The sequence below is a fragment of the Streptomyces sp. SolWspMP-5a-2 genome (assembly GCF_900091845.1).
In the GTDB taxonomy this organism is placed as follows: domain Bacteria; phylum Actinomycetota; class Actinomycetes; order Streptomycetales; family Streptomycetaceae; genus Streptomyces; species Streptomyces doudnae.
On record NZ_FMCI01000355.1, the window covers coordinates 1 to 44,977 of the forward strand.

The window sequence follows — 44,977 nt, forward strand, 5'->3', positions numbered from 1 at the left end:
TGGAGCGCTGGCGGCAGGAGCGTCCCGGTGCCGCGCGGTGGCTGCGGTGGACGGTCACGGCGCTCGCCGCCGCCCTCGTCCTGACGGCGCTGCTGCTGCCGGACCGGGCGGGCGCGATCCGGCCCGACCGGTTCACCCGGCTGCCGATGGAGGCGATCCTCGGGGCCGCGCTGGTGATGGTGCTGCCGCGGCGCCCGCGCCAGGTGGTGGCGGCGGTGGCCGGGGCGGCGCTGGGCGCGATGACGGCCCTGAACCTGCTGGACATGGGGTTCGGGGAGTACCTCGGCCGGCCGTTCAACCTGGTGCTCGACTGGGGTCTGCTGCCGGACGCGCAGGCGTACGTGCGGGACGCGATGGGGCGGGCGGCGGCGGTCGGCGCGACGGTCGGCGTGGTGGTGCTGATCCTGCTGCTGCTGACGGTGACGGCGCTGGCGACGGTCCGGCTGGCGCACCTGCTCGCCCGGCACCGGCGCCCGGCGACCCGGGGCACGCTGATCGCCGCCGTCGCCTGGCTGCTCTGCTCGGCGCTGGGCCTGCAGGTCTCCGGGGTGCCGATCGCCGCCGACCGGACGGCGTCGGCGCTGGCGATCCAGGCCCGCCGGGTGCAGGACACGCTGCGCGACGAGGCGGACTTCCGCAAGGTCGCCCGGGTCGACGCGTTCGGGGACACCCCGGGCAGCCAGCTGGTGCCTGACCTGCGCGGCAAGGACATGATCTTCACCTTCATCGAGAGCTACGGGCGCAGCGCGATCGAGGACCCGGTCATGGCGCCGGGCGTGGACCGCACGCTGGCCGCCCGCACCGAGGCGCTGGCGAAGTCCGGCTTCCACGCGAAGAGCGGCTGGCTGACGTCGGCGACGTACGGCGGCAGCAGCTGGCTGGGGCACTCGACGACCCTGTCGGGGCTGTGGATCGACAACCAGCAGCGGTACCGCACGGTGATGGCGAGCGACCGGATGAGCCTGACGGAGGCGTTCCGCAGGACCGGCGACTGGGACACCGTCGGTGTGATGCCCGGGGTGCAGAAGGCGTGGCCCGAGCAGAAGTTCTACGGTCTGGACACGGTCCGCAACGCCTTCCAACTGGGGTACAAGGGGCCGAAGTTCAGCTGGTCGACGATGCCGGACCAGTACGCCCTCGAAGCCTTCCAGCGGCTGGAGCACGGCAGGAAGCGGGACCGGCCGCTGATGTCGGAGGTGATCCTGACCTCCAGTCACCAGCCGTGGGCGCCGATCCCGAAGATGGTCGACTGGGACGAGATCGGCGACGGCTCGGTCTTCGAGGGGATCGAGAAGGCCGGGAACCGGGCCTCGGACATCATCACCAGCGAGCCCAGGTCCCGTGCGGAGTACGGCAGGTCGATCCAGTACTCGGTGACCGCGCTGACGCAGTGGCTCCAGCGGTACGGGACCGACGACACCGTCCTCGTCTTCCTCGGCGACCATCAGCCGATCGCCCGGGTGAGCGGGGAGAACGCCAGCCGGGACGTCCCGGTGTCGATCGTCGCCAAGGACCCCAAGGTCCTTCAGAAGGTGGCCGGTTGGGGGTGGAGCGACGGTCTGCGTCCGGCGCACGACGCCCCGGTGTGGAAGATGAGCGCGTTCCGCGACCGCTTCCTGACGGCGTACGGGTCCACCCCGCACCCCAGGAAGGGCTGAGCCCGGGACGGACCTCCCCCGGGCGACACGCGTCCCGGGGCGGCCGGGTCAGCGTCCCGGGGCGGCCGGGTCAGCCGCCGGAGGTGTCCAGCTCCGCTTCCTCGGTGACGCCCGCGCAGTCGTAGGGGTCCTTCAGCCAGCCGTCGGGCAGCACCACCCGGTTGTTGCCCGAGGTGCGTCCGCGGGGGCCGTCGGCGCCGCTGGGCCAGGGCTGGTCGAGTTCGAGTTCGTCGAGCCCGGCGCGGAGTTCGGCGAGGGACGAGGTGATCGCGAGGCGGCCGCGCATCTGGGAGCCGACCGCGAAGCCCTTGAGGTACCAGGCGACGTGCTTGCGGAAGTCGATGACGCCCCGGGACTCGTCGCCGATCCACTCGCCGAGCAGGGCGGCGTGCCGGACCATGACGTCGGCGACCTGGCGCAGCGTGGGCCTGGCGAGGGCGCCCGGTGCGGCGGCGCGGCCCTCGAAGGCGGCGACGAGGTCGGCGAAGAGCCACGGCCGCCCGAGGCAGCCGCGGCCGACGACGACGCCGTCGCAGCCGGTCTCGCGGACCATCCGCAGCGCGTCCTCGGCGGACCAGATGTCGCCGTTGCCGAGGACCGGGATCTCCGGCACGTGCTCCTTGAGGCGGGCGATGGCGTCCCAGTCGGCGGTGCCGCCGTAGTGCTGGGCGGCGGTGCGGCCGTGCAGGGCGATCGCGGTCACGCCCTCCTCGACGGCGATCCGGCCGGCGTCGAGGTAGGTGGTGTGGTCGTCGTCGATGCCCTTGCGCATCTTCATGGTGACCGGCAGGTCGCCCGCCCCGGCGACGGCCTCGCGCAGGATGGCGCGGAGCAGGGGGCGCTTGTAGGGCAGGGCGGAGCCGCCGCCCTTGCGGGTGACCTTGGGGACCGGGCAGCCGAAGTTGAGGTCGATGTGGTCGGCGAGGCCCTCGTCGGCGATCATGCGGACGGCCTTGCCGACGACGGCCGGGTCGACGCCGTAGAGCTGGATCGAGCGGGGCTTCTCGGTCGCGTCGAAGTGGATCAGCTGCATCGTCTTGTCGTTGCGCTCGACCAGCGCCCTCGTCGTGATCATCTCGCTCACGAAGAGGCCCTTGCCGCCGCTGAACTCCCGGCACAGCGTCCGGAACGGCGCGTTGGTGATCCCGGCCATCGGGGCCAGGACGACGGGCGGCCACACGGTGTGCGGGCCGATCTGCAAGGGGGACACGGGCTCGGGCATGGCCCCATTGTGACGCACCGGCCAGGACCATGTATCAGTCATTAGTTAGACGCACTATCGACATGGGCGTACGATGGCCCATATGCCCGAGCTCACCGCGCGCCGCCGCATGCTGGTTCTCGCCATCTGCTGCATGAGCCTGCTGATCGTCAGCCTCGACGTCACCGTCCTGAACGTCGCCCTCCCCGCGATGCAGAAGGAACTGCACGCCAGCACGTCGGGGCTGCAGTGGACGATCGACGCGTACACCCTGGTCCTGGCCTCGCTGCTGATGCTCGCGGGCTCCACCGCCGACCGGATCGGCCGCAGGCGGGTCTTCATGGCGGGCCTGGTCGTCTTCGGCGTCGGCTCGCTGCTGTGCTCGCTCGCCCCGAACCTGGACGCGCTGATCGCCTTCCGGATGATCCAGGCGGTCGGCGGCTCGATGCTCAACCCGGTCGCCATGTCGATCATCACCAACACCTTCACCGACCCGCGCGAGCGGGCCAGGGCGATCGGTGTCTGGGGCGCGGTGGTCGGCATATCCATGGCGGCGGGCCCGCTGGTCGGCGGGGTGCTGGTCGACTCCGTCGGCTGGCGCTCGATCTTCTGGATCAACCTGCCGGTCGCCCTCGTCGCCCTGCTGCTGACCCTGCGCTTCGTCCCCGAGTCCCGCGCCCCCAGGGCCCGGCGCCCCGACCCGGTCGGCCAGGTGCTGGTGATCGCACTGTTCGGATCGCTCACCTACGCGATCATCGAGGCCCCGACCCGCGGCCTGCCGACGGTCCTGCCGTTCGCGATCGTCGCCGCGGCGGCCCTGGCCGCTCTCCTCCGGTACGAGCCCCGGCGCGACGAGCCCCTCATCGACCTGCGCTTCTTCCACTCGGTCCCGTTCAGCGGCGCCACCGTGATAGCCGTCAGCGCCTTCGCCGCGCTCGGCGGCTTCCTCTTCCTTTCCACGCTGTACCTCCAGAACGTCCGGGGCCTCGACGCCCTGCACGCCGGTCTGTGGATGATCCCGCTGGCGCTGCCGACGTTCCTGTTCGCGCCGGTCTCCGGGCGGCTGATCGGCAGCCGCGGCCCGCGCCCCTCGCTGCTGATCGCGGGCACCGCGATGACGGCGAGCGCGCTGCTGTTCGCCGCGTTCGACGCGGAGACCCACGACACGCTGCTGGTCGTCGGGTACGTGCTGTTCGGCGTCGGGTTCGGGTTCGTGAACGCGCCGATCACCAACACGGCGGTCTCCGGGATGCCGAGGGCCCAGGCGGGCGTCGCGGCGGCGGTCGCCTCCACCAGCCGCCAGCTCGGGCAGACGCTCGGCGTCGCGGTGATCGGCGCGGTGCTGGCGTCGGGCGTCGGCACGTCCTCGTTCAAGGACACCTTCGTGACGGCGGCGGCCCCCGGCTGGTGGATCCTCGTCGGCTGCGGGGCGGCGGTCCTGGTGCTCGGCGCGCTGAGCAGCGGACGCTGGGCCCGGGGCACCGCCGAGCGGACGGCGGCGCGGCTGGAGTCGGCGGAGGTCGGCGAGGCGGCGGGCGTCAAGGTCTGAGCCGGGCGGGAGCCCCCTGGCGGCCCTTCACCCCTTGATAGGCAAGTCGCCGCTTGCCTATGCTGGGGGCGTGGCCGAAGACCTCTTCAAGGCGCTGGCCGACCCCACGCGCCGCGCCATCCTCGACGAACTCGCGGCCCGCTCCGGGCAGACCCTGTTCGAGATCTGCTCGCGGCTGGCCATGGGGCACCGGCTCTCCCTCTCCCGTCAGGGGGTCTCCCAGCACCTCGCCGTGCTGGAGGCGGCGGGGCTGGTCGACACGCGGCGGGAGGGGCGCTACAAGTTCCACACCCTGAACACGGCACCGCTGCGGCAGATCACCGAACGGTGGCCGCCGCCGCCCGCACCGTCCCGACCGGAGAGCACCCCATGAAGATCCAGCTGACCAACGTCTTCGTCGACGACCAGACCGAGGCCCTGCGCTTCTACACCGAGATCCTCGGCTTCACCAAGAAGCACGACGTGCCGGTGGGCGGGCAGGACCGGTGGCTCACCGTCGTCTCGCCCGAGGAGCCCGACGGCACCGAACTCCTCCTGGAGCCCCTGGGCCACCCGGCCGCCAGGACCTACCGCGACGCGCTCGTCGCCGACGGCGTCCCGCTCGCCCAGTTCACCGTCGACGACGTGCCGGCGGAGTACGAGCGCCTGCGCGCCCTCGGCGTCCGCTTCACCCAGGAGCCGCTGGAGATGGGCCCGGTCACCACCGCCGTCCTAGACGACACCTGCGGCAACCTGATCCAGCTCGCCTCCCGGCCGCGCTGACCCCCGGCGCGGCGGGCCCTCAGCGCCCGCGTCCGGCGTGCTCGCGCTCCACCGCGATGGCGTGCAGCCTCTCCAGGCGCTCGCGGGACTCCTCGTCCGCCGGGGTGTAGGTGATCATGCGGGGGCCCTGCTCGGGGCCGAGGAAGAAGTCCGAGTGGTCCACCGTCACCCGGCCCACCAGGCGGTTGCGGAACTCCTTGCGCTTGCCGCGGGTCGCGACCACCTCGTGCCGGTCCCAGGCCGCCCGGAACTCCGCGGACTCCGCCGTCAGCCGCTTCAGGAGCGCCTTCCAGGCCGGGTCGGCGAGATGACCGGCCATCGTGGCGCGCAGCCGGGCGGCCATCAGCCGCTGCGTCTCCTCCAGGTGCACGATCGAGGAGCGCCACTCCGAGTCGGTGTAGGACAGGATCATGCAGTTGCGGTCCTCGGGCGGCACCGCGTCCAGGTCGCCGAGGAGCAGCCCGTAGGTGCGGTTGTGGGCCAGGATGTCGTAGCGGCTGTTCTGCACACAGGCCGGATTCGGTTCGAGACCCGCCAGCACGGCCCGCAGCGCCGGGGTGATCGACGGGCAGGCGGTGGCCGGTGTCGGATCGGTCGCGTCGGCCAGGCGGAAGAGGTGGGCCCGCTCGCCGGGGTCCAGGAGCAGGGTGCGGGCCAGGGCGTCGAGGACCTGTCCCGAGACCTGGATGTCCCGCGCCTGCTCCAACCACGTGTACCAGGTGACGCCGACCGCCGAGAGCTGGGCGACCTCCTCGCGGCGCAGACCGGGCGTCCGGCGGCGCGGGCCGCGGACCAGGCCTACCCGCTCGGGGCTGATGTGCTCGCGGCGGTGGCGCAGGAAGGCGGCCAGCTCGTGCCGCCGCACGGGTCCCTCGGCGTCCCTCGCGGGCGCGCGGACCGGGGTGGGGGCCGTCGTCGTCATGACTCCAGGGTGCCGCACCCCGCAGCCTGTTTCCAGGTAGTGCCGCTACCAGGATGAAGAGACTCTGGTACCCGTCTCGGACCGGTCGCAGGCTCGGTGGTGTGACCGAAACACTCACCTCGCACCCCGTCCGCTCCCCGTCGGCGCCGCCCGCGCTCGGCGGGCTCGGACTGTTCACCGTGCTGCTGGCCGCGGCACTGCCCCTCGTGGACTTCTTCATCGTCAACGTCGCCCTGCCCACCATGGCCCGCGACCTGCACGCGGGCGACGCCGTCCTGGAACTGGTCGTCGCCGGGTACGGGCTCGCGTACGCGGTGCTGCTGGTGCCCGGCGGCCGCCTCGGCGACCTGTTCGGACGGCGGCGGCTCTTCCTCGGCGGCATGGCCGCCTTCGGCGTGACCTCGCTGGCCTGCGGACTCGCGCCGAGCGCCGGGACGCTGGTGGCCGCCCGGGTCGCGCAGGGCGCCGCCGCCGCGCTGATGGTGCCGCAGGTCCTCGCCACCATCCAGTCGGCGACCGCCGGGCCGCGCCGGGCGCGCGCGATGGGCCTGTACGGGGCCACCGCGGGCCTGTCCATGGTCGCCGGGCAGATCCTCGGCGGGGTCCTGGTCGCCGCGGACATCGCGGGCTCCGGCTGGCGCGCGGTCTTCCTGGTGAACGTGCCGGTCGTCGTCGCCGGGCTGTTCCTGGCGCCGCGCACCGTCCCCGAGACCCGCTCCGCGCACCCGGAGCCGGTCGACGGACCCGGCACCGCGCTGCTCGCGGTGTCGCTGCTGACGCTGCTCGCCCCGCTCACCGAGGGCCGGGCCGCGGGCTGGCCGCTGTGGACGTGGCTGTCGCTGGCCGCGTTCCCGTTCGCCGCCTGGGCCTTCCTCGCCGTGGAGCGGCGGGCCGACCGGCTGGGGCGCACCCCGCTGGTGCCGCCCGGCCTGTTCGCGCTGACCTCGCTGCGGCGCGGCCTGGTGATGATCGTGCCGTTCTCGATCGGGTTCAGCGGGTTCATGTTCGTGATCGCGGTGGCGCTCCAGCAGGGCGCGGGCCTCGGCCCCGTCCCCGCCGGGCTCGCGCTCGTCCCGATGGCGGCCGCCTTCTTCGCGATGTCGCTGGCCGGGCCGCGCCTGGTCGCCCGGTACGGCACCCGGGTGGTGGTCGTGGGCGCGGTGACGCAGGGCCTCGGGGTGGCCGTGCTGGCGCTGACCGCGTGGCGGGTCTGGCCGGACCTCGGCCCGGTCGCGCTGCTGCCGGGCGCGGCGATCGCCGGTGCGGGGCAGGCGCTGCAACTGCCGGTCCTGATGCGGGTGGTGCTGTCCGAGGTGCCGTCGGCGCGGGCCGGGGTCGGCGGCGGGGTGCTGGTGACGACCCAGCAGTCGGCGCTGGCCCTCGGGGTGGCCACGCTCGGCACCCTCTTCCTCTCCCTGACCGCGCACTGGGGCATGCGGGACGCCCTGGTGGCCACGCTGCTCGTGCAGTTGGCGGGGGTGGTGCTGACGGGTCTGCTCGGCCTGCGGCTGCCCCGCAGAACCGTGTGAGCACCGGCGAGGGGGGGCGGCGGGGCCGAACTCCGGCCGGTAGCCGCGGACTTCGCCTCCCCCGCCGGGCGGCGACACAGCGCGACCGGTGGCGACGCAGCGCGACGGTCGCTAACGGATTGCCCAACTCGGCGTGAAGGATTCCCCGTTGGCCCCGGTCATGCTGCACACTCCTGGCCGGAGGCGATTCATCATGTCGGAGATCAACACGAGCAAGGTGAGCCGCTGGGACCGGCACGGACGCGAACACGTCGTCCAGGTGCGGAGCAAGGGCGCGCAGCGCACGATCCGCTGCGACACCTGCGGCTGGCAGCAGAAGGCGCAGTTCCTGCCCTGGCTGAAGGCCCAGGAGCACCTCGCCGAGGAGCACCGGGCGACGGTGGACCCGGCGGCACAGGAGTGACAGGGCGCTCGCGGGCGCGATGACTTCCACGGGCGCGGGGAGTCGTATCCCGTACGACGAACCCGACCCCGGAAGGTCCCGCCATGAGCACTCTGCACGACACCCTGCGCCGGTACGTCGACGACGGCACGGTGCCGGGCGCCGTCGGCCTGGTCGCGCACGGCACGGACGTCGAGGCGGTGGCCGTGGGCAGCGCCGACACCGGCGGCGGCGCCCCGATGGCCCGCGACTCGATCTTCCGGATCGCCTCGGTGACCAAGCCGGTCACGGCGGCGGCGGTGCTGGCCCTGGTGGAGGACGGCGTCCTCGCCCTGGACGCCCCGGTCGCCGAGTGGCTGCCCGAACTGGGCGGGCCGGTCGTGGTGCGCACCCCGCACAGCCCGCTGGACGACATCGTCCCGGCGGCGCGCCCGGTCACCGTCGAGGACCTGCTGACGTTCCGGGCGGGCTGGGGGTTCCCGGCGGACTTCTCGCTGCCCGCCGCGCGGCCGCTGCTCGACCTGCACCGCGACGGGCTCGCCCCGTACCTCCTGCCGGACCCGGAGGTGTGGCTGACCCGGCTGGCCCGCATCCCGATGCTGAGCCAGCCGGGCGACGCCTGGCTGTACAACACCGGCTCCGACCTCCAGGGCATCCTGGTGGCCCGCGCCTCGGGCCGGACGTTCCCCGGCTTCCTCGCCGAGCGGGTCCTGGGGCCGCTGGGCATGGGGGACACCGCGTTCGAGGTGCCGGAGGCGAAGCGCGGGCGGTTCACCACCTCGTACACCCCGGAGGGGCCGGGCGTGCTGCGGCAGGCGGACACCCCGGACGGCGGCTTCAGCCGTCCCCCGGCCTTCGCGTCCGGGGCGGGCGGCCTCGTCTCGACGGCGGACGACCTGCTGGCGTTCGGCCGGATGCTGCTGGCCGACGGGGCCGCGCCGGACGGCGGCCGGGTGCTGTCGCCCGCGTCGGTGCGCCGGATGACCACCGACCACCTCACGGCCGCCCAGCGCGACGCCTCCACCCTCTTCCTGGAGGGCCAGGGCTGGGGCTACGGCGGCCAGGTGGACGTCGCGGCCGTCGACCCGTGGAACGTCCCCGGCCGGTACGGCTGGGTCGGCGGCTCGGGGACGGCGGCCCATGTCGTCCCGTCGACCGCCACCGTCACGGTGCTGCTCACCCAGGTCGCGATGACCGGGCCGACGCCGCCGCCGCTGATGCGGGCCTTCTGGTCGGCGACCCTCGGCGAGCGCCGGGGCTGACCGGGGAGTCCCTCACACCCGCAGGCCGCGCACCAGCAGGTCGACCAGCGCGTCGAAGTCGCCCTGGGCGCCCGGCTTCTCCCACTCCGCCGCGTACTCGGGGTCGTGGAAGCGGCCGGTCGCCTGGAAGAGGGCGGTCGCGGTGACGGCCGGGTCCGCCGACGCGAAGGCCCCGCGCGCGACGCCCTCGCGGACGATCTCGGTGAGCTGGTCGGTGAGTTCGACGAGGTGGGCGTCGACCACGTCCCCGCTGAGCGTGACCAGTTCCCGGTAGGTGGCGAAGAGTTCCGGGTCGGCGCCCGCCTTGCGGCGCTTGGCCGTGAAGAGGGTGGCCAGCCAGTCGCGCAGCCGGGTCGCCGGGTCCGCCCCGGCCGCGGTGATCACGGCCAGCTCGTCCGTGGTGCGGTCGAGCCACCGCTTGGTCACGGCCTCCCGCAGCGCCGTCTTGGTCCCGAAGTGCCGGTAGACGCTGCCGTGGCTGACGCCGAGCGCGCGCGCCACGTCGACCACGGTGGCCTTGGCGGGTCCGTGGCGGCGCAGCACCTCCTCGGTCGCTTCGAGGATGCGCTCGGCGGTCAGGGGCGGAGAACTCGGGGTCATGACGGAGACGGTACCGGGCGCACGTCAGCGCTCGACGTGGGCCATCTGGGGCGCCGGGTAGCGCTCGCCCGCCGCCGCGCCGGCCGGTACGGCCTCCTCGATCGCCGCGAGGTCGGCCGCGTCCAGGGTGACGTCCAGGGCGCCGAGGGACTCGGTCAGCCGCTCCCGGGTGCGGGCGCCGACCAGCGGCACGATGTCGGTGCCGCGGGAGAGGACCCAGGCGGTGGCGATCTGGGCGACGGTGACGCCCTTGTCGTCGGCGATCTTGCGCAGGGCCTCCACCAGGCCGAGGTTGTGGTGGAGGTTGTCGCCCTGGAAGCGCGGCGAGTGGGACCGGAAGTCGCTCTGCGCGAGCTGCCGGTCGGCGGTGTAGTGGCCGGAGATCAGACCCCGGCTCAGGACGCCGTACGCGGTGACGGCGATGCCCAGTTCGCGGGCGGTGGGCAGGATCTCGGCCTCGATGCTCCGGGAGAGCAGCGAGTACTCGAACTGGAGGTCGGTGATCGGCGCGGTGGCGGCGGCCCGGCGGAGCGTGTCGGCGCCCACCTCGCTGAGGCCGACGTGCCGGACGTAGCCCTGCTCGATCAGTTCGGCGATGGCGCCGACGGTCTCCTCGATCGGGACGTCCGGGTCGAGGCGGGCGATGCGGTAGACGTCGATGTGGTCGACGCCGAGGCGCTGGAGGGAGTAGGCGGCGAAGTTCTTCACGGCGGCGGGACGGCCGTCCTGGCCGGCCCAGGAGCCGTCGGGGGCGCGCAGGGCGCCGAACTTCACGCTGACCAGGGCCTGTTCGCGGCGGGCCGCGGGCGCGGTGCGCAGCGCCTCGCCGACCAGCAGCTCGTTGTGGCCCATGGCGTAGAAGTCGCCGGTGTCGAGCAGGGTGACGCCCGCCTCCAGCGCCGCGTGGACGGTGGCGATCGCCTCGGTGCGGTCGGCCTCGCCGTACATCGAGGACATCGCCATGCAGCCGAGGCCGAGGGGGAAGACCTGGGGGCCGGTGGCGCCGAGCGGACGGGTGTGCGTGTGGGGTTGCGTCGTCATGGGACCAAGAGTGACATGACGACTGACAGATTTCAACATCTGTCAGTCGTTATTCGTTAGCCGTCGGACGGTCCCCTCCGCCGGCCGTCGACCGGCCCCCTTCACCCGACCCCCTCCCCCAGGGTTGGTCCAGACCTCTTGACGAAAGGTCTGGACCACGAGCACTGTCATGCCTACGACATCCGTGCGCTCCACCCCGACCCCACCGGGAGGCCCCGCATGCTCCGCCGCACGTTGCGCCTGCTCACCGCCGCGCTGACCACGGCCGTCCTCGCCCCGCTGGCGATCGCCGCCGCCCCCACCGCGAGCGCGGCCGACACCTGCGCGCTGAAGTCCCGCCCGGCCGGAAAGGTCCTCCAGGGCTACTGGGAGAACTGGGACGGCTCCGCCAACGGCGTCCACCCGCCCTTCGGCTGGACCCCGATCACCGACTCCCGGATCGCCGCGCACGGCTACAACGTGCTCAACGCGGCCTTCCCCGTCATCCGCTCCGACGGCACCGCGCTCTGGCAGGACGGCATGGACACCGGCGTGAAGGTGGCCACCCCCGCCGAGATGTGCGCGGCCAAGGCGGCCGGGCAGACGATCCTGCTCTCCATCGGCGGGGCGACCGCGGGCATCGACCTCAACTCCACCGCCGTCGCGGACAGGTTCGTGGCGACGATCGTCCCGATCCTGAAGAAGTACAACTTCGACGGCATCGATATCGACATCGAGACCGGCCTCACCGGCAGCGGGAACATCGCGCAGCTCTCCACGTCCCAGGCCAACCTGGTCCGCATCATCGACGGGGTGCTGGCGCAGATGCCGGCCGGGTTCGGGCTGACCATGGCCCCGGAGACGGCGTACGTCACCGGCGGCAGCGTCACCTACGGCTCGATCTGGGGCGCGTACCTGCCGATCATCAAGAAGTACGCGGACAACGGCCGCCTGTGGTGGCTCAACATGCAGTACTACAACGGCAGCATGTACGGCTGCGCGGGCGACTCGTACGCCGCGGGCACGGTGGCCGGATTCACCGCCCAGACGGACTGCCTGAACAAGGGCCTGGTGATCCAGGGGACGACGGTGAAGGTGCCCTACGACAAGCAGGTGCCGGGCCTGCCCGCCCAGTCCGGCGCGGGCGGCGGGTACATGGCGCCGTCCCTGGTCGCGCAGGCGTGGCGCGGCTACGGGACCTCGCTCAAGGGCCTGATGACGTGGTCGGTCAACTGGGACGGCTCGAAGAACTGGACCTTCGGCGACAACGTCAGGGCGCTGCAGGGCCGTTGAGACGGCAGGACGCCCGCGGCCCGCCGGGAGGACCGGCGGGCCGCGGGCGTCCGCGGGGCGTGGGTCAGCTGCCGATGAGGCGGCCGGCCAGGTAGCCCTCGATCTGGTCGAGCGAGACGCGCTCCTGCTTCATGGTGTCGCGCTCGCGGACCGTCACCGCGTTGTCCTCGAGGGTGTCGAAGTCGACGGTGACGCAGTACGGCGTGCCGATCTCGTCCTGGCGGCGGTAGCGGCGGCCGATCGCGCCCGCGTCGTCGAACTCGATGTTCCAGTTCTGCCGCAGCGCCTGAGCCAGGCCCTTGGCCTTCGGGGACAGCTCCGGGTTGCGGGACAGCGGCAGCACCGCGACCTTCACCGGGGCCAGCCGGTGGTCGAGGCGCAGCACCGTGCGCTTCTCCAGCTTGCCCTTGGCGTTGGGCGCCTCGTCCTCGATGTAGGCGTCCAGCAGGAACGCGAGCATCGCGCGGCCGACACCGGCGGCCGGCTCGATGACGTACGGCGTCCAGCGCTCGCCGGCCTCCTGGTCGAAGTAGGAGAGGTCCTGGCCGCTGGCCTTGGAGTGGGCGCCGAGGTCGTAGTCGGTGCGGTTGGCGACGCCCTCCAGCTCACCCCACTCGCTGCCGCCGAACTGGAAGCGGTACTCGATGTCGGCGGTGCGCTTGGAGTAGTGGGAGAGCTTCTCCTTCGGGTGCTCGTACCACCGCATGTTCTCCTCGCGCAGGCCCAGGCCGGTGTACCAGTTCCAGCGCTGCTCCATCCAGTACTCCTGCCACGTCTCGTCCTCGCCCGGCTTGACGAAGAACTCCATCTCCATCTGCTCGAACTCGCGGGTGCGGAAGATGAAGTTGCCGGGCGTGATCTCGTTGCGGAAGGACTTGCCCATCTGGGCGATGCCGAACGGCGGCTTGCGGCGCGAAGTGGTCTGCACCTGACCGAAGTTGGTGAAGATGCCCTGCGCGGTCTCGGGGCGCAGGTAGGCGACGGAGCCGGTGTCCTGCGTCGGGCCGAGGTGGGTGGAGAGCAGTCCGGAGAACTGCTTGGGCTCGGTGAACTGGCCCTTGTTGCCGCAGTTGGGGCAGTTGACGTCGGCCAGGCCGTTCTCCGGGAGGCGGTGGTGCTTGGCCTCGTACGCCTCTTCCAGGTGGTCCGCGCGGAACCGCTTGTGGCACGCGGTGCACTCGGTCAGCGGGTCCGAGAAGGTGGCGACATGGCCGGAGGCGACCCAGACCTCGGGGGCCAGGATGACGGACGAGTCGATACCGACCACGTCCTCGCGCGACGTCACCATGTAGCGCCACCACTGGCGCTTCAGGTTCTCCTTGAGCTCGACACCCAGGGGTCCGTAGTCCCAGGCGGCACGCTGGCCGCCGTAGATCTCACTGCAGGGGAATACGAAGCCACGGCGCTTGCTCAGGCTGACGATGGTGTCGATCTTGTCGGCGGCCACGGTGCTCTCTTCATTACGACGACGGGCGACGAAGCGAGTTGCTTCAGAGCGAATGCTTCAGATTACCGGCGGTGCCTGCCCCTCAATCAAATCGGTTCGGTCTCCGGTTCGATCCGCGGGGCGTTCGGCCCGGTGTTCGGCAGGCTTGTTGACAACCGTTTCCACTTTTGTTGAAAATGACTGTCATGAACGTACGACGACGCCTCATATCCACGCTGGCGGCCACCGCGGCCACCACCCTCGGTCTCGCCACCCTCTCCGCCTGCTCGGGGGACGCCGCCGCCGGCGGCGGCGACGACTCCGGGAGGATCGACGTCGTCGCGTCCTTCTACCCGATGGCCTTCCTCGCCGAGCAGATCGGCGGCGCGCACGTCCACGTCAGCAGCCTCACCCAGCCCGGCCAGGAACCCCACGACCTGGAGCTCAGCGCCCAGCAGATCGTGCAGGTGGAGAAGGCCGACGCGGTGCTCTACCTGAAGAACCTCCAGCCCGCGGTCGACAAGACGGTGGCCGGGTCCCAGGTCAGAACGAAGATCGACGCCGCCTCGCTCACCACCCTGGAGAAGCACGGCAACGAGGTCGGCGGCCACGCGGCCGAGCACGACGACCACGCCGACGAGGAGTCGGCCGGGCTCGACCCCCACATCTGGCTCGACCCGGTGCGCTACGCCCAGGTCGCCGAGGGCGTCGGCAAGGCCTTCGAGAAGGCCGACCCGGACCACGCGGCCGACTACAAGAAGAACACCGCGGCGCTGGTCGGCAGGCTCGACGACCTGAACACGAAGTTCGAGGACGGGCTCGCGGACACCCGCACGAAGGTGTTCATCACCACACACGCCGCCTTCGGCTACCTCGCCGAGCGGTACGGTCTGACCGAGGAGGCCATCAGCGGCCTCGACCCCGACTCCGAGCCCAGCGGCGCCCGCGTCAGGGCGCTTGAGAAGATGGCGAAGGCGGACGGCGTCAGCACCGTGTTCTACGAGACGCTCGTCAGCGACAAGACCGCGAAGACCATCGCCGGGGACGCGGGCCTCAAGACCGACGTCCTCGACCCCATCGAGGGCATCGTCGAGGGCAAGTCCCGCGGCAAGGACTACTTCGCGGTCCAGGAAGCCAACCTCAAGGCCCTCCGGACGGCCCTGGGGAGCAAGTGACCGACCGGTGACCGACACGGAGGACGTCATGGGCGAGCCCGTCATATCACTGCGCGGCGTGGGTGCCGAGCTGGGTTCGCGCCCCGTCCTGCGCGGCGTCGACCTCACCGTGCGCCGCGGTGAGGTCGTCGCGCTGCTCGGCGCCAACGGCTCGGGCAAGTCGACCGCGATCCGCACGATCATCGGCCAGGTGCCGCTGAGCGGCGGCTCCATCGAGCTGTTCGGGACGCCGCGGGCGCGGTTCAGGCAGTGGGCGCGGGTCGGGTACGTGCCGCAGCGCACCACCGCGGCGGGCGGGGTACCGGCCACCGTCACCGAGATCGTCTCCTCCGGACGGCTCTCCAGGGCCCGCTTCGGCGTGCTGCGCGGGGCGGACCACGCGGCCGTCCGCCGGGCCCTCGACCTGGTCGGCATGGCGGACCGGGCCAAGGACTCCGTGGACGCCCTCTCCGGCGGCCAGCACCAGCGGGTGCTGATCGCCCGCGCGCTCGCTTCCGAACCCGAGGTGCTGATCATGGACGAGCCGATGGCGGGCGTCGACCTGGTCAGCCAGCAGGTGCTCGCCGACACCCTCCGCGACCAGGTCGCCGCGGGCACCACCGTCCTGGTCGTGCTGCACGAACTGGGCCCCCTGGAGCCCCTGATCGACCGGGCGGTCGTCCTGCGCGACGGCTGCGTCCTGCACGACGGACCGCCGCCGCGCGCGGTCGGGCAGCACGCCCTGCCCGGCCACGACCACGTCCACCCGCACGCCCCCGCGGGCGCCGGGCCGATCCGCACGGGACTGCTGAGCTGATGGACCTCCTCGACTACGCCTTCATGCAGCGGGCGCTGCTCGCCGCCGTCCTGGTCGGCATCACCGCGCCCGCCATCGGCATCTACCTCGTCCAGCGCCGCCAGGCCCTGATGGGCGACGGCATCGGCCACGTCGCGATGACCGGCGTCGGCCTCGGCTTCCTGCTGAACGCCTCCCCGGTCTGGATGGCCACCGCGGTCTCCGTGCTCGGCGCGGTCCTCATGGAGCTGATCCGCTGGTACGGCCGCACCCGCGGCGACATCGCCCTCGCCATGCTGTTCTACGGCGGCATGGCGGGCGGCGTGATGTTCATCAACCTCGCCCCGGCGGGCTCCAACGCCAACCTGACGTCGTACCTGTTCGGTTCGCTCTCGACGGTCTCGTCGTCCGACGTGACGGCGATCTGCCTGCTGGCCGGATTCGTGGTGCTGGTCACCCTCGGGCTGCGCCGCCAGTTGTTCGCGGTCAGCCAGGACGAGGAGTTCGCCCGGGTCACCGGGCTGCCGGTGCGCGCGCTGAACCTGCTGACGGCCGTCACGGCGGCGGTCACGGTCACCGTCGCGATGCGCGTGGTGGGGCTGCTGCTGGTGTCGGCGCTGATGGTGGTGCCGGTCGCGGCGGCCCAGCAGCTGACCCGCAGCTTCGCGGCGACCTTCGCGATCGCCGTGGCGCTCGGCGTGACGGTGACGATCGGCGGCACGGTCACCTCGTACTACCAGGACGTGCCGCCGGGCGCGACCATCGTGCTGCTGACGATCGGCGCGTTCGTGCTGCTCACCGCGGCCTCCGCGCCGCTGGCCCGGCGACGCGCCCGTGCCGCGGCGGCGGCGCGGCCCGCCGGCGATCCGGCGGAGTGCGCGATTCCGGCCAGCCGGGGGGCCGCGGACGAGATCGGCGTCTGACCGCGACCGGGCCGGGCTGGCACAATGGCCCGGCACAGGCGCAGACGTGAAGGAGGCAACCGTGGTGACCGCTGGACCCCCCGTCAAGGGCCGCTCCACCCGGCAGCGTGCCGCCGTGGCGGCGGCGCTCGACGAGGTCGACGAGTTCCGCAGCGCGCAGGAACTGCACGACATGCTCAAGCACAAGGGCGACTCGGTCGGCCTGACCACGGTCTACCGCACCCTGCAGAACCTCGCCGACGCGGGCGAGGTCGACGTCCTGCGCACCTCCGACGGCGAGTCCGTCTACCGCCGCTGCTCCACCGGCGACCACCACCACCATCTGGTCTGCCGGGTCTGCGGCAAGGCCGTCGAGGTCGAGGGCCCCGCGGTCGAGAAGTGGGCGGAGGCCATCGCCGCCGAGCACGGCTACGTCAACGTGGCGCACACCGTGGAGATCTTCGGCACCTGCGCGGAGTGCGCGGCCGGCGGCAACTGACCCCCTCCCCCACGGGTCCGGGCCCGAGAGGTCCCGTCCGCCCTGCGGCACCCGGGGCTTCCTAGGGCCGCCCGAAGCAGCGCTGCAGCTCGTCGAGGTCGTAGAAGAGGCTGCCCCGCGCCACCGGACGGCAGCCCGCCCTGAACGGCGTCTCCCGCTCGTTGTACAGCATCCGCACCAGGTACCGGTCGCCGCGCCGGTACACGTCCCATTGGATGTTGCCGCCCAGCGGCGCGACCCGCGCGCCCCGCCAGGGGTTGCCCGCCCAGGTGTAGGGGCGATTCCCGGTCACCTGCTCCGTGCTGCCGGGCAGCCCCATCAGCGCGGCCAGCGGGATCAGCTCCTCGGCGTGCGTGAAGCGCAGCACGGCGCCCAGGTCGCCCACGCCGTCCCGCTTCTGCTCGGCCGCCCGGAAGAGGTCGTCGAGGAGCACCCCGGCCATCCGGTACGTGATGTCGTCGCCGCTGAAGCCTGGGCCCTTCTCGTAGAAGTCCTCGACGTCGTCCAGGTATCCGAACCAGGCGGCGTCCGCGGCGGGCAGCCGGCGCTCCAGGCCCCAGCCGCGGCCGCCGGGGCTCTCCTCGCTCATCGCGGGGGCGATGGCGTACAGGCTGTGGACGGCCCGCGCGGCGGCGACCCGGTCGGTGTCGCCGAGCCCGGCCACGAAGGGCCCGGTGAACAGGCGGCGCAGGATGCCGGTGGCCGCCCGGCGGGTGCGCGGCTGGTCGGTGAGGGACGCCAGGGTGGCCGCGAGCCGGGGGTCGTTGTCGACGTAGTCGCGGTAGGCGGCACCGGCGTCGGTCTTGTGGAAGTAGAGCAGGTCCCGGTCGGTGCGGGTCGGGCCGATCAGCGGCCGGAGGCCGGGGTCGGCGGCGGCGAGGGCGGCGGCGAAGGCGTCGCCGCTGTCGACCGCGCGGCCCTGGCCCGAGCTGACCACGTCGATCCGCTGCCCGGTGCGGGCCATCTGCGCGAAGAGGGCGGGCAGCCGGTGCGCGAGGCGGGTCGCGGTGCCCGCGAGCTCGGTCCGGCCGCGTCCACTCAGCTCGCCGAAGCCGACCCGCTCCATGGCGGCCCGCAGCGCGCGCACCTCCATCCCGAACTCCCTCCCCTCGCGCGTGAGTTGGCCGCTCGCGTCGGCGCGGTCCCACAGCGCGAGGACCAGATCGGCGTCCTCGCCGTCACTGGCGGCGCGGGAGCCGTGCCGGAGACGTTCTCGGTCAGGACGGGCACGTACCCGGCCGGAGCCGCCTGGTAGGTGCGGGGGCTCTGGCCGGGCGCGTACGGGGCCTTGGTGCCGTAACTGTCCCAGTGCGCGGGCTGGTCGGCGGCGTGCGCGGGCAGGGCCGCGACCAGCAGGGCGCACAGGGCGAGGGCGGGGGCGAGACGCTTCATGGGCGGATCGTCGGCGACCGCCGTGAACCCCCGGTGGCCGTCAGGTGGCGCTGCTGCCCTTCATCGCGGCCTCCATGGCGAGCAGTTGCTCGTTGGGGACGGCCCCGCCGAAGCGGCGGTCGCGCTTGGCGTACTCCATGCAGGCCCGCCACAGGTCGCGGCGGTCGAAGTCGGGCCACAGCACGTCCTGGAAGACCATCTCGGCGTACGCGCTCTGCCAGAGAAGGTAGTTGGAGGTGCGCAGCTCGCCGCTGGGACGCAGGAACAGGTCGACGTCCGGCATGTCCGGGTAGTACATGTAGCTGCCGAGGGTCTTCTCGTTGACCTTCGACGGGTCGAGGCGGCCCGCCTTGACGTCCTCGGCGAGGGCCCGCGCGGCGTCCGCGATCTCCGCGCGACCGCCGTAGTTCATGCAGAAGTAGAGCGTGAGGCGGTCGTTGTCCTTGGTCAGCTCCTGGGCGATCTGGAGCTCCTTGGCGACCGACTTCCACAGCTTGGGCATCCGGCCCACCCAGCGCACCCGCACGCCCAGCGCGTTCAGCTCGTCGCGGGTCTTGCGGATGAAGTCGCGGTTGAAGTTCATGAGGAAGCGGATCTCGTCCGGGGAGCGGCGCCAGTTCTCGGTGGAGAACGCGAACAGCGCGATGCTGCCCACCCCCATCTCGATCGCCCCCTGGAGGACGTCGAGGACCCGCTCCGCGCCGACCTTGTGCCCCTCGGTGCGCGGCAGGCCGCGCTCCTTCGCCCAGCGGCCGTTGCCGTCCATGATGACCGCCACATGCTGGGGGATCAGCTCCGCGGGCAGCTTCGGCGGGAGCGCTCCCGACGGGTGCGGCTCCGGCGCCCGGTACTCCCGGCGCCGGCGTCCCAGAATCCCGCTTGCAGCCATGTGCTTCTCGTCTCCTCTTGGCTTACTTCTCGACGTAACGCAGCGAGCGCAGCCCGCGCTCCATGTGCCAGTGCAGATAGGCGGACACCAGCCCGCTCCCCTCCCGCACGTACCGCGGCTCGCAGGAGTCCGCGGTCCCCCAGTCTCCCGTGAGGAGCGCCCCCAGCAGTTCCAGGGTCTGCGGTGAGGGTACGACGCTGCCGGGGACCCGGCAGTCGACGCAGACCGAGCCGCCCGCGGCCACCGAGAAGAACCGGTTGGGTCCCGCCAGGCCGCACCGGGCGCAGTCGCCGAAGCTGGGCGCGTAGCCGTTGACGGCGAGGGAGCGCAGCAGGAAGGCGTCCAGGACGAGGTGCGGGGCGTGCTCGCCGCGGGAGAGCGTGCGCAGCGCGCCGACCAGCAACAGGTACTGCTGGACGGCGGGTTCGCCCTCGTGGTCGGTGAACCGCTCGGCGGTCTCCAGCATGGCGGTGCCCGCGGTGTAGCGGGCGTAGTCGGTGACGATCCCGCCGCCGTAGGGCGCGATGGTCTCGCTCTGGGTGCACAGGGGCAGCCCGCGGCCCACCAGCTCGCTGCCGCGCGCGAAGAACTGCACGTCGACGTGGGAGAACGGCTCCAGCCTGGCCCCGAACTTCGACTTGGTGCGGCGCACTCCCCGGGCCACGGCGCGGATGCGGCCGTGACCGCGGGTGAGCAGGGTGATGATCCGGTCCGCCTCGCCCAGCTTCTGGGTGCGCAGCACGATGCCGTCGTCGCGGAACAGACTCATGCGCCCCATTCTCGCCTACGGGGGCCGTGCCCCGGGCGCTGCCCCGGTCAGGGGTGCTCGGTGGGGCCTTCCGCGCGCGCGGCGCCCGGCCGCTCCTCGGGGTTCACCCCGGTCACGGCGGCGGGCTCGGCGTCCCACTCCAGACCGCCGCCGCGGGGGCGGAGCTGGACGTACGGTCCCTCGTGGCCCATCACGACGCCGATTCTCCCGGTGCGCGTGTCCACGACGTGCGTGCCGACGGGGGGCTTCATCTTCGCTGTGTCCTCCGACTCCTCGTCCGATGCCCCCGATGTGCTCCCCACCGCCCGCGACTTTCACTCTTCGCTTTCTGACGGTGACGCTCGGCACGTAGACTCGTCGGTCGGCCGGGTGGGCGCGGGCGGGCAACCGCGGGGCGGGATTTCCTCGTCGGACAGGGGGAGAGACCTGTTGCCGAGGAAGTCCGAGTGAAGGAGAACGCCATCTCAACCTCGCCCCGTGTACCGATGACCCGCCGTGCCGTCGTCGCCTCCGGTGCCGCGTCCGCGGCCGTCCTGTTCAGCGGCACGTCCGCGCGGGCGGACGGTCGGGCCGTGGACCGGCTGCGCGCGCTGGAGGAGGAACACGACGCCCGGCTGGGCGTGTTCGCCGTCAACGTGCGGACCGGGCGGAGCGTCGCCCACCGCGCCGACGAGCGCTTCCCGGTCTGCTCGGTCTTCAAGACCCTGGCGGCGGCCGCGGTCCTGCGCGACCTGGACCGCGACGGCGAGGTGCTCGGGCGGCGGATCCACTACACGGAGGCCGATCTGGTCGGCGGCTCGGACCGCACCAGGGAGCACCTGGCGGAGGGCATGACGATCGCCGAGCTGGCCGACGTGGCGATCCGGTACAGCGACAACACGGCGGGGAACCTGCTGCTGCGGGAGCTGGGCGGCCCGACCGCGGTGACCCGGTTCGCCCGCTCGATCGGGGACCGGGTGACCCGCCTCGACCGCTGGGAGACGGAGCTGAACTCCGGGGAGCCCGGCCGGGTCACCGACACCACCAGCCCGCGCGCGATCGGCCGCTCCTACGCGCGCCTGGTGCTGGGCGACGCGCTGACCGGCCGGGACCGGGCGCTGCTGACCCACTGGCTGCTGGGCAACACCACGAGCGACGAGCGGCTGCGCGCGGGCGTGCCGTCCTCGTGGACGGTCGCCGACAAGACGGGCGCGGGCGACTACGGCACCAACAACGACGTCGGGATCGCCTGGACCCCGGACGGGACGCCCGTCGTGCTGGCGATCCTGTCGACGAAGCACGTCCGGGACGCCGCGTGGGACCACCCGCTGGTCAGGAAGGCGGCCTCGCTGCTGGCGGCGGAGGTCGGCTAGCGGGCGCGGGTCCCAGGCGTCCGCGCCGGTCGCCTCCCCGGACCGGCGCGGACGGCTCCCGCGTCCCGGATGTGCGCAGCGCGCTGTCTTGACCACTCCGGGTGACGCCCCTATGGTCCGGTCTGTCCACCGGACGTAGGACGTCGTATCTCCCCGGGAGGAACCGTGCGCGACGTGCTCCACGGCGGGGCGCCGCTGCCCCGCCGGTCGTTCCTGGCGTACACCGGAGGGCTGACGGCGGCCGGGGCGCTGGCGGGCTGCTCGATGGGCCCGCAGTCCACGAACTACGTCGGCGGCAGCGGCCGCGACCGGACCCTGACGGCCGTCATCGGGTACGGCAACGACGGCTCCTGGGACCCCACCCAGACCGCGTCGGCGTTCTCGACGGCCGCCAACGGCCACCTCTACGAGGGGCTGCTCGACACCGACCCGGTCACCCGCCGCCCCTACCCCGCGCTGGCCACCGCGCCGCCCGCCGACCCGGCCGCGACCACCTGGCGGTTCACCCTGCGCGCGGGCGCCAGGTTCCACGACGGGACCCCGGTCACCGCCGACGACGTGGTCTTCTCCTTCGACCGCGTCCTCGACCCGGCCGCCCGCACCCTCGCCGGGAGCTTCTTCACGAGCTGGCTGGAGCGGGCCCGCGCGGTGGACGCCCGCACCGTCGAGCTGGACCTGCGGTTCCCGTTCCCCGCGGGCCTGTCCCGGCTGACGCTGGCCAAGGTCATGCCCCGGCACGTGTTCTCCCGGCCGGGCGCCTGGGACGACGCGGTCCGCGGCCTCGCGGTCGGCTCCGGGCCCTACCGGCAGAGCGCGCACCACCCCAAGTCGCACACCGTCCTGAGCGCCTTCCCCGGCTACAACGGCCCCCGCCCGCCCGCCTTCCGCACCATGAACTGGCTGACGATCGTCGACGCGGCCTCCCGGGTCGCCCGGATCGCCGGGACCGACGCGGGCGCCCAGATCGCCGACAACGTCCCGTACGCCACCATCGACCGGCTGCGCCGGGGCGGGCTCACGGTGGCGGGCGGCTCCGGCATGAACAACCTGTTCCTCATGTTCAACACCGCGCACCCGCCCTTCGACGACGTGCGGGTGCGCCAGGCGCTGCGCTACGCCGTCGACACCGACACCCTCGTCCGTGTGGCGCTGCGCGGGCACGGAACGCCCGCCACGTCCTTCCTGGACGAGGGCAACCCGGCCCACCGCAGGGCCCGTACCGTCTACCGCCACGACCCGGAGCGGGCGCGGGCGCTGCTGGCCGCGGCCGGGGTGCGGAAGCTGGAGGTCGAGCTGCTCGCGGTGAACGTGAGCTGGGTCGTGGACTGCCTGCCGACCCTCAAGGAGTCCTGGGACGCGATCGGCGTCCGCACCACCCTCGCCCCGCAGGAGACCACCGCCGTCTTCACCAAGCTGGACCAGCGGCGGGACTACCAGGTGGTGGCCGCCGCGGGCAATCCCAACCAGTTCGGCGTCGACGCCGATCTGATCCTGCGCTACACCTACGGGCCCGCCACCGTCTGGACCCGGTACGCCCGGTGGGCCCAGGACCCGGCGGCACGGCGGCTGTTCGCCGCCATGGACCGCGCCACCCGCGAACCCGATCCGGCGAGGAGCAGGACGATGATCCAGGAGTGCGTCGACGTCGTCGCCGAACAGGCCGTGATCTACCCGGTGGTCCACAACGAGCTGATGACCGCCTGGGACCCGCGCCGCATCACCGGCGTCAGAGCGCTGCCCTATCCGGGCGTCAACCTCCTCCAGGCGCACTGGACCTGACGCCGTGACAGCCGTCGCGCGGATCCTGCTGCGCCGCCTCGCCCTGCTGGTGCCGCTGCTGCTGGGCATCGTGCTCTTCGTCTTCCTGGTGATGCGCTTCTCGGACGTCGACCCGGCGTCCGCGTTCTTCCAGGGCGCCGACCCGAGCCCCGCGCAACTGCGCGCCTTCCGCGAACGCAACGGCCTGCTCGACCCGTTGCCGCTGCGCTACGTCCACTTCGTCGCCGGGCTGCTCCACGGCGACCTCGGCACCAGCGTCCTGACCCGGGCGCCGGTCCTCGACCAGGTCGCCACCGCGCTGCCGCTCACCCTCCAACTCACCTTCCTGGGGCTGGGGATCGCCGTGCTGCTGGCCCTCGCGGGCGGGGTGACCGCCGCGATCCACCGGGACCGCGCCGCCGACCACGTCATCCGCGTCGTCTCGCTGGTCGGCGTCGCCGCGCCCGCCTTCTGGCTGGCGCTGCTGATGATCCAGTACCTGGCCCTCGACCGGGGCTGGTTCCCGGCCGGGGGCTACATCAACCCGGCGGACTCCGTCACCGGCTGGCTGCGCACCATGGCGCTGCCCGCGCTCGCCCTGTCCCTGCCGGTGGCCGCCCAACTGATCCGGATCGTGCGGACGTCGGTCGTGGAGGAGCTGGACAAGGACTACGTCCGCACGGCGATCGGCGCCGGGCTGCCGCCGTACGTGGTGGTGGGCCGCAACGTGCTCAGGAACGCCCTGGTCACCCCGCTGACCGTGCTCGGCCTGCGGGTCGGCACCCTGCTCGGCGGCGCCGTCGTCATCGAGACGATCTTCGCCCTGCCCGGCATGGGCAAGCTGATGATCGACGCCGTCCAGAACGGCGACCCGGCCGTCGTCCAGGGCGTCGTCCTGACCACCGCGACCGGATTCGTCGTCGTGAACCTCGCCATCGACGTGCTGTACCTGCTGGTCAACCCCCGACTGAGGGACTCGGCCCGATGAGCGCACCGCGCACCCGCCCCGCCCGCGCCTCCGCCCGCGCCCGCCGCCGCAGGCGGCTGCCCCCGGCCTCCGCGGCCGCCGTCTGCTTCCTCGCCGTCGTCGCCCTGGGCGCGCTGCTCGCCCCGCTGCTCGCGCCCGACGACCCGCTCGCGCAGCAGGCCCCCGTCGACGGCACCGGCCACCCCTCCGCCGCCCACTGGATGGGCCAGGACAGCCTCGGCCGGGACATCCTGAGCAGGCTGCTGCACGGGGCCCGCTGGTCGCTCGCCATCGGGCTCGGCGCGACCGCCCTCGCCCTGGTCGCGGGCGCGCTCCTCGGGGCCGTCGCGGCGACCTCGCGGCGGGGCGTCGACGAGACCCTGATGCGCTGCCTCGACGTGGTGATGGCGTTCCCCGGCATCGCCCTCGCGGCCGTCCTGGTCGCCGTGTTCGGCGGCGGCGTCACCGTGCTGCTCTGCGCGGTCGCGTTCCTGTTCGTCCCGCCGGTGGCCCGGGTGGTGCGCGCCAACGTGCTCGACCAGTACGGGGAGGACTACGTCACCGCCGAACGCGTCATCGGCGCCCGCACCCCGCACATCGTGCTGCGCCACGTGGCCGTCAACTGCGCGGCTCCCGTCCTGGTGTTCTCCACCGTGCAGGTCGCCGAGGCGATCGTCTTCGAGGCGTCGCTGTCCTTCGTCGGCGCGGGCGTGCGGCCACCCGACCCGTCCTGGGGCGGTGTCATCGCGGACGGCAGGAACATGGTGCTGACCGGCGGCTGGTGGGCGACCCTCTTCCCGGGCCTGCTGATCCTGCTGACCGTGCTGGCGCTGAACGTCCTGTCCGAGGGCGTCTCGGACGCCTGGGCCGCGCCCGCCGCCCGCGCGGTGGCACCGCCGGGCGAGAACCCGCCCCCGCCCCCGCACGGTGACGACGACAGCGACGGCGACGACGAGGGCGACGACGACGGCCCGCTGCCGCCGCTGCCGGGGCTGGCCGAGGCGGCGCGGCGGCTGCGGGCCCGCGCCAGGCCGCTGCCGACCGGGCGGCCGGTGCTCGCGGTGGAGGGCCTGCGCGTCGGCTTCCCCGACCGGCACGGCGGGGTGGACGTCGTCGACGGCGTCGACCTGGAGGTGCGCCCCGGTGAAGTCCTGGGCCTGGTGGGCGAGTCGGGCTGCGGCAAGTCGCTCACCGCGCTCACCCTGATGGGGCTCGCGCCGCGCGGCGCCCGGGTGCGGGGGCGGATCGTGTTCGGGGCACGGGAGCTGACGGCGCTGGGCGCGCGGGCCAGGCGCGGACTGCTCGGGCACGAGATGGCGATGGTCTACCAGGACGCCCTGTCGTCCCTGAACCCGGGCATGACCGTCGGCGCGCAACTGCGCCAGCTCGTCCGCCGGGGCGGCCGCCGCACCCCGGCCGAACTCCTCGCCCTGGTCGGCCTCGACCCGGTCAGGACGCCGCGCGCCTACCCGCACGAACTCTCCGGCGGCCAGCGCCAGCGCGTCCTGATCGCCATGGCCCTCTCCCGCGGGCCGCGGCTGATCGTCGCCGACGAACCCACCACCGCGCTCGACGTCACCGTGCAGGCCCAGGTGATGGAGCTGCTGCTGCGGCTGCGCGCCGAACTCGGCTTCGCGCTGATCCTCGTCTCGCACGACCTGGCGCTGGTCGCCGAGGTCACCGACCGGGTGGCGGTGATGTACGGCGGGCGGATCGTGGAGAGCGGGGTGACCGCCGACCTGGTGGCCCGACCGGCCCACCACTACACCCGGGGCCTGCTGGGCAGCGTGCTCTCGCTGGAGTCGGCGGCCGAGCGGATGACGCAGATCAGGGGCACCGTCCCGGCCCCGGCCGGGTTCCCCGCGGGCTGCCGGTTCGCCGACCGCTGCCCGCGCGCCACCGCCCTGTGCCGCACCACCCGCCCCGACCCGCTGGGCACCCCCGCGCACACCGCGGCCTGCCACCGTCCGGCGGCCGATCTGGCGGACGCCGGGAGCGAGGTGGTCCGGTGACCGCGCTGGTCAGGCTCCGCGACGCGCACGTGGTGCACCGGGCGCGCGGCGGCGGCGTCCTGCGGCGCGACCGGGTGTACGCGCTGACCGGGGCCGATCTCACGGTCGCGGCCGGTGAGACGGTCGGCGTGGTCGGCGAGTCCGGGTGCGGCAAGTCGACGCTGGCGCGGCTGCTGGTGGGCGCCGAGCGGCCGACGTCGGGGACGGTCCTGTTCGGGGACCGCGACCTGTGGTCGATGCCCGCCGCGCAGCGCAGGACGGCGGTCGGCACGGGCGTCGGCATGGTCTTCCAGGACCCCTCGACGGCCCTGAACCGGCGGCTGCCGGTCGGACGCGTCCTGCGTGACCCGCTGGACGTCCACGGCCGCGGCAGCCGCGCACAACGCGAGGAGCGGGTGCGGGAGTTGCTCGGTCTGGTCGGGCTGCCCGCGGCGCTCGCCGACGCGCTGCCCGGCCAGCTCTCCGGCGGGCAGCGCCAGCGCGTCGCGATCGCCCGCGCGCTGGCCCTGGGACCGGCGCTGCTGGTCGCGGACGAGCCGACCAGCGCGCTGGACGTGTCGGTGCGCGCGCAGATCCTCAACCTCCTGCTCGATCTGCGCGAACGCCTGGGCCTGGCCATGGTGTTCGTCTCGCACGACATCCAGACGGTCCGCCGGATGAGCGACCGGGTCGTCACCATGTACCTCGGCAGGATCGTCGAGGAGGCCCCGGCCGCCGACGTCACCGACCGGGCCAGGCACCCGTACACCCGGGCCCTGTTCTCCGCCGCCCCCGGTCTGCTGCGGCGGGTCGAGCCGATCCCGCTGACCGGTCCCGTGCCCTCGGCGACCCGGCCGCCCAGCGGCTGCCCGTTCCGCACCCGGTGCGCGCGGGCGGACGACGTGTGCGCGGCCCGGCTCCCGGAGTTCGCGGCCGCGTCGCGGCCCGCGCACCGCTACCGCTGCCACCATCCTGTGGAGGAGGACAGCCCCGACCACGAACCCGCCCACCCGCGCCCGAGGGAGCCCACATGACCTTTCCCGCCCCGCTGACCGGTGTCGTCCCGCCCGTCTGCACCCCCCTGACACCGGACGGCGAGGTGGACCGGCCCAGCCTCGACCGGCTGGTCGACCATCTGGTGGACGCCGGGGTCGCCGCCCTCTTCGTGCTCGGCTCGTCGTCGGAGGCCGCCTTCCTGCGCGACGGGCAGCGCCGCGAGGTGGTGGAGGCGGTCACCGCCCGGGTCGGCGGCGGGCTGCCGGTGCTGGCCGGGGCGATCGACATGACGACGCCCCGGGTCCTCGACCACGTCGCCGCGGTCACCGCGGCGGGCGCGGACGCCGTCGTCGTCACCGCGCCCTTCTACACGCGGACCCATCCCGCCGAGATCGCCCGGCACTTCCGGCTGGTGGCCGGGGCGAGCCCGGTCCCGGTCGTCGCCTACGACATCCCGTCCGCCGTGCACACCGCGCTGGACCCGGCGCTGGTGCTGGAGCTGGCCGCGGACGGGGTGCTGGCCGGTCTGAAGGACTCCAGCGGCGACCTGGCAGGCTTCCGGCGGGTCGTCACCGGCGCCCGCGAGCGCGCCGACGTCACCGGGTTCACCGTGCTGACCGGCTCCGAACTCCTGGTGGACAGCGCGCTGGCGCTCGGCGCGGACGGGGCGGTGCCCGGCCTCGCCAACGTCGACCCGCACGGGTACGTCCGGCTCGACCGGCTGTTCCGCTCCGGGGACCTGGCGGGCGCGCGCGCCGAACAGGAGCGGCTGTGCGCCCTGTTCGGCCTGGTCGGGGCGGGCGACCCGGCCCGGATGGGCGGCGGCTCGTCGGCGCTGGGCGCGTTCAAGGCGGCGCTGCACCTGCGGGGCGTCATCGACTGCCCGGCGACGGCGGCCCCGCAGATCCCGCTGGCCCCCGGCGAGGTGGAGCAGGTCGACCAGCACCTGAAGCGGGCCGGGCTGCTCTAGGACGCGACGGGGGAAGGGGCGCCGTTCCCCGCGGGACGCCCGCGCCGCGCTCTAGGGGATCAACTCCCCCGTCGCCAGGCGCCGGAAGGCGATGGTCTCGTAGGGTCCCGCGGTCCCGGTCTCGTAGAGGACGCCCACCGTGTCCCGGTCGAGCTGGACCAGGTCGGAGTAGGCGGCCGGGGCGTCGGAGAGGGTCAGCGCCCGGGTGAAGGAGGCACCGGCGTCGGTGCTGCGCCAGATCGCCTGCGCCCGGCGCGCGGTGGGCACGGACGGACCGGAGAACAGCAACGGGGCCCCGTGGCCGCGCAGTTGGAGGACGGCGGCCTGGACGGCGGGCACGTCGTCCAGGGTGTGCTGGATCGCGTAGGGGCGGGCGAGGGTGGCGCCGCCGTCCTCCGAGTAGCTGTCGAGACGGTTGCCAGGACTGCTGCCGCCCTGGTCGCGGGCGCTGAAGTAGAGCCTGCCGTCGGCGAGTTGGGTGGCGCTGGTCTCGTTGGCGTTGTCGACGCCGTCGTAGGAGTCGTCGACGAAGCCGAGGCGCCAGGTGTGGCCGCCGTCGTCGCTGAGCAGGGCGTGCCCGCCGTAGTAGCGGGGCTCCTGGCCGGTGTCGGGGGACCCTTCGGGCGGGGCGGCCGAGTGGTTGGCGGGGACGACCAGGCGCCCGGTGTGCGGGCCGCGGGTGAGGGCGACGGCGTGGCCGGGTCCGGTGGCGTACCAGCGCCAGCCGGGCGGCTTCACGTCGGCGGTGATCTCCGCAGGGGCACCGAAGCGGCGTCCGTCGTCCCGGCTGCGCTGCACGAACACCCGGCGCCCCTGCTCCGGCGTGACCTCGCCGCGCATGATCCGCGCCTCGCTCACCTCGCCGCTGTTGTACGAGGTGACCAGGACGATGTCGCCGGTGCGCGGGTCGACGACGGGGGCCGGGTTGCCCCGGGTGTCGCCGCGGCCCGCGGTGATCACCTGGAGCGGGCCCCAGGTGCAGCCTCCATCGGTGGAGCGGCGCAGGACGACGTCGATGTCGCCGGAGTCGCCCGCGCCGTCGCGCCGTCCCTCGGCGAAGGCGAGGAGGGTGCCCCTGCGGGTGGTGACGGCGGCCGGGATGCGGTACGCGGCGTAGCCGCCCTGCCCCGAGACGTAGGGCACGGAGGAGGCGCAGCCGGGGTCGGCGGCAGCGGCGGGACCGGCCGCGGCGAGCGGCGCGAGGAGCACGGTGGCGGCGAGGAGGGTGCGGCTCAGGAGGGTCACGGGTCCATGGTTCCCGCGGGGGCGCGCGGCGACGCCGGCCCGGAGCCGGGAAGGAGGCGGAAACGGCCACCCGCGGCGGCGCGGTGAGCGCGGTCCGGGGCGTCGGCGGGTGCCGCGCCAGTCACCCGCACGAGGGACGTGCGGGGGTCAGGACGGCGTACGGGCGGCCGCCGCGAGGAGGCGGCCGACGTCGTCCGCGCCGAGCGTGAGGGCGGCGCCCACGGTCGCCAGGACGTCGCGTTCGGCGGGGGTGTAGGGGCCGTCGGCGAGGGCGATGCGGGCGCCCTGGAGGAGGATCGACTCGCGGCCCACGGCGGCGAGGTGCGGGGCCAGCGGGTCGAGGGCCTCGTGCAGCTCTATGGCGAGGCTGGGACCGCAGGGCTCGCTGTAGGCCCGCCCGGTGTCGTCGGCGAGGGCCTCGACCAGGGCCGCGAGCTGGTCCCTGGTGCAGTCGTCGAACCCGGCCGCCCGGACCGCGCAGGCGGCGGACTCCAGGGAGGCGCGGGCGCAGGTGCCGCCGGAGGCCAGCACCGCGAGCGCGACGGTGTGCACGGCGTCCCGGAGCATCGCGGAGAAGCGGGTGGTGGTCGGGTGGTCGAGGGCGTCGGTGCCGAAGTGGCGTCGGCAGGAGGCGCATTCGACGACCGGGCCGGTCTCGCCGCGCGGGACGACGGGCACGCCGAGCACGGTGAAGCGGCGGCGGCCGGTCAGCCGCTGGTAGTTGCGGTCGCCACCGCAGCCGGGGCAGAAGAACTCGCCGTCCCCGACGGGCGTCCACACGGTGCGGGTGCCCAGAATCCGGGCAGGCCCGTCGGCTCGGCCGTCTCGTCCCCGTTCTGGCAGCACGTCGCACCTCCGTAACGCCGCGGCAACATCGCCGCGCTTGCGTGATGTTAGCCACATCTTGGAGGTGGAGTCAGTACCCCGTAAGAGACCTTTCCGTGACCTGCATAGGGCGATGGCCGAGAAGCGACGGGGCCTTGACCGCCGTGCACGGCGGTCAAGGCCCCGAAACGCCCGGTCAGGGTGGGTCAGCGGGTCGCGCGGTTGACGGCGGAGACGACGGCCTTCAGCGAGGCACGCGTCGTGTTCGCGTCGATGCCGATGCCCCACAGCACCGTGCCGTCGATCGCGCATTCGATGTAGGAGGCGGCCTGCGCGGAGGCGCCCTCGCTCATCGTGTGCTCCTGGTAGTCCAGCAGCCGCACGTCGATGCCGATGGTCTGCAGGGCGTCGAAGAAGGCCGAGATCGGACCGTTGCCCGCGCCGGACAGGACGGTGTCCACGCCGTCGACGGTGGCTTCCACGGTGAGGGTGTCGACGCCGTCGGTGTCGGTCGTCGACTGGCCGTTGCGGACCTGGACGCGGCCCCACGGGTTGCCCGGGTTGGGCAGGTACTCGTCCTGGAAGACGTTCCAGATGTCCGAGCCGGTGATCTCGCCGCCCTCGGCGTCCGTCTTGGCCTGGATCAGCTTGGAGAACTCGATCTGCATGCGGCGCGGCAGGTCCAGCTTGTGGTCGTTCTTCAGGACGTAGGCGATACCGCCCTTGCCGGACTGCGAGTTGACCCGGATGACCGCCTCGTAGGAGCGGCCGACGTCCTTCGGGTCGATCGGCAGGTAGGGCACCGCCCACTCGATGTCGTCGACCGTGACGCCCCGCTCGGCGGCCTGCGCCTCCATGGCGTCGAAGCCCTTCTTGATGGCGTCCTGGTGGGAGCCGGAGAAGGACGTGTAGACCAGGTCGCCCACGTACGGGTGGCGCGGGTGGACCTCCATCTGGTTGCAGTACTCCCACGTGCGGCGGATCTCGTCGATGTCGGAGAAGTCGATCTGCGGGTCGACCCCCTGCGAGAACAGGTTCATGCCCAGGGTGACCAGGTCGACGTTGCCGGTGCGCTCGCCCTGCCCGAACAGGCAGCCCTCGACCCGGTCCGCGCCGGCCATCAGCGCCAGCTCGGCCGCCGCCACCGCCGTGCCGCGGTCGTTGTGCGGGTGGACGGAGAGCACGACGTGCTCGCGGCGGGACAGGTTGCGGTGCATCCACTCGAAGCGGTCCGCGTGCGTGGACGGCGTCGAACGCTCCACCGTGGCGGGCAGGTTGAGGACGATCTCACGGCCGGGGGCGGGCTGCCAGACGTCCATCACCGCCTCGCAGACCTCCAGCGCGAAGTCCAGCTCGGTGTCGGTGAAGATCTCCGGCGAGTACTGGTAGCCGAACTCCGTCTCCGGGCCCAGCAGCTTCTCGGCGTACTCGACGACCAGCCGGGTGCCGTCGACGGCGATCTGCTTGATGTCGTCGCGGGAGCCGCGGAAGACGACCCGGCGGAAGACCGGCGCGGTCGCGTTGTAGAGGTGGACGGTGGCCCGCCTGGCGCCCTTCAGGGACTCCACGGTCCGCTCGATCAGGTCCTCGCGGGCCTGGGTCAGTACGGAGATCGTGACGTCGTCCGGGATCGCGCCCTCCTCCTCGATGATGGAGCGCACGAAGTCGAAGTCGGTCTGCCCGGAGGCCGGGAAGCCGACCTCGATCTCCTTGTAGCCCATCTTGACCAGCTGGTCGAACATCCGGCGCTTGCGCTCGGGGGACATCGGGTCGATCAGGGCCTGGTTGCCGTCGCGCAGGTCGGTGGAGAGCCAGCGGGGGGCGACGGTGATCCGGTTGCCCGGCCAGGTGCGGTCGGGGATGTCGACCTGCTCGTAGCGGCCGTACTTCTGGATCGGCATGGTGCTGGGCTGCTGGCGGTTCGCCATGATCGGGGGGCTCCTCTGGATGTCCTGAAGGACGGCCGACGACGCAACGCCAAGCTCCGCGGGGAGGGAGTCGACCTGATTACAGGCCCTCGCCGCGGCAGCTAAGAAGGAGCAGCCCGAAACGCATGATGCTCCGCATGCTAGCCGAGGCGCTCCGGATGCGGGACGCCGTATCACTATGCGGAACCAGTATGCGGGCGGAAGGGGACGAAGGGGTGGAAACGTGCGCCATACCACTCCGTCACCGACCGGCACCCGCGATGTCCCGCTTTTTCACCAATCATGGTTGCCCCTAGTGACACCCGGACCACGCAGTGCAAAGGTGCCGGGCATGACGACCACCGGGGGCCACGAGCCCGTCTTCTGCACCGTCGTACCGCCGCACGTCCTCGACCGGATCGCCCAGCACCAGGACCCCTCGCTCGCCTCCGCCGCGCGCCGGACCCTGGAGCGGGACGCCTGGGAGCGCACCCACCGCCGGATGACCACCGTCATCGGCGCCGCCGCGGCCGTCGCGCCCGCCGGCGCCGCCTCCGACCAGCCGGACCGCACCGTCTACGACGCCCGGCACGGCACCGACCTGCCCGGCACCAAGGTCCGCGGCGAGGGCGACCAGCCGGGTCAGGACGCCACCGTCAACCGCGCCTACGCGGGCCTCGGGGCCACCTTCGAGCTGTACCTGAAGGCGTACGGGCGGCACTCCATCGACGACGAGGGCCTGCCGCTGGACGCGACCGTGCACTACGACAACGACTACAACAACGCCTTCTGGAACGGCGAGCAGATGGTGTTCGGCGACGGCGACGGCGAGATCTTCCTCGACTTCACCCTGCCGATCGACGTCATCGGCCACGAACTCACCCACGGCGTCACGCAGTACACCGCGAACCTCACCTACTTCGGCCAGCCGGGCGCCCTCAACGAGTCGCTCTCCGACGTCTTCGGCTCGCTCATCAAGCAGTACACGCTCGGCCAGACCGCCACCGAGGCCGACTGGCTGATCGGCGCGGGCCTGCTCGCCCCGCGCGTCAGCGGTGTGGCGCTGCGCTCCATGAAGGCGCCGGGCACCGCGTACGACGACGACGTCCTCGGCAAGGACCCGCAGCCCGCGACCATGGCCGGGTTCGTCCGCACCGGCCGCGACAACGGCGGCGTGCACATCAACTCCGGCATCCCCAACCACGCGTTCTACCTCGCGGCCACCGCCCTCGGCGGCAACGCCTGGGAGCGGGCCGGGCAGATCTGGTACGACGTGCTGACCGGCGGCGAGCTGAAGAAGGACGCGTCGTTCGCGGACTTCGCCACCCTCACGGCGGCCGCGGCCAAGGCCCGCTACCGCGAGGGGGCCGAACTCCAGGCGGTGCTGAAGGCCTGGGAGCAGGTCGGGGTGCGGACCGCGTAGTTCCGTACTAGACACGGTCCCATGCGTATTCGAGTGAGGCGTACGGGCGGGTTCGCGGGCATCGAGCGCAGCGCCGAGGTGGACACCTCGTCGCTGCCCGACGCCCAGGAGTGGCACGCCCTGGCGGAACGGGCCCTGGCCACGGGCGCCGAGGCACCGGCCGCGGGGGTGCCCGACGGCTTCCATTACGAGATCACGGTGGACGGCAGGACGGTGCACACGGCCGACCCCCGGCTGTCGCCGCAGCAGCGCGCCCTGATCACCCGGGTGCTGAAGGAGGGCGCCTGACCGACCGGTCCGGGCGGGCAACACCCTTTTCCCGCCCGCCCGTTGACTTCCCCGTCGGCGGGTGCGGATGATCCGGCGCATGGCGACGAACCCGATACCGCAGTTCCCGGCCGGATTCCTGTGGGGCGTCTCGACCTCCGCCCACCAGATCGAGGGGGCGGCCGACGAACGGGCGCCGTCCGTGTGGGACGCCTTCACCGCCGAGCCGGGCCGGGTGAAGGACGGCTCGACGGCCGCCGTCGCCTGCGACCACTTCCACCGCTACCGCGAGGACGTGGCCCTCCTCGCCGGTCTGGGCGTGGACGCGTACCGCTTCTCGGTCTCCTGGCCCCGGGTCCACTCCCCCGGCGGGCTCGACTTCTACGACCGGCTGGTGGACGAGCTGTGCGCGGCGGGCGTCCGCCCGGTCCCCACCCTCTTCCACTGGGACCTGCCGGTCGGCCTCGACTGGCTCGACCGGGACACCGCGGACCGCTTCGCGCACCACACGGCGACCGTCGCGGAACGGCTCGGGGACCGGGTCGGCACCTGGATCACCCTCAACGAGCCCGCCGAACACACCCTGCTGGGCCACGCGTTGGGCGCCCACGCGCCCGGCGGACGGCTGCTGTTCGACGCGCTGCCGGTCGCCCACCACCAGCTCCTCGCCCACGGCCTCGCCGTCCGGGCGCTGCGCGCGGCGGGCGCCACCGACGTCGGCATCGCCAACTCGCACGGCCCGACCTGGCCCGCCTCGCACGCGGCGGCGGACCTGGAGGCGGCCGCGTTCTACGACATCCTGCTCAACCGGCTGTTCGCCGACCCGCTGCTGCTGGGCCGCTACCCGGAGGGGCTCGACGGGCTGATGCCGGGCGACGTCGAGGCGGACCTGGAGATCATCGCCGAGCCGCTCGACTGGTACGGGGTGAACTACTACGCGCCGACCCGGGTGGGCGCCCCGCAGGGCGACGAGATCGAGTTCGGCGGCCTCACCCTCCCGGCCGAACTCCCCTTCTCCGTACGGGAGATCGAGGACCGGCCGGTGACGGACTTCGGCTGGCCCGTGGTCCCCGAGGGGCTCACCGAGCTGCTCACCGGCTTCCGGGAGCGCTACGACGACCGGCTGCCGCCGGTGGTGATCACCGAGAACGGCTGCTCCTACCCGGGCCTCGACGACCAGGACCGGATCAGCTACCTCGACGGCCACATCCGCGCCCTGCACGACGCGCTGACGGCGGGCGTGGACGTGCGCGGCTACTTCGTCTGGTCGCTGCTCGACAACTTCGAGTGGGCGGAGGGGTACGCGCGCCGCTTCGGCCTGGTCCACGTCGACTTCGCCACCCTGGAGCGCACCCCGAAGGCGTCGTACGCCTGGTTCAGGGAGGTGCTGCGGGCGCAGCGCTGAGGCCGCGCCCCACCGCGCCGGCGCCGGACGCGCGGCCGCGCCCACCGGCCGGTGGGCGCGGCGGGGCGGCTCAGAAGCCCAGCTTGCGCAGTTGCTTGGGGTCGCGCTGCCAGTCCTTGGCGATCTTCACATGCAGGTCGAGGAAGACCGGCGTGCCCAGCAGCGCCTCGATCTGCTGGCGGCTCTTCATGCCGACCTCCTTCAGGCGCTTGCCCTTGGGGCCGATGATGATGCCCTTCTGGCTGGAGCGCTCGATGTAGAGGTTGGCGTGGATGTCGAGCAGCGGGCGGTCGGCCGGGCGGTCCTCGCGGGGCAGCATCTCCTCGACGACGACGGCGATGGAGTGCGGCAGTTCGTCGCGGACGCCTTCGAGCGCGGCCTCGCGGATCAGCTCGGCGACCATGACCTGCTCGGGCTCGTCGGTGAGGTCGCCCTCGGGGTACAGCGGCGGGCTCGCGGGCATCATCGGGATCAGCAGGTCGGCCAGGAGTCCGACCTGCTTGTCGCCGACCGCCGAGACCGGCACGATCTCCGCCCACTCGATGCCCAGCTCCTTGCCGAGCTGGTCGAGGGCGATGAGCTGCTCGGCGAGGACCTTGGGGTCGACCAGGTCGGTCTTGGTGACGATCGCGACCTTCGGCGTCTTGCGGATCCCGGCCAGCTCCTTGGCGATGAACCGGTCGCCGGGGCCGAGCTTCTGGTCGGCGGGGACGCAGAAGCCGATCACGTCGACCTCGGCCCAGGTGGTGCGCACCACGTCGTTGAGCCGCTCGCCGAGCAGGGTGCGCGGCTTGTGGAGGCCGGGGGTGTCGACCAGGATCAGCTGCGCGTCCGGCCGGTGCACGATGCCCCGGACGGTGTGCCGCGTGGTCTGCGGCCGGTTGGACGTGATCGCCACCTTCTGCCCGACCAGAGCGTTCGTGAGGGTGGACTTGCCCGCGTTCGGGCGGCCCACGAAGCAGGCGAAGCCGGCACGGTGGACGGCCTCGGCCGGCTGCTCTGATGACTGGGTACGCACGCTCATGGCCCCCATTCTCCCTGATCGCCGGAGCACCCCCGTACTCGCGCCGGGGCACACCCGTCCGGGCCGGGGTCCGCGCGCCCCGCGACGACCGGCCGTCACCGCCCGCCACCGGACGGCTCCCCTGCGCGAGCGGGGTGCCCGGGGACGACGTGGGGGCCCGGCGTCAGGGCCGCGCGGTCGGGGAGGGACGGGGGCGGGCAGGGGCGGGGGCCGCCGGTGGGGACGGTGGCTCGGGTGCGGACCGGCGGGCGCGCTCCCGGCGGGCCCGGACCAGCAGCACCGCCCCGGTCACCAGCGCCGCGAGCAGGACGAGGGCGGCGGCCCAGGGCAGCGCGAGGAACGAGGCACCGGCCGACTCCCTGGTGTCCTCGGCGCTGGCCGTCAACGTGACCTCGCCCCAGTCGAGTTGGGGCGCCCCGTGCCAGGGCTCGGTGAGCCGCACCCGCTGTCCGGGCAGCAGTTCGGCGGGCAGGCGGGTCAGGTCACGGGCGAGCAGGGTGCGCCCGAACAGGCCCCGGGCGCGCAGTTCCACCCTCGGGTCGAGGGTGACGTTGCCGGTGTTGTGCAGGGTGTAGGAGATCACCGCCTCGCCGGTGCCGAGCCCCGGCACCAGCGGCTGGCGGTGGCCGACGCGGACGTCCTCGACGGCGATGGCGGGCACCCTGGGTCCGCCGACGCGCAGGTAGACACGGGCGGCGACGGCCTGCCGGACGCCGAGCGCGAGGGATCCGGCGCCCCGGTCGATCCGTTCGTCGAGGGCGACCAGCGCGCCCGGGTGGTCGCCGGGTTCGGCGCCCTCGGGGACCTCGAGGGTGAAGGGGACGGTGACCTTGCCGTGGGCGGGCACGGTGATCCGGGCGGTGGCGGGCCGCGCCCAGGCGCCCACCCCGCGCATCCGCTCCTGCAGGGTGCGCACCGCGAACCCGCCGTCGCGGGCGGTGTTGTAGGCGTCGGCCGCGTACATCCGCAGGGGCAGGGGGCGCGCGGTCGCGTTGGTGACGACGACCTTGTCCTCGATCGTCTGGCCGGGGTCGGCGGAGAGGGAGAAGTAGGGCCGGGCGGCGCCCGGCGAGGAGACCGGGTAGACGGACCAGTTCCCGTTGTCGGCGGCCCGCGCGGGCGCCGCGGCCAGCGGTCCCAGGGCGAGGGCGGCGAGGCCGAGGAGGCTCAGGAGGAGGGCGGACGGCTTGCGCATGGGTGCGGACCCCCGCGGACGGTTGCCGGGCCGGGCGATCGGGCGGGTGCGGTCCCGTGGTGACGGGCCGCCCGGCCGCCGGCTGGGAGACGTGGTGCCGGTGCTGCGGTGCTGTGCTCGTGGCGCCGTACCTTCGGTGTGCTCCTGGACGGGGTGGGCGTCAGGACAGGGTGAGCGTCAGGACGCCCGCGTAGGAGCCGGGCGGGGTGAACGCCGGTACGTCCAGGGAGAGTCCGGCGTCGACGGTGAAGCGGCCGCCGGTGAGCGCGCCGTCGGGGGTCGAGGCGAGCGTCGCGCCCGAACTGCCCACGGTGCCCGCCGAACCCGCCCGGCAGGTGCTCGGGCTGCCCGCCGCCGTGGTGCAGGCGGGGGTCCAACTGAGCTTGCCTGCACCGATCTTGCCGCCCGCTCCGGAGAAGTCGGTGACCTTGCCGGTCAGCGACCAGCCCGCCGGGCCGCCCCGGTAGTCCTTGACGGTGACGGTCCGCAGGGCGCCCGTGGAGGCACCGCCCTGGCCGAAGTCGACCGCCGAGAGCTGCACGGCGTCCCCGGCCTGGCTCATGGAGAGCGCCCCGCCCCTGACCGTCGTGGTCAGCCGCTGGCTGCCGTCCGGGACCGGGGTGGTGTCGTCGACGGTGTAGACGGCGGGCCCGGCGCCGAGGTCCGCGCTCCAGGCGCTGCCCTCGTAGGCGACGATGCCGGTCGTCGACCTGTCGGAGACCGTGAGGGACCCGTCGAAGGAGCCGTCGGTGCCCGCTTTCGCGGTCGCCCGGTCGGCGGTCTGGGTGCTCCCGGACCGTCCGGCGAGGGTGACGCCCGCGCCCGGCGTGAAGCCGGTGCCGTGGACGGTGACCGCGTCCCCGGGTTTCCCGGAGGCCGAACCGAGCGTGATGGCGCGGTTGTTGACCGGGGTGGAGCTGGTCGCCGTGACGGTCTCGGAGACCGGCGCGGGCGGGGTGATGACCGTGCAGGGGGTGTCCAGCTCCAGGATGTAGCTGGTGTGGATGTTGTAGTCGCCGGGCGAGAGGGTGATCGCGCCGGGCGCGGTGACCTTGAAGGTGCCGGTCATGGAGAACGACGGGAAGGCGCCGTAGCCGGGCACCGGGTCGTTCTTCTTCGGGCCCGCGACGGTGACGTCGCCGCTCTGCGCGCCGCCCAGGGCGACCTTGCCGGTGGGGGTCATGATGTCGGCCGGCAGGTCGAGGGCGGTGGGGTTGCTGGCGGCGGGCTTGACCACGGTGTAGGTCACCGTGACGGTGTCGCCGACCTCCGGGGTCCTGTCGTCGACCGTGATGGCGGCCGTCGTGGTGCCGTCGATCGGCGGGATGCCCGCGATGTCCGGCGGGATGCAGTGCGTGCCGAAGTCCACGTTCGTGGCGGCGCCTGCCGGGCAGGCCAGCGCGCCGCTCGCGGTGACCGCGAGGGCGGCCACCGCCAGCAGTGACACCAGACGGCGTCTTCGGATCGTCGGACCCGTGAGTCCCATGGATGCCCCCTCCGTCAGGGATCGGCCGCGGCGGCTGGTCCGCGTCCAGGGGGCATTGATGTGCGGATCGCGCGAGAAGTCAATGGAGATGCCGAAAAGGACTGATGGACCGTCAGTTCCCGTGGCACACCCAAGCATTCACCCGGGAACCGACGGCCGTCAGATCACCCTCAGCTGAACACGAACGGGCCGGGCGACTGGGGCGCGCTCGGCGTGCAGGTGACGGTGACGCCGAAGATGACCATCTTCAGCGTGCCGCCGTACGCCTGCAGGCTGTCGCCGGACGCGACGGTCCCGTTGAGCGGACCGACGGTGACGGCGGAACCGGCGGCCATCGCCGGGTTGACCGTCCCGCTGAAGACCTTGGTGCCGGTGCCGTTGACGAACGTCAGCGTGGACGCGATGGAGTTCGCGGACAGCGCCAGCGGCGTGGTGATGGAGGAGGTGAGGGTGACGGTGGCGGAGGTTCCGCTCTGGGTGGCGGTGAGCGTGGCGGGCCCGCCGCCCCACGCACCGCAGTTCGCGGTGATCGTCGCCGACTGCGGGGTCACCGCGACGGCGGCCGGTGCGAGCACCAGCCCGGTCAGCCCGAGCGTCCCTGCCAGCAGGGCCGCACCTGTTCCTGTACGCATGCCTCTCATGGGTTTGCAGCTCCCTTCCCGGGGATCTGGATCGACGGACGGAGGCCTGAGGCAGGGTGGGTGCGGGCACGCTGCGCGGCTCGTGACCTGACGGTCCGTCACAACCTCTGGGTCATATTGATGCGCGGGGGGAAGGGCGCTGCAAGGGTGAATTCCGGACGACTGCTCAGTCGGCGGTGACGGTCCGCAGCACCGTCCCGTCCGGACCGGCCAGCAGCACCGGCGTACCGGCCCCGCCCAGGTCACGGACGGCGGCCAGGTCCTCGTCGGTCACCGTCCCGGCGAGCGTCACCACGGCCGCCGCCTCCAGCGAACCGGCGCCCGAGGCCACCGCCATCGCCACGGCGGTCCGCAGCGCGCTCAGCCGCAGCGAGTCCAGGGCGACGGTCCCGGCGACGTAGGTGCGGCCGGTGTCGTCCCGTACGGCGGCCCCCTCGGGCACACCGTTGCGGGCCCGCGCGGAGCGGGCCAGGGTGACGATCTTGCGGTCCTCGGGGTCGAGCGCGTTGCTGTCGGTCATGCCCCGAGCATACGAAAGGCCCGCTCGCGCGGGTCGGCTCAGGGCCGGTCGAGACGCAGCCGCTCCGCCCGCGGCAGCCCGGCGACCACCAGGTCCCAGGAGTCCTCGACCAGCTCCCGCACCTGCCGGTCCGCGAGCCCCCCGTCGACCGTGACGGTGTTCCAGTGCCGCTTGTTCATGTGCCAGCCGGGCACGATCAGCCCCGGATGCTCGGCGCGCAGCCGGATCGCGTCCTCGGGGTCGCACTTGAGGTTGACGGTCAGCGGGCGCGCGTCCAGCGCGGTGAGCGCGAACATCTTGCCGCGGACCTTGAAGACGGACAGCTCCGGGCCGAACGGGAACTCCTCCGTCGCCGCGGCGAACGACAGGCACAGCGCCCGCAGTCGGTCGGGGCTCACTCCGGCTTCTCCTCCTCGCCGTCCGGGGGCGCGGCGGGTCCGACGGGCTCCACGAGCACCGTGACGATCTTGTTGCGGCGACCGGCCGCGGCCTCCGCCGTCAGCCGCAGCTCACGGCCGTCGGGCAGCTCGACCACGCTGGACGCCGAGGCGATCGGCACCCGGCCGAGGGCCTTGGCGAGCAGTCCGCCGACGGTCTCCACGTCCTCGTCGTCGTACTCCTCCAGGCCGTACAGCTCGCCCAGGTCGGTGATGTCGAGGCGGGCGGTGACCCGGTAGCGGTCGTCGCCCAGCTCCTCCACCGGGGGCAGCTCCCGGTCGTACTCGTCGGTGATCTCGCCGACGATCTCCTCCAGGATGTCCTCGATGGTGACGATCCCGGCCGTGCCGCCGTACTCGTCGATGACGACGGCCACGTGGTTGCGGTCCTGCTGCATCTCGCGCAGCAGGTCACCGGCGTTCTTGGTGTCCGGCACGAAGGCCGCCGGGCGTATCGCGGTCGACACCAGGTCGCTCTCGGCGTCCCGGCTGATGTGCGTCTTGCGCGCCAGGTCCTTCAGGTAGACGATCCCGACGATGTCGTCCTCGTTCTCCCCGGTCACCGGGATGCGGGAGAAGCCGGAGCGCAGGGCGAGGGTGAGGGCCTGCCGGATGGTCTTGTACCGCTCGATGACGACGAGGTCGGTGCGCGGCACCATCACCTCCCGCACCAGGGTGTCGCCCAGCTCGAAGACGGAGTGCACCATGCGGCGCTCCTCGTCCTCGATCAGCGACTCCTTCTCGGCCAGGTCGACCATGGCCCGCAGTTCGGCCTCGGAGGCGAACGGGCCGCGTCTGAAGCCCTTTCCGGGGGTGAGGGCGTTGCCGATGAGGATCAGCAGGTTGGGGACGGGGCCCATGATCCGGGCCAGCGGCAGCAGCACGTAGGCCGCCGCCGTCGCCGTGTTGAGGGGGTGCTGGCGTCCGATGGTGCGCGGGGAGACCCCGACGGCCACGTACGACACCAGGACCATGACGCCGATCGCGACCAGGAGCGCCTCGGTGGTGCCGGGGAACTCCTGGAGGCAGGCGTAGGTCACCATGGCCGCCGCCGCCATCTCGCAGGCGACGCGCGCCAGCAGCGCCACGTTCAGGTAGCGGGTCGGGTCGGCCGCGATCCTGGCCAGCTTGGCGCCGCCGCGGCGGCCGGACCTGACGGCCTCCTCGGCCCGGAAGCTGGACACCCGGGCGATGCCTGCCTCCGCGCAGGCGGCCAGCCAGGCCACCACGACCAGGGCGATCGCGCCCGCGACGAGTTGCGGGCTCATGAGACGGTCGGGGCCGGGGACGGGCCCTCGAGGCCCTTCTCCGCGCGCCAGCCGTCCACGATGGCCGCCTGGAGGCCGAACATCTCGGCCTTCTCGTCGGGCTCCTCGTGGTCGTAGCCGAGCAGGTGCAGCACCCCGTGGACGGTGAGGAGCTGCAGCTCCTCGTCCATGGAGTGCTGGGTCTCGGCCTCGGCGCCCTGCCGGGCGGCCACCTCGGGACACAGGACGATGTCGCCGAGGAGTCCCTGCGGCGGCTCGTCGTCGTCCTTGGCCGGCGGACGCAGCTCGTCCATCGGGAAGGACATCACGTCGGTGGGGCCCGGCAGGTCCATCCACTGGATGTGCAGCTGCTCCATGGCGTCGTCGTCCACGACGATCACCGACAGCTCGGAGAGCGGGTGGATGCGCATCCGGGCCAGCGCGTAGCGGGCGATGTCGAGGATCGCCTGCTCGTCGACCTCGGTTCCGGACTCGTTGTTGACGTCGATCGACATGACGCGGTGCTTGTCTACTTCCCCTTGGGCCCGGACGTGGCCCGGCCGCCCTTGCGCGTGCCGTTCTCCGTACCGTGCGTGCTGTCGTACTTCTCGTACGCGTCGACGATACGGCCGACCAGCTTGTGCCGTACGACATCCTGCGACGACAGCCGTGAGAAGTGGACGTCGTCGAGCCCCTCCAGGATGTCCTGCACCTGCCGCAGACCGGACTTGGTGCCGCTGGGCAGGTCGACCTGCGTCACGTCACCGGTGATCACGATCTTCGACTCGAACCCGAGCCGGGTGAGGAACATCTTCATCTGCTCGGGGCTGGTGTTCTGCGCCTCGTCCAGGATGATGAACGCGTCGTTGAGCGTCCTTCCCCGCATGTAGGCCAGCGGCGCGACCTCGATGGTGCCCGCCGCCATCAGACGGGGGATGGAGTCCGGGTCGAGCATGTCGTGCAGGGCGTCGTAGAGCGGGCGCAGGTAGGGGTCGATCTTCTCGTAGAGGGTGCCCGGCAGGAAGCCGAGCCGCTCGCCCGCCTCGACCGCGGGGCGGGTCAGGATGATCCGGTTGACCTGCTTGGACTGGAGGGCCTGCACGGCCTTGGCCATGGCCAGGTAGGTCTTGCCGGTTCCGGCGGGGCCGATGCCGAAGACGATGGTGTGCCGGTCGATGGCGTCGACGTACCGCTTCTGGTTGAGCGTCTTGGGGCGGATGGTGCGCCCGCGGGAGGAGAGGATGTTCTGCGTGAGGACCTCGGCCGGGGTCTCCTGGCCGTCGCCCTCGCCGTTCCCGCCGGCTCTCAGCATGGCGATCGAGCGTTCCACCGCGTCCTCCGTCATCGGCTGCCCCGTGCGGAGCACCAGCATCATCTCGTCGAACAGGCGCTGGACGAGGGCGACTTCACCGGCGTCACCGACCGCGCTGATCTCATTGCCCCGGACGTGGATGTCGGCCGCCGGGAAGGCCTTCTCGATCACGCGCAGCAAGGAGTCGCCGGAACCCAGCACGGTCACCATCGGGTGCTGGGCGGGAACGGTGAACCGTGCGCGTGCCTGACCCCGCGCGGGGGTATGAGCTGTGGGTGTCTGAGTCATGGGCCGGCGCTTAAGGCCTTGCTCGTCCTCCTCGATACGGCACGCTCGCCACGGGGGCGGCCTGGTGATTCCCAGAGTACGCCGGGGCGCCGACAACGCCCCAGGGCTTTTCGAACGGACCGGCTCGGTGGGCGCGTGTGACGAAGGCGCCCTTATTGCCACGGTGAGCCCTGCATGCTCCCCCCGTCGGGGTGGGGAGAATCCGGCCGGTGCTGCCACATCTGTTCGGTCGCACCTCTGTGCAGTTGTTCGATGTCCGTCCGGAGGAAAGCAGGTAGGCCGTGCTTCTGCGTCTGCCCACGTCCATGTCCGAGGCACAGCAGTGCCTGGCCGAGGGAGCGATACCCGTCGGTGGTGCCACGCTGGTGTGGGCCGCCTGGCAACGCGACGGGTTCCCGGAGCAGGCGATGTCCCTGCGCGAGGTGCCGGAGGCGAACGTGCTGGGCACGGAGAAACTGGGGGCGGCGGTCCTGCTGTCGAAGGTGGACGGGCGGGTGCCCGAGGTGCTGCGCGGCGCGGCGTCCGGCGTCGGCACCGGGGCGGTGCGGCGCGCGGCGACGGTCGGCGGCAACATCGTCGGCAGCACCCTGCGCTGTCTGCTGCCCGCGGCCGTCGTGCTGGGCGCGCGGGCCCGGGTCCTGGACCCGGACGGCCCCTACGAGACCGACCTGCAGGAGCTGCTGGCCAAGCAGCCGCTGCTGCTGAGCCTGCACTGGCGCACCCCGGTGGCCAGCGGCTACCGCAAGCTGGCGGAGGAGCCGGGCGGGCCGCCGCCGTTCGTGATCGCCACCGCGGTGCACGCCGACTCGGGCCCGGCCCCCGAGCTGCGGGTCGCGGTGCGGGACGGCTACGAGGTGCTGAGCGAGCGGATGCCGTGCGGCGACGGCGCGGACGCGGTCCTCGACGCGCTGGCCGGGACGCCGATCGGCGCCCTGGACGCGGCCCGGGTCGCGGCGGTGCGGGAGCAGGTCGTGGCGGTGCTGGAGCGGGCCGCGGGGTAGCGCGGAACCGGCCGTCGGCGCGGCGGGGCGGCGGCGGGCACCGGGCGGTGTCCGCCGCCGTCGCGTCAGGCCGAGCGGCCGAAGCCGATCGTCGGGACGGCCCTGCGCAGCGGCCAGGGGCGGGCCGCCTCGTGCGGGAGCAGGGACTCCAGGAAGGCGTACCGGCGCAGCGGGGCGGGGTCCTGTCCCCTGACCGACTGGACCCGGCGCCACCAGGCGGCGATCTCGGACCAGCCGGGCGCGGAGAGGGAGCCGCCGAACTCCTGGACGGAGAGGGCCGCGGTGAGTCCGGCGAAGGCGAGCCGGTCGGCGAGCGGCCAGTCGGCGAGGGTGCCGGTGACGAACCCGGCCACGAAGACGTCGCCCGCGCCGGTCGGGTCGAGGGCCTCGACGGCGATGGCCGGGACCTCGGCGGACTCGCCGGTGCGCCGGTCGACGGCGTAGGCGCCCTCCGCGCCGAGGGTGACGACCGCGAGCGGGACGTGGGCGGTGAGGGCGTGCGCGGCGGCCCGGGGGCAGGTGGCGCCGGTGTAGCGCATCGCCTCCTCGGCGTTGGGCAGGAAGGCCTCGCAGTGGGCGAGGTCGGTGAGGCCCGCGAGGTCCCACGCCCCGGTGTCGTCCCAGCCGACGTCGGCGAAGACGCGGGTGCCGCGGCGGGCGGCCTCGGCGATCCAGGGGGCGCTGCGGCCCGGGGTGAGGGAGGCGACGGCGGCGC

The 44,977-nt window shown here is 73.2% G+C and carries 45 protein-coding genes; 22 read left to right on the forward strand and 23 right to left on the reverse strand.

The window, feature by feature from the left end; genetic code table 11:
- On the forward strand, positions 1 to 1,658 hold a 1,658-nt coding region (locus GA0115242_RS35240; RefSeq protein WP_370672344.1), incomplete at its 5' end, for a CDP-alcohol phosphatidyltransferase.
- Positions 1,659 to 1,728: 70 nt separating this feature from the next.
- Here GA0115242_RS35240 and dusB read toward each other — a convergent pair.
- On the reverse strand, positions 1,729 to 2,880 hold the full coding sequence (gene dusB / locus GA0115242_RS35245) for a tRNA dihydrouridine synthase DusB (RefSeq protein ID WP_093835727.1): 1,152 nt from the start codon (positions 2,878 to 2,880) through the stop codon (positions 1,729 to 1,731).
- An 82-nt stretch (positions 2,881 to 2,962) separates the two neighbouring features.
- Here dusB and GA0115242_RS35250 point away from each other — a divergent pair, with 82 nt between their 5' ends.
- From GA0115242_RS35250 to GA0115242_RS35260, 3 genes are all read left to right on the forward strand, one after another.
- The gene (locus tag GA0115242_RS35250; protein WP_093835728.1) at positions 2,963 to 4,408 is read left to right on the forward strand and encodes an MFS transporter; all 1,446 of its coding nucleotides are present in this window, start codon (positions 2,963 to 2,965) and stop codon (positions 4,406 to 4,408) included.
- A gap of 70 nt (positions 4,409 to 4,478) precedes the next feature.
- The gene (locus GA0115242_RS35255) at positions 4,479 to 4,781 is read left to right on the forward strand and encodes an ArsR/SmtB family transcription factor (RefSeq protein WP_093835729.1); all 303 of its coding nucleotides are present in this window, start codon (positions 4,479 to 4,481) and stop codon (positions 4,779 to 4,781) included.
- Positions 4,778 to 5,170 carry a VOC family protein gene (locus GA0115242_RS35260; RefSeq protein ID WP_093835766.1) on the forward strand — a complete coding sequence of 131 codons (393 nt, stop codon included), beginning with the start codon at positions 4,778 to 4,780 and terminating at the stop codon, positions 5,168 to 5,170. Before GA0115242_RS35255 ends, GA0115242_RS35260 begins: the two co-directional genes overlap by 4 nt.
- A gap of 19 nt (positions 5,171 to 5,189) precedes the next feature.
- On the opposite strand, the gene GA0115242_RS35265 is transcribed toward GA0115242_RS35260, so the two are convergent.
- Positions 5,190 to 6,092 (reverse strand): helix-turn-helix transcriptional regulator, encoded by a 903-nt coding sequence (locus GA0115242_RS35265; protein WP_093835730.1) that lies wholly within the window; start codon positions 6,090 to 6,092, stop codon positions 5,190 to 5,192.
- 101 nt (positions 6,093 to 6,193) lie between these two features.
- Here GA0115242_RS35265 and GA0115242_RS35270 point away from each other — a divergent pair, with 101 nt between their 5' ends.
- The 3 genes from GA0115242_RS35270 to GA0115242_RS35280 all read left to right on the forward strand — a co-directional run bounded on the left by GA0115242_RS35270 (position 6,194) and on the right by GA0115242_RS35280 (position 9,265).
- Positions 6,194 to 7,621 (forward strand): MFS transporter, encoded by a 1,428-nt coding sequence (locus GA0115242_RS35270; protein ID WP_093835731.1) that lies wholly within the window; start codon positions 6,194 to 6,196, stop codon positions 7,619 to 7,621.
- 193 nt (positions 7,622 to 7,814) lie between these two features.
- A complete protein-coding gene (locus GA0115242_RS35275) occupies positions 7,815 to 8,024 on the forward strand; it encodes a hypothetical protein (protein ID WP_093835732.1) in 210 nt (69 codons plus the stop codon).
- Between the two features lie 83 nt (positions 8,025 to 8,107).
- Positions 8,108 to 9,265: a serine hydrolase domain-containing protein gene (locus GA0115242_RS35280; RefSeq protein ID WP_093835733.1), complete on the forward strand. Its 1,158-nt coding sequence runs from the start codon at positions 8,108 to 8,110 to the stop codon at positions 9,263 to 9,265.
- 12 nt (positions 9,266 to 9,277) lie between these two features.
- Here GA0115242_RS35280 and GA0115242_RS35285 read toward each other — a convergent pair whose 3' ends face one another.
- Positions 9,278 to 9,865: a TetR family transcriptional regulator gene (locus GA0115242_RS35285; RefSeq protein ID WP_093835734.1), complete on the reverse strand. Its 588-nt coding sequence runs from the start codon at positions 9,863 to 9,865 to the stop codon at positions 9,278 to 9,280.
- A gap of 24 nt (positions 9,866 to 9,889) precedes the next feature.
- Positions 9,890 to 10,906 (reverse strand): aldo/keto reductase, encoded by a 1,017-nt coding sequence (locus tag GA0115242_RS35290; protein WP_093835735.1) that lies wholly within the window; start codon positions 10,904 to 10,906, stop codon positions 9,890 to 9,892.
- Between the two features lie 219 nt (positions 10,907 to 11,125).
- Between GA0115242_RS35290 and GA0115242_RS35295 the strand changes: the two genes are divergently transcribed.
- A complete protein-coding gene (locus tag GA0115242_RS35295; RefSeq protein ID WP_093835736.1) occupies positions 11,126 to 12,178 on the forward strand; it encodes a chitinase in 1,053 nt (350 codons plus the stop codon).
- A gap of 64 nt (positions 12,179 to 12,242) precedes the next feature.
- Here GA0115242_RS35295 and GA0115242_RS35300 read toward each other — a convergent pair whose 3' ends face one another.
- On the reverse strand, positions 12,243 to 13,625 hold the full coding sequence (locus GA0115242_RS35300; RefSeq protein ID WP_093835737.1) for a glycine--tRNA ligase: 1,383 nt from the start codon (positions 13,623 to 13,625) through the stop codon (positions 12,243 to 12,245).
- Between the two features lie 185 nt (positions 13,626 to 13,810).
- Between GA0115242_RS35300 and GA0115242_RS35305 the strand changes: the two genes are divergently transcribed.
- The 4 genes from GA0115242_RS35305 to GA0115242_RS35320 all read left to right on the forward strand — a co-directional run bounded on the left by GA0115242_RS35305 (position 13,811) and on the right by GA0115242_RS35320 (position 16,955).
- Positions 13,811 to 14,779: a metal ABC transporter substrate-binding protein gene (locus GA0115242_RS35305; protein ID WP_093835738.1), complete on the forward strand. Its 969-nt coding sequence runs from the start codon at positions 13,811 to 13,813 to the stop codon at positions 14,777 to 14,779.
- A 28-nt stretch (positions 14,780 to 14,807) separates the two neighbouring features.
- A complete protein-coding gene (locus GA0115242_RS35310) occupies positions 14,808 to 15,575 on the forward strand; it encodes a metal ABC transporter ATP-binding protein (protein ID WP_093835767.1) in 768 nt (255 codons plus the stop codon).
- Positions 15,575 to 16,477, forward strand: a complete 903-nt coding sequence (locus GA0115242_RS35315; protein ID WP_093835739.1) for a metal ABC transporter permease — start codon at positions 15,575 to 15,577, stop codon at positions 16,475 to 16,477. The genes GA0115242_RS35310 and GA0115242_RS35315 overlap by 1 nt, the downstream gene beginning before the upstream one ends.
- A gap of 61 nt (positions 16,478 to 16,538) precedes the next feature.
- Complete coding sequence (locus GA0115242_RS35320) at positions 16,539 to 16,955, forward strand: Fur family transcriptional regulator (RefSeq protein ID WP_093835740.1); 417 nt, start codon at positions 16,539 to 16,541, stop codon at positions 16,953 to 16,955.
- Between the two features lie 61 nt (positions 16,956 to 17,016).
- Here GA0115242_RS35320 and GA0115242_RS35325 read toward each other — a convergent pair whose 3' ends face one another.
- The 5 genes from GA0115242_RS35325 to GA0115242_RS35340 are packed head-to-tail and all read right to left on the reverse strand — an operon-like array spanning position 17,017 to position 20,256.
- Positions 17,017 to 18,105 carry a histidine-type phosphatase gene (locus tag GA0115242_RS35325; protein ID WP_346014093.1) on the reverse strand — a complete coding sequence of 363 codons (1,089 nt, stop codon included), beginning with the start codon at positions 18,103 to 18,105 and terminating at the stop codon, positions 17,017 to 17,019.
- On the reverse strand, positions 17,994 to 18,347 hold the full coding sequence (locus GA0115242_RS42635; protein WP_311638815.1) for a hypothetical protein: 354 nt from the start codon (positions 18,345 to 18,347) through the stop codon (positions 17,994 to 17,996). Before GA0115242_RS42635 ends, GA0115242_RS35325 begins: the two co-directional genes overlap by 112 nt.
- Positions 18,348 to 18,387: 40 nt before the next feature.
- Positions 18,388 to 19,236 carry an isoprenyl transferase gene (locus tag GA0115242_RS35330; protein ID WP_093835741.1) on the reverse strand — a complete coding sequence of 283 codons (849 nt, stop codon included), beginning with the start codon at positions 19,234 to 19,236 and terminating at the stop codon, positions 18,388 to 18,390.
- 22 nt (positions 19,237 to 19,258) lie between these two features.
- The gene (gene recO, locus GA0115242_RS35335) at positions 19,259 to 20,005 is read right to left on the reverse strand and encodes a DNA repair protein RecO (RefSeq protein ID WP_161353441.1); all 747 of its coding nucleotides are present in this window, start codon (positions 20,003 to 20,005) and stop codon (positions 19,259 to 19,261) included.
- A 47-nt stretch (positions 20,006 to 20,052) separates the two neighbouring features.
- Positions 20,053 to 20,256 (reverse strand): hypothetical protein, encoded by a 204-nt coding sequence (locus tag GA0115242_RS35340; RefSeq protein ID WP_093835743.1) that lies wholly within the window; start codon positions 20,254 to 20,256, stop codon positions 20,053 to 20,055.
- Positions 20,257 to 20,490: 234 nt separating this feature from the next.
- Here GA0115242_RS35340 and bla point away from each other — a divergent pair, with 234 nt between their 5' ends.
- From bla to GA0115242_RS35370, 6 genes are all read left to right on the forward strand, one after another.
- Entirely contained in the window at positions 20,491 to 21,357 is an 867-nt protein-coding gene (gene bla / locus GA0115242_RS35345; protein WP_093835744.1) for a class A beta-lactamase, read from the forward strand.
- A 165-nt stretch (positions 21,358 to 21,522) separates the two neighbouring features.
- Entirely contained in the window at positions 21,523 to 23,136 is a 1,614-nt protein-coding gene (locus GA0115242_RS35350) for an ABC transporter substrate-binding protein (RefSeq protein WP_093835745.1), read from the forward strand.
- 4 nt (positions 23,137 to 23,140) lie between these two features.
- On the forward strand, positions 23,141 to 24,103 hold the full coding sequence (locus tag GA0115242_RS35355; protein ID WP_093835746.1) for an ABC transporter permease: 963 nt from the start codon (positions 23,141 to 23,143) through the stop codon (positions 24,101 to 24,103).
- The gene (locus tag GA0115242_RS35360; RefSeq protein ID WP_093835747.1) at positions 24,100 to 26,094 is read left to right on the forward strand and encodes a dipeptide/oligopeptide/nickel ABC transporter permease/ATP-binding protein; all 1,995 of its coding nucleotides are present in this window, start codon (positions 24,100 to 24,102) and stop codon (positions 26,092 to 26,094) included. Before GA0115242_RS35355 ends, GA0115242_RS35360 begins: the two co-directional genes overlap by 4 nt.
- Positions 26,091 to 27,107, forward strand: a complete 1,017-nt coding sequence (locus GA0115242_RS35365) for an ABC transporter ATP-binding protein (protein ID WP_093835748.1) — start codon at positions 26,091 to 26,093, stop codon at positions 27,105 to 27,107. The genes GA0115242_RS35360 and GA0115242_RS35365 overlap by 4 nt, the downstream gene beginning before the upstream one ends.
- Positions 27,104 to 28,039, forward strand: a complete 936-nt coding sequence (locus GA0115242_RS35370; RefSeq protein WP_093835749.1) for a dihydrodipicolinate synthase family protein — start codon at positions 27,104 to 27,106, stop codon at positions 28,037 to 28,039. Before GA0115242_RS35365 ends, GA0115242_RS35370 begins: the two co-directional genes overlap by 4 nt.
- Positions 28,040 to 28,090: 51 nt before the next feature.
- Here the strand turns inward: GA0115242_RS35370 and GA0115242_RS35375 are convergent, their stop codons facing one another.
- From GA0115242_RS35375 to leuA, 3 genes are all read right to left on the reverse strand, one after another.
- Complete coding sequence (locus GA0115242_RS35375; protein WP_093835750.1) at positions 28,091 to 29,284, reverse strand: sialidase family protein; 1,194 nt, start codon at positions 29,282 to 29,284, stop codon at positions 28,091 to 28,093.
- A gap of 147 nt (positions 29,285 to 29,431) precedes the next feature.
- Entirely contained in the window at positions 29,432 to 30,130 is a 699-nt protein-coding gene (locus GA0115242_RS35380; RefSeq protein ID WP_093835751.1) for a tellurite resistance TerB family protein, read from the reverse strand.
- Positions 30,131 to 30,315: 185 nt separating this feature from the next.
- A complete protein-coding gene (gene leuA / locus GA0115242_RS35385; protein ID WP_093835752.1) occupies positions 30,316 to 32,037 on the reverse strand; it encodes a 2-isopropylmalate synthase in 1,722 nt (573 codons plus the stop codon).
- A 331-nt stretch (positions 32,038 to 32,368) separates the two neighbouring features.
- Between leuA and GA0115242_RS35395 the strand changes: the two genes are divergently transcribed.
- The 3 genes from GA0115242_RS35395 to GA0115242_RS35405 all read left to right on the forward strand — a co-directional run bounded on the left by GA0115242_RS35395 (position 32,369) and on the right by GA0115242_RS35405 (position 35,111).
- Complete coding sequence (locus GA0115242_RS35395) at positions 32,369 to 33,439, forward strand: M4 family metallopeptidase (RefSeq protein ID WP_093835753.1); 1,071 nt, start codon at positions 32,369 to 32,371, stop codon at positions 33,437 to 33,439.
- A 21-nt stretch (positions 33,440 to 33,460) separates the two neighbouring features.
- Positions 33,461 to 33,727, forward strand: coding sequence for a protealysin inhibitor emfourin (locus GA0115242_RS35400; protein ID WP_093835754.1), 267 nt, complete (start codon positions 33,461 to 33,463; stop codon positions 33,725 to 33,727).
- Positions 33,728 to 33,794: 67 nt separating this feature from the next.
- On the forward strand, positions 33,795 to 35,111 hold the full coding sequence (locus GA0115242_RS35405; RefSeq protein WP_370672345.1) for a GH1 family beta-glucosidase: 1,317 nt from the start codon (positions 33,795 to 33,797) through the stop codon (positions 35,109 to 35,111).
- Positions 35,112 to 35,181: 70 nt separating this feature from the next.
- On the opposite strand, the gene era is transcribed toward GA0115242_RS35405, so the two are convergent.
- The 9 genes from era to GA0115242_RS35450 all read right to left on the reverse strand — a co-directional run bounded on the left by era (position 35,182) and on the right by GA0115242_RS35450 (position 43,261).
- Entirely contained in the window at positions 35,182 to 36,135 is a 954-nt protein-coding gene (gene era / locus GA0115242_RS35410) for a GTPase Era (protein ID WP_161353443.1), read from the reverse strand.
- 163 nt (positions 36,136 to 36,298) lie between these two features.
- Entirely contained in the window at positions 36,299 to 37,330 is a 1,032-nt protein-coding gene (locus GA0115242_RS35415; protein WP_093835757.1) for a WxL protein peptidoglycan domain-containing protein, read from the reverse strand.
- A 160-nt stretch (positions 37,331 to 37,490) separates the two neighbouring features.
- Positions 37,491 to 38,816, reverse strand: a complete 1,326-nt coding sequence (locus tag GA0115242_RS35420) for a beta-xylosidase (protein ID WP_176729977.1) — start codon at positions 38,814 to 38,816, stop codon at positions 37,491 to 37,493.
- A 170-nt stretch (positions 38,817 to 38,986) separates the two neighbouring features.
- On the reverse strand, positions 38,987 to 39,457 hold the full coding sequence (locus tag GA0115242_RS35425; protein WP_093835758.1) for a hypothetical protein: 471 nt from the start codon (positions 39,455 to 39,457) through the stop codon (positions 38,987 to 38,989).
- A gap of 166 nt (positions 39,458 to 39,623) precedes the next feature.
- Entirely contained in the window at positions 39,624 to 39,977 is a 354-nt protein-coding gene (locus tag GA0115242_RS35430) for a cytidine deaminase (protein ID WP_093835759.1), read from the reverse strand.
- A gap of 38 nt (positions 39,978 to 40,015) precedes the next feature.
- Complete coding sequence (locus tag GA0115242_RS35435) at positions 40,016 to 40,375, reverse strand: MmcQ/YjbR family DNA-binding protein (protein ID WP_093835760.1); 360 nt, start codon at positions 40,373 to 40,375, stop codon at positions 40,016 to 40,018.
- The gene (locus tag GA0115242_RS35440) at positions 40,372 to 41,682 is read right to left on the reverse strand and encodes a hemolysin family protein (protein ID WP_093835761.1); all 1,311 of its coding nucleotides are present in this window, start codon (positions 41,680 to 41,682) and stop codon (positions 40,372 to 40,374) included. The genes GA0115242_RS35435 and GA0115242_RS35440 overlap by 4 nt, the downstream gene beginning before the upstream one ends.
- Positions 41,679 to 42,176, reverse strand: coding sequence for an rRNA maturation RNase YbeY (gene ybeY, locus GA0115242_RS35445; protein WP_093835762.1), 498 nt, complete (start codon positions 42,174 to 42,176; stop codon positions 41,679 to 41,681). Before ybeY ends, GA0115242_RS35440 begins: the two co-directional genes overlap by 4 nt.
- A gap of 14 nt (positions 42,177 to 42,190) precedes the next feature.
- On the reverse strand, positions 42,191 to 43,261 hold the full coding sequence (locus GA0115242_RS35450) for a PhoH family protein (RefSeq protein ID WP_093835763.1): 1,071 nt from the start codon (positions 43,259 to 43,261) through the stop codon (positions 42,191 to 42,193).
- A 281-nt stretch (positions 43,262 to 43,542) separates the two neighbouring features.
- Between GA0115242_RS35450 and GA0115242_RS35455 the strand changes: the two genes are divergently transcribed.
- Complete coding sequence (locus GA0115242_RS35455; protein WP_093835764.1) at positions 43,543 to 44,262, forward strand: FAD binding domain-containing protein; 720 nt, start codon at positions 43,543 to 43,545, stop codon at positions 44,260 to 44,262.
- Between the two features lie 65 nt (positions 44,263 to 44,327).
- Here the strand turns inward: GA0115242_RS35455 and GA0115242_RS35460 are convergent.
- Positions 44,328 to 44,977, reverse strand: a 650-nt coding sequence (locus GA0115242_RS35460) for a carbohydrate kinase family protein (RefSeq protein WP_237549502.1), incomplete at its 5' end; no start/stop codon positions are given.

Excerpts from the sequence above, each read along its gene's own strand:
- GA0115242_RS35400 (WP_093835754.1), top strand. The coding sequence starts at position 33,461 with ATGCGTATTCGAGTGAGGCGTACGGGCGGGTTCGCGGGCATCGAGCGC.
- GA0115242_RS42635 (WP_311638815.1), bottom strand. The coding sequence starts at position 18,347 with ATGAAGCGTCTCGCCCCCGCCCTCGCCCTGTGCGCCCTGCTGGTCGCG.
- ybeY (WP_093835762.1), bottom strand. The coding sequence starts at position 42,176 with ATGTCGATCGACGTCAACAACGAGTCCGGAACCGAGGTCGACGAGCAG.
- GA0115242_RS35275 (WP_093835732.1), top strand. The coding sequence starts at position 7,815 with ATGTCGGAGATCAACACGAGCAAGGTGAGCCGCTGGGACCGGCACGGA.
- GA0115242_RS35425 (WP_093835758.1), bottom strand. The coding sequence starts at position 39,457 with ATGAGAGGCATGCGTACAGGAACAGGTGCGGCCCTGCTGGCAGGGACG.
- GA0115242_RS35285 (WP_093835734.1), bottom strand. The coding sequence starts at position 9,865 with ATGACCCCGAGTTCTCCGCCCCTGACCGCCGAGCGCATCCTCGAAGCG.
- GA0115242_RS35340 (WP_093835743.1), bottom strand. The coding sequence starts at position 20,256 with ATGAAGCCCCCCGTCGGCACGCACGTCGTGGACACGCGCACCGGGAGA.
- GA0115242_RS35250 (WP_093835728.1), top strand. The coding sequence starts at position 2,963 with ATGCCCGAGCTCACCGCGCGCCGCCGCATGCTGGTTCTCGCCATCTGC.
- GA0115242_RS35290 (WP_093835735.1), bottom strand. The coding sequence starts at position 10,906 with ATGACGACGCAACCCCACACGCACACCCGTCCGCTCGGCGCCACCGGC.
- GA0115242_RS35430 (WP_093835759.1), bottom strand. The coding sequence starts at position 39,977 with ATGACCGACAGCAACGCGCTCGACCCCGAGGACCGCAAGATCGTCACC.
- GA0115242_RS35405 (WP_370672345.1), top strand. The coding sequence starts at position 33,795 with ATGATCCGGCGCATGGCGACGAACCCGATACCGCAGTTCCCGGCCGGA.
- GA0115242_RS35305 (WP_093835738.1), top strand. The coding sequence starts at position 13,811 with ATGAACGTACGACGACGCCTCATATCCACGCTGGCGGCCACCGCGGCC.
- GA0115242_RS35280 (WP_093835733.1), top strand. The coding sequence starts at position 8,108 with ATGAGCACTCTGCACGACACCCTGCGCCGGTACGTCGACGACGGCACG.
- GA0115242_RS35260 (WP_093835766.1), top strand. The coding sequence starts at position 4,778 with ATGAAGATCCAGCTGACCAACGTCTTCGTCGACGACCAGACCGAGGCC.
- GA0115242_RS35310 (WP_093835767.1), top strand. The coding sequence starts at position 14,808 with ATGGGCGAGCCCGTCATATCACTGCGCGGCGTGGGTGCCGAGCTGGGT.
- dusB (WP_093835727.1), bottom strand. The coding sequence starts at position 2,880 with ATGCCCGAGCCCGTGTCCCCCTTGCAGATCGGCCCGCACACCGTGTGG.
- GA0115242_RS35415 (WP_093835757.1), bottom strand. The coding sequence starts at position 37,330 with ATGCGCAAGCCGTCCGCCCTCCTCCTGAGCCTCCTCGGCCTCGCCGCC.
- GA0115242_RS35450 (WP_093835763.1), bottom strand. The coding sequence starts at position 43,261 with ATGACTCAGACACCCACAGCTCATACCCCCGCGCGGGGTCAGGCACGC.
- GA0115242_RS35370 (WP_093835749.1), top strand. The coding sequence starts at position 27,104 with ATGACCTTTCCCGCCCCGCTGACCGGTGTCGTCCCGCCCGTCTGCACC.
- bla (WP_093835744.1), top strand. The coding sequence starts at position 20,491 with ATGACCCGCCGTGCCGTCGTCGCCTCCGGTGCCGCGTCCGCGGCCGTC.
- GA0115242_RS35295 (WP_093835736.1), top strand. The coding sequence starts at position 11,126 with ATGCTCCGCCGCACGTTGCGCCTGCTCACCGCCGCGCTGACCACGGCC.
- era (WP_161353443.1), bottom strand. The coding sequence starts at position 36,135 with ATGAGCGTGCGTACCCAGTCATCAGAGCAGCCGGCCGAGGCCGTCCAC.
- GA0115242_RS35420 (WP_176729977.1), bottom strand. The coding sequence starts at position 38,816 with ATGGGACTCACGGGTCCGACGATCCGAAGACGCCGTCTGGTGTCACTG.
- recO (WP_161353441.1), bottom strand. The coding sequence starts at position 20,005 with ATGAGTCTGTTCCGCGACGACGGCATCGTGCTGCGCACCCAGAAGCTG.
- GA0115242_RS35395 (WP_093835753.1), top strand. The coding sequence starts at position 32,369 with ATGACGACCACCGGGGGCCACGAGCCCGTCTTCTGCACCGTCGTACCG.
- GA0115242_RS35360 (WP_093835747.1), top strand. The coding sequence starts at position 24,100 with ATGAGCGCACCGCGCACCCGCCCCGCCCGCGCCTCCGCCCGCGCCCGC.
- GA0115242_RS35265 (WP_093835730.1), bottom strand. The coding sequence starts at position 6,092 with ATGACGACGACGGCCCCCACCCCGGTCCGCGCGCCCGCGAGGGACGCC.
- GA0115242_RS35330 (WP_093835741.1), bottom strand. The coding sequence starts at position 19,236 with ATGGCTGCAAGCGGGATTCTGGGACGCCGGCGCCGGGAGTACCGGGCG.
- GA0115242_RS35315 (WP_093835739.1), top strand. The coding sequence starts at position 15,575 with ATGGACCTCCTCGACTACGCCTTCATGCAGCGGGCGCTGCTCGCCGCC.
- leuA (WP_093835752.1), bottom strand. The coding sequence starts at position 32,037 with ATGGCGAACCGCCAGCAGCCCAGCACCATGCCGATCCAGAAGTACGGC.
- GA0115242_RS35440 (WP_093835761.1), bottom strand. The coding sequence starts at position 41,682 with ATGAGCCCGCAACTCGTCGCGGGCGCGATCGCCCTGGTCGTGGTGGCC.